Origin of the sequence: Duganella sp. Root198D2 (assembly GCF_001428585.1) — a bacterium.
In the GTDB taxonomy this organism is placed as follows: Bacteria; Pseudomonadota; Gammaproteobacteria; order Burkholderiales; family Burkholderiaceae_D; genus Rugamonas.
In genome coordinates this window covers 112,933-167,963 of sequence record NZ_LMIC01000050.1, presented here as the reverse complement: position 1 = coordinate 167,963, position 55,031 = coordinate 112,933, and the positions used below count along the sequence as shown (strand labels likewise).

Annotated in this window: 56 protein-coding genes (2 of these 56 only partly in view); 21 read left to right on the top strand and 35 right to left on the bottom strand. The window is 64.5% G+C overall.

The annotated features are described in order from the left end of the window. Positions 1–767, top strand: partial view of an MFS transporter gene (locus ASE26_RS27670; RefSeq protein ID WP_055934146.1) — the end only. Its footprint begins 1,102 nt before the window's first position; the window shows 767 of its 1,869 coding nt (coding positions 1,103–1,869); its start codon lies beyond the left edge, outside the window; its stop codon occupies positions 765–767. A 55-nt stretch (positions 768–822) separates the two neighbouring features. Here ASE26_RS27670 and ASE26_RS27665 read toward each other — a convergent pair whose 3' ends face one another. From ASE26_RS27665 to ASE26_RS27655, 3 genes are read right to left on the bottom strand one after another with little or no spacing between them, the layout of a single operon-like run. Beyond that, a complete protein-coding gene (locus ASE26_RS27665) occupies positions 823–1,485 on the bottom strand; it encodes a DUF799 domain-containing protein (protein WP_055934149.1) in 663 nt (220 codons plus the stop codon). Next, the gene (locus tag ASE26_RS27660) at positions 1,482–1,832 is read right to left on the bottom strand and encodes a DUF4810 domain-containing protein (protein ID WP_055934150.1); all 351 of its coding nucleotides are present in this window, start codon (positions 1,830–1,832) and stop codon (positions 1,482–1,484) included. The genes ASE26_RS27665 and ASE26_RS27660 overlap by 4 nt, the downstream gene beginning before the upstream one ends. Beyond that, positions 1,829–2,494 (bottom strand): CsgG/HfaB family protein, encoded by a 666-nt coding sequence (locus ASE26_RS27655; protein WP_055934152.1) that lies wholly within the window; start codon positions 2,492–2,494, stop codon positions 1,829–1,831. The genes ASE26_RS27660 and ASE26_RS27655 overlap by 4 nt, the downstream gene beginning before the upstream one ends. Before the next feature lie 169 nt (positions 2,495–2,663). On the opposite strand from ASE26_RS27655, the gene ASE26_RS27650 reads away from it, so the two are divergent. Beyond that, positions 2,664–3,509, top strand: a complete 846-nt coding sequence (locus ASE26_RS27650; protein ID WP_057247325.1) for a TolB family protein — start codon at positions 2,664–2,666, stop codon at positions 3,507–3,509. Here ASE26_RS27650 and ASE26_RS27645 read toward each other — a convergent pair. After that, a complete protein-coding gene (locus ASE26_RS27645; RefSeq protein WP_055934156.1) occupies positions 3,506–3,973 on the bottom strand; it encodes a DUF4440 domain-containing protein in 468 nt (155 codons plus the stop codon). The two genes, ASE26_RS27650 and ASE26_RS27645, sit on opposite strands and share 4 nt — an antisense overlap. 316 nt (positions 3,974–4,289) lie before the next feature. Between ASE26_RS27645 and infA the strand changes: the two genes are divergently transcribed. Further along, the gene (gene infA / locus ASE26_RS27640) at positions 4,290–4,553 is read left to right on the top strand and encodes a translation initiation factor IF-1 (protein ID WP_055934158.1); all 264 of its coding nucleotides are present in this window, start codon (positions 4,290–4,292) and stop codon (positions 4,551–4,553) included. Between the two features lie 78 nt (positions 4,554–4,631). Here the strand turns inward: infA and ASE26_RS27635 are convergent, their stop codons facing one another. The 10 genes from ASE26_RS27635 to leuS form a co-directional block, all read right to left on the bottom strand. Beyond that, a complete protein-coding gene (locus tag ASE26_RS27635; protein ID WP_055934160.1) occupies positions 4,632–6,170 on the bottom strand; it encodes an SEL1-like repeat protein in 1,539 nt (512 codons plus the stop codon). A gap of 6 nt (positions 6,171–6,176) precedes the next feature. Then, entirely contained in the window at positions 6,177–8,396 is a 2,220-nt protein-coding gene (locus ASE26_RS27630; protein ID WP_055934162.1) for a bifunctional diguanylate cyclase/phosphodiesterase, read from the bottom strand. A gap of 7 nt (positions 8,397–8,403) precedes the next feature. Further along, positions 8,404–10,533 (bottom strand): HDOD domain-containing protein, encoded by a 2,130-nt coding sequence (locus ASE26_RS27625; RefSeq protein WP_057247324.1) that lies wholly within the window; start codon positions 10,531–10,533, stop codon positions 8,404–8,406. 159 nt (positions 10,534–10,692) lie between these two features. After that, positions 10,693–11,964 carry a multidrug effflux MFS transporter gene (locus ASE26_RS27620; RefSeq protein ID WP_082507448.1) on the bottom strand — a complete coding sequence of 424 codons (1,272 nt, stop codon included), beginning with the start codon at positions 11,962–11,964 and terminating at the stop codon, positions 10,693–10,695. A 99-nt stretch (positions 11,965–12,063) separates the two neighbouring features. After that, positions 12,064–13,266, bottom strand: coding sequence for a class I SAM-dependent RNA methyltransferase (locus ASE26_RS27615; protein ID WP_373922092.1), 1,203 nt, complete (start codon positions 13,264–13,266; stop codon positions 12,064–12,066). Positions 13,267–13,285: 19 nt separating this feature from the next. Continuing rightward, positions 13,286–13,702, bottom strand: coding sequence for a CopD family protein (locus ASE26_RS27610; protein WP_055934166.1), 417 nt, complete (start codon positions 13,700–13,702; stop codon positions 13,286–13,288). A 5-nt stretch (positions 13,703–13,707) separates the two neighbouring features. Continuing rightward, positions 13,708–14,979 (bottom strand): glutamate-5-semialdehyde dehydrogenase, encoded by a 1,272-nt coding sequence (locus ASE26_RS27605; protein WP_057247323.1) that lies wholly within the window; start codon positions 14,977–14,979, stop codon positions 13,708–13,710. A gap of 4 nt (positions 14,980–14,983) precedes the next feature. Continuing rightward, entirely contained in the window at positions 14,984–16,000 is a 1,017-nt protein-coding gene (gene holA, locus ASE26_RS27600) for a DNA polymerase III subunit delta (RefSeq protein ID WP_055934170.1), read from the bottom strand. A gap of 9 nt (positions 16,001–16,009) precedes the next feature. After that, positions 16,010–16,651, bottom strand: coding sequence for an LPS assembly lipoprotein LptE (gene lptE, locus ASE26_RS27595; protein WP_057247322.1), 642 nt, complete (start codon positions 16,649–16,651; stop codon positions 16,010–16,012). Between the two features lie 7 nt (positions 16,652–16,658). Beyond that, a complete protein-coding gene (leuS, locus tag ASE26_RS27590; protein WP_055934500.1) occupies positions 16,659–19,277 on the bottom strand; it encodes a leucine--tRNA ligase in 2,619 nt (872 codons plus the stop codon). 69 nt (positions 19,278–19,346) lie between these two features. Here leuS and ASE26_RS27585 point away from each other — a divergent pair, with 69 nt between their 5' ends. From ASE26_RS27585 to map, 4 genes are all read left to right on the top strand, one after another. Next, positions 19,347–20,195: a helix-turn-helix domain-containing protein gene (locus ASE26_RS27585; protein ID WP_055934174.1), complete on the top strand. Its 849-nt coding sequence runs from the start codon at positions 19,347–19,349 to the stop codon at positions 20,193–20,195. Positions 20,196–20,401: 206 nt separating this feature from the next. Then, positions 20,402–21,004: a hypothetical protein gene (locus ASE26_RS27580; protein ID WP_055934176.1), complete on the top strand. Its 603-nt coding sequence runs from the start codon at positions 20,402–20,404 to the stop codon at positions 21,002–21,004. A gap of 76 nt (positions 21,005–21,080) precedes the next feature. Further along, complete coding sequence (locus ASE26_RS27575; protein ID WP_055934178.1) at positions 21,081–21,446, top strand: VOC family protein; 366 nt, start codon at positions 21,081–21,083, stop codon at positions 21,444–21,446. Positions 21,447–21,461: 15 nt separating this feature from the next. Next, entirely contained in the window at positions 21,462–22,253 is a 792-nt protein-coding gene (map, locus tag ASE26_RS27570; protein ID WP_055934180.1) for a type I methionyl aminopeptidase, read from the top strand. Between the two features lie 87 nt (positions 22,254–22,340). On the opposite strand, the gene ASE26_RS27565 is transcribed toward map, so the two are convergent. The 5 genes from ASE26_RS27565 to ASE26_RS27545 are packed head-to-tail and all read right to left on the bottom strand — an operon-like array spanning position 22,341 to position 25,114. Continuing rightward, complete coding sequence (locus ASE26_RS27565; protein ID WP_057247321.1) at positions 22,341–22,658, bottom strand: barstar family protein; 318 nt, start codon at positions 22,656–22,658, stop codon at positions 22,341–22,343. Further along, entirely contained in the window at positions 22,658–23,080 is a 423-nt protein-coding gene (locus ASE26_RS27560) for a biopolymer transporter ExbD (RefSeq protein ID WP_055934184.1), read from the bottom strand. Before ASE26_RS27560 ends, ASE26_RS27565 begins: the two co-directional genes overlap by 1 nt. A 4-nt stretch (positions 23,081–23,084) precedes the next feature. Further along, the gene (locus ASE26_RS27555) at positions 23,085–23,741 is read right to left on the bottom strand and encodes a MotA/TolQ/ExbB proton channel family protein (protein WP_055934186.1); all 657 of its coding nucleotides are present in this window, start codon (positions 23,739–23,741) and stop codon (positions 23,085–23,087) included. Continuing rightward, positions 23,741–24,550, bottom strand: a complete 810-nt coding sequence (gene dapB, locus ASE26_RS27550; protein WP_055934188.1) for a 4-hydroxy-tetrahydrodipicolinate reductase — start codon at positions 24,548–24,550, stop codon at positions 23,741–23,743. The genes ASE26_RS27555 and dapB overlap by 1 nt, the downstream gene beginning before the upstream one ends. Before the next feature lie 12 nt (positions 24,551–24,562). Continuing rightward, on the bottom strand, positions 24,563–25,114 hold the full coding sequence (locus tag ASE26_RS27545) for an outer membrane protein assembly factor BamE (protein WP_082507463.1): 552 nt from the start codon (positions 25,112–25,114) through the stop codon (positions 24,563–24,565). Between the two features lie 82 nt (positions 25,115–25,196). Between ASE26_RS27545 and fur the strand changes: the two genes are divergently transcribed. Next, positions 25,197–25,625 carry a ferric iron uptake transcriptional regulator gene (fur, locus tag ASE26_RS27540; protein WP_055934190.1) on the top strand — a complete coding sequence of 143 codons (429 nt, stop codon included), beginning with the start codon at positions 25,197–25,199 and terminating at the stop codon, positions 25,623–25,625. Between the two features lie 3 nt (positions 25,626–25,628). Here the strand turns inward: fur and hrcA are convergent, their stop codons facing one another. Then, the gene (gene hrcA, locus ASE26_RS27535) at positions 25,629–26,645 is read right to left on the bottom strand and encodes a heat-inducible transcriptional repressor HrcA (RefSeq protein ID WP_055934191.1); all 1,017 of its coding nucleotides are present in this window, start codon (positions 26,643–26,645) and stop codon (positions 25,629–25,631) included. A gap of 4 nt (positions 26,646–26,649) precedes the next feature. Beyond that, a complete protein-coding gene (locus ASE26_RS27530; RefSeq protein WP_055934193.1) occupies positions 26,650–27,345 on the bottom strand; it encodes an HAD family hydrolase in 696 nt (231 codons plus the stop codon). Between the two features lie 136 nt (positions 27,346–27,481). Here ASE26_RS27530 and ASE26_RS27525 point away from each other — a divergent pair, with 136 nt between their 5' ends. The 4 genes from ASE26_RS27525 (at position 27,482) to ASE26_RS27510 (ending at position 31,254) form a co-directional block, all read left to right on the top strand. Continuing rightward, positions 27,482–28,102: a hypothetical protein gene (locus ASE26_RS27525; RefSeq protein ID WP_055934195.1), complete on the top strand. Its 621-nt coding sequence runs from the start codon at positions 27,482–27,484 to the stop codon at positions 28,100–28,102. Between the two features lie 9 nt (positions 28,103–28,111). Continuing rightward, positions 28,112–28,711 carry a hypothetical protein gene (locus ASE26_RS27520; RefSeq protein ID WP_055934197.1) on the top strand — a complete coding sequence of 200 codons (600 nt, stop codon included), beginning with the start codon at positions 28,112–28,114 and terminating at the stop codon, positions 28,709–28,711. A gap of 235 nt (positions 28,712–28,946) precedes the next feature. Continuing rightward, positions 28,947–30,146, top strand: a complete 1,200-nt coding sequence (locus ASE26_RS27515) for an O-antigen ligase (RefSeq protein WP_057247320.1) — start codon at positions 28,947–28,949, stop codon at positions 30,144–30,146. 13 nt (positions 30,147–30,159) lie between these two features. Beyond that, the gene (locus ASE26_RS27510) at positions 30,160–31,254 is read left to right on the top strand and encodes a glycosyltransferase family 4 protein (protein ID WP_055934201.1); all 1,095 of its coding nucleotides are present in this window, start codon (positions 30,160–30,162) and stop codon (positions 31,252–31,254) included. Between the two features lie 5 nt (positions 31,255–31,259). Here ASE26_RS27510 and rsmA read toward each other — a convergent pair whose 3' ends face one another. The 4 genes from rsmA to ASE26_RS27490 are packed head-to-tail and all read right to left on the bottom strand — an operon-like array spanning position 31,260 to position 36,791. Continuing rightward, positions 31,260–32,030 carry a 16S rRNA (adenine(1518)-N(6)/adenine(1519)-N(6))-dimethyltransferase RsmA gene (gene rsmA, locus ASE26_RS27505; RefSeq protein WP_055934203.1) on the bottom strand — a complete coding sequence of 257 codons (771 nt, stop codon included), beginning with the start codon at positions 32,028–32,030 and terminating at the stop codon, positions 31,260–31,262. A gap of 15 nt (positions 32,031–32,045) precedes the next feature. After that, positions 32,046–33,104 (bottom strand): 4-hydroxythreonine-4-phosphate dehydrogenase PdxA, encoded by a 1,059-nt coding sequence (gene pdxA, locus ASE26_RS27500; protein WP_057247319.1) that lies wholly within the window; start codon positions 33,102–33,104, stop codon positions 32,046–32,048. A 16-nt stretch (positions 33,105–33,120) separates the two neighbouring features. Next, positions 33,121–34,527 carry a peptidylprolyl isomerase gene (locus ASE26_RS27495; RefSeq protein ID WP_055934207.1) on the bottom strand — a complete coding sequence of 469 codons (1,407 nt, stop codon included), beginning with the start codon at positions 34,525–34,527 and terminating at the stop codon, positions 33,121–33,123. Between the two features lie 26 nt (positions 34,528–34,553). Beyond that, positions 34,554–36,791, bottom strand: coding sequence for an LPS-assembly protein LptD (locus tag ASE26_RS27490; RefSeq protein WP_057247318.1), 2,238 nt, complete (start codon positions 36,789–36,791; stop codon positions 34,554–34,556). A gap of 98 nt (positions 36,792–36,889) precedes the next feature. Between ASE26_RS27490 and ASE26_RS27485 the strand changes: the two genes are divergently transcribed. The 6 genes from ASE26_RS27485 to ASE26_RS27460 are packed head-to-tail and all read left to right on the top strand — an operon-like array spanning position 36,890 to position 45,030. Next, entirely contained in the window at positions 36,890–37,942 is a 1,053-nt protein-coding gene (locus ASE26_RS27485; protein WP_055934210.1) for an aminoglycoside phosphotransferase family protein, read from the top strand. Positions 37,943–37,952: 10 nt separating this feature from the next. Continuing rightward, positions 37,953–38,648, top strand: a complete 696-nt coding sequence (gene murU / locus ASE26_RS27480; RefSeq protein ID WP_057247317.1) for an N-acetylmuramate alpha-1-phosphate uridylyltransferase MurU — start codon at positions 37,953–37,955, stop codon at positions 38,646–38,648. Continuing rightward, positions 38,645–39,961: a Xaa-Pro aminopeptidase gene (gene pepP / locus ASE26_RS27475; RefSeq protein WP_057247316.1), complete on the top strand. Its 1,317-nt coding sequence runs from the start codon at positions 38,645–38,647 to the stop codon at positions 39,959–39,961. Before murU ends, pepP begins: the two co-directional genes overlap by 4 nt. Next, positions 39,958–41,094 (top strand): UbiH/UbiF/VisC/COQ6 family ubiquinone biosynthesis hydroxylase, encoded by a 1,137-nt coding sequence (locus ASE26_RS27470; protein ID WP_057247315.1) that lies wholly within the window; start codon positions 39,958–39,960, stop codon positions 41,092–41,094. Before pepP ends, ASE26_RS27470 begins: the two co-directional genes overlap by 4 nt. Before the next feature lie 15 nt (positions 41,095–41,109). Further along, the gene (locus ASE26_RS27465; protein WP_057247314.1) at positions 41,110–44,148 is read left to right on the top strand and encodes a hypothetical protein; all 3,039 of its coding nucleotides are present in this window, start codon (positions 41,110–41,112) and stop codon (positions 44,146–44,148) included. Between the two features lie 6 nt (positions 44,149–44,154). After that, positions 44,155–45,030: a TIGR02285 family protein gene (locus tag ASE26_RS27460; RefSeq protein WP_057247313.1), complete on the top strand. Its 876-nt coding sequence runs from the start codon at positions 44,155–44,157 to the stop codon at positions 45,028–45,030. Positions 45,031–45,094: 64 nt separating this feature from the next. On the opposite strand, the gene ASE26_RS27455 is transcribed toward ASE26_RS27460, so the two are convergent. Genes ASE26_RS27455 through ASE26_RS27445 form a run of 3 tightly spaced genes read right to left on the bottom strand, consistent with a single transcriptional unit; the run spans position 45,095 to position 48,090 of the window. Beyond that, positions 45,095–46,627: an NAD(P)(+) transhydrogenase (Re/Si-specific) subunit beta gene (locus tag ASE26_RS27455; protein ID WP_055934220.1), complete on the bottom strand. Its 1,533-nt coding sequence runs from the start codon at positions 46,625–46,627 to the stop codon at positions 45,095–45,097. Continuing rightward, positions 46,624–46,968, bottom strand: a complete 345-nt coding sequence (locus ASE26_RS27450; protein WP_055934222.1) for a proton-translocating transhydrogenase family protein — start codon at positions 46,966–46,968, stop codon at positions 46,624–46,626. Before ASE26_RS27450 ends, ASE26_RS27455 begins: the two co-directional genes overlap by 4 nt. A 9-nt stretch (positions 46,969–46,977) precedes the next feature. Continuing rightward, complete coding sequence (locus ASE26_RS27445; protein ID WP_055934224.1) at positions 46,978–48,090, bottom strand: Re/Si-specific NAD(P)(+) transhydrogenase subunit alpha; 1,113 nt, start codon at positions 48,088–48,090, stop codon at positions 46,978–46,980. Between the two features lie 164 nt (positions 48,091–48,254). Here ASE26_RS27445 and ASE26_RS27440 point away from each other — a divergent pair, with 164 nt between their 5' ends. Both ASE26_RS27440 and mnmA read left to right on the top strand, forming a co-directional pair. Further along, entirely contained in the window at positions 48,255–48,737 is a 483-nt protein-coding gene (locus ASE26_RS27440; protein ID WP_055934226.1) for an NUDIX hydrolase, read from the top strand. A 31-nt stretch (positions 48,738–48,768) separates the two neighbouring features. Further along, positions 48,769–49,878: a tRNA 2-thiouridine(34) synthase MnmA gene (gene mnmA, locus ASE26_RS27435; protein ID WP_055934228.1), complete on the top strand. Its 1,110-nt coding sequence runs from the start codon at positions 48,769–48,771 to the stop codon at positions 49,876–49,878. Here the strand turns inward: mnmA and ASE26_RS27430 are convergent. From ASE26_RS27430 to ASE26_RS27410, 5 genes are all read right to left on the bottom strand, one after another. Further along, the gene (locus ASE26_RS27430; protein ID WP_055934230.1) at positions 49,864–50,295 is read right to left on the bottom strand and encodes a response regulator; all 432 of its coding nucleotides are present in this window, start codon (positions 50,293–50,295) and stop codon (positions 49,864–49,866) included. The genes mnmA and ASE26_RS27430 overlap by 15 nt on opposite strands. 7 nt (positions 50,296–50,302) lie before the next feature. Beyond that, a complete protein-coding gene (locus tag ASE26_RS27425) occupies positions 50,303–51,082 on the bottom strand; it encodes a 5'-3' exonuclease H3TH domain-containing protein (protein ID WP_055934232.1) in 780 nt (259 codons plus the stop codon). A 47-nt stretch (positions 51,083–51,129) separates the two neighbouring features. Then, the gene (locus ASE26_RS27420; RefSeq protein WP_057247312.1) at positions 51,130–51,672 is read right to left on the bottom strand and encodes an NADAR family protein; all 543 of its coding nucleotides are present in this window, start codon (positions 51,670–51,672) and stop codon (positions 51,130–51,132) included. Next, positions 51,669–51,995 carry a TIGR02452 family protein gene (locus ASE26_RS27415; RefSeq protein WP_255357022.1) on the bottom strand — a complete coding sequence of 109 codons (327 nt, stop codon included), beginning with the start codon at positions 51,993–51,995 and terminating at the stop codon, positions 51,669–51,671. The genes ASE26_RS27420 and ASE26_RS27415 overlap by 4 nt, the downstream gene beginning before the upstream one ends. Positions 51,996–52,142: 147 nt before the next feature. Further along, complete coding sequence (locus ASE26_RS27410) at positions 52,143–52,814, bottom strand: glutathione S-transferase family protein (protein WP_057247311.1); 672 nt, start codon at positions 52,812–52,814, stop codon at positions 52,143–52,145. Between the two features lie 28 nt (positions 52,815–52,842). Between ASE26_RS27410 and ASE26_RS27405 the strand changes: the two genes are divergently transcribed. Beyond that, a complete protein-coding gene (locus tag ASE26_RS27405; RefSeq protein WP_055934240.1) occupies positions 52,843–53,214 on the top strand; it encodes a group III truncated hemoglobin in 372 nt (123 codons plus the stop codon). On the opposite strand, the gene ASE26_RS27400 is transcribed toward ASE26_RS27405, so the two are convergent. Both ASE26_RS27400 and ASE26_RS27395 read right to left on the bottom strand, forming a co-directional pair. Further along, entirely contained in the window at positions 53,207–53,749 is a 543-nt protein-coding gene (locus ASE26_RS27400) for an EAL domain-containing protein (RefSeq protein WP_055934242.1), read from the bottom strand. The two genes, ASE26_RS27405 and ASE26_RS27400, sit on opposite strands and share 8 nt — an antisense overlap. After that, positions 53,739–55,031 carry the 3' portion of a TonB-dependent receptor gene (locus ASE26_RS27395; protein WP_057247310.1) on the bottom strand. The gene runs 996 nt beyond the window's last position, so the window shows 1,293 of its 2,289 coding nt (coding positions 997–2,289); the start codon falls outside the window, past its right edge — the gene reads right to left on this strand; it ends in the stop codon at positions 53,739–53,741. The genes ASE26_RS27400 and ASE26_RS27395 overlap by 11 nt, the downstream gene beginning before the upstream one ends.

Here is a 55,031-nt window from a genome sequence, read left to right as displayed (position 1 = left end):
GCCGTAAATTCCTGCTGATGCTGGGCAGCGGCGGCATCGTGATCGCCCTGCTGAGCGCCGGCCTGCTGTTCCGCAGCGTCGAGAGCGAGCGGCGCGACGTCGGCGCCATCGTGGCGGCGCAAGCCAAAGGCGATACCCTGTCGCTGCGCCTCGATGCAAAAACCCTCAAGGCGCTGGGCGCGCAAGCCGGCCAGGACGCAGCGCCGCAGCTGCTGACCGTGTCCTACTCCTACGGCCCGTTCACCAACGTGCAGACGCGCCGCAGCGACGATCCGGCGCTGGCGCCCATGGTGTTGTCGCGCGACGACACCGTGCAGCCGGACAGTGTGATCGGCGCCTTCTTCCGCCGCCTGCACCTGAATCCATTCGCCGATCCGGCCGCAGGGCGCAACGCGCCTTTGACAATCGAACAGGCGCAAATCGGCGCCCTGCCTTCGGCAGCCCATGGCTGGCAGGTGACGCTGGCAATCTGCCTGTTCGTGGCCAGCTTCGCGGTGGGCCCCGGAGTCTGCGTGTGGCTCGCGCTGTCGGAACTGATGCCAACCCGCATCCGCTCCAACGGCATGAGCATTGCGCTGCTGGTCAACCAGTTTGTCTCGACCACGATTGCAGCAGTGTTCCTGCCGACCGTGGGCCGGCATGGCTACGCTGCGATGTTCTTCTTCTGGGCCGGATGCACGGTGGTGTACTTCCTGGCTGCGGCTTTCCTGCTGCCGGAGACGAAAGGGAAAACGCTGGAGGAAATTGAAGCGCACTTCGCGCGCTAGCGCAGTGGCTGGACTGCTTCCGCCGGCAGTACGCGGCGGAAGCAGGAGGGGGAGCTTAAGGCTTGTTGTAGTTGGCCGAACGCGGGCCGTACAGCAGGCCGCGCTGGCCGCCGGTGGCCAGCATGCGGTTGCTTGCCACGCCAGCGATCGGGTACGAGGCATCGGTCGCGGTATTGATGATCTGCTTGACCGCAGCAGCCACCAGGGCGCCGATCAGGCCGCCGCCGCTGTTGTTGTTCTGCTCTGCGCTGGAAGCAGTCGCCTTGCCTTCCCACAGCAGCGCGCCGCTCTTCAGGTCCACCAGCTTGGCTTCCGCCGCCACCACGACTTCGCTGTTGATCACGGTATACACCGAACCGTACTTGGTCACCGTCACGTACAGGGCGGCGTCGGCGCCGAAGATTTCCTGCAGCTTCTTGGTGCTGACGTTATGCACGTCGACCGCGTTGGCCAGGCCGTTCTGCTTGAAGGTCTCGTCCACCGCCGTTACCGGCAGCACGTAGTAGCCGGCTTCCGCCAGCGGGTAAGTCATTTGCGACAGCATGCCGTAGGTCGCCTTGACTTCAGGCGAGTTGTTCAGCGGTGGCAGCACCACGATCGACTTCGGCTTGCTGGCCTTGAATGCGGAGTAATCGTATGGTTCCTGGTGCGTGGCGCAACCCACGGCAAACATCGCAGGCAGCAGGCAAGCCGCCAGTTTCATGCACTTCTTGATCATTGGGCGGCCTTCTTAGTATTCTTGAGCAAAAAGTCCATATACGCTGCGGACTCAGGGAACAGCTGCTTCTCAGCCTCGAATTGGGCGGCCATCAGGTCGCCACGGCCGATCACCGAATACAGCACGCCGAGGTGGGCATGGTAGCCCGGTGGCGGCGTCTTGCCTTGCGCATTGATCTTCAGCAGGTCCTTTTCCAGCACCTCGATCTGGGCGATCGGGCTCTCGCCCTTGAAGTACTGGTACACCTGCGGCTGGTAGCTCTCCCACTGGTAAATCGTTGCCGGCTGGTGCTGGCAGCCGGCCAGCGCCAGCGTTACGCCAAGGGCCAGGGTCAAACGGCGCATCATGGGCGCGCCTCGCGGAATGCGCCGGCTTCCATGCCCGCTACCAGGCGCTCAACTGCTTCGCGCATGGCCAGGTCCAGCACCTTGCCGTTCAGGGTAGCGTCATAGCTGGCGGTACCGCCAAAGCCCAGGATCTCGCGGTTGGACAGGCTGTATTCGCCTGCGCCGGCTGCCGAGTACACCACTTCCGAAGTAGCGATATTCACCACGTTCAGGGTGATCTTGGCGTAGGCGACCTGCGTCTTGCCGCGGCCGGCGAGGCCGAACAGCTGGTGGTCGCCCACTTCCTTGCGGCCGAATTCGGTCACGTCGCCGGTCACCACGAAGTCAGCGCCCTTGATGTTCTGGCCCTGCTTTTTGTAGGCGGCTTCCTGCTGCAGTTCCGCCATATTGTCGCGGTCCAGCACGTTGAAGCGGTTGGTCTGCTGCATGTGCGAAATCAGGATGGTCTTGGCTTGGGCGCCGAGGCGGTCGACGCCGTCGGTGAACACGCCGCGCATGAAGCTGGAACGGTTGTCGAATTTGCCGACCGCTACCAGGGTGCGCGGGCCGACGTATGGACGCGAGGCGCTGGCGACTTTTTCCACTTGCAGTGCCTGGTGGCTTTCGGTTGCGCAGCCCGCCAGTGCGGCGACAGCGAAGACAGAGGCGAGGATTTTCTTCATATCAATTTCTAAATTAAGTTTCGATTATTGAATTATATGGTGCCTTGCGGCAATGCGCAAATTGTGTTATGGGAAACATCACGTTGCGAAAAAATCATTTAGGCTCATCTGCCCGATAAGTGTTGGTGCTAGGATGCTGCTGTGTTGCCACATCCCACACTCACACGCGATGAATATTCTTGCCCTGCTGTTTGCTACTGCATTAGCCGCCGCGCCTGCCGATGGCATGTTTGAACCGGGCCTGGTGTCCGACAACGGCGTGTTCGGCTTCACCTTGTCGCCCGATGGCCAGCACGCGCTGTGGGTGCAGTCGGGCGGCGCCCGCACCCGGCTGCTGATCGTGGAATCGCACAAGGTGGACGGCAAGTGGCAAAAGCCGGCGCCGGTGCCATTCTCCGCCACCGACGGCTCGCGCGACATCGACCCGGCCTTCGCACCGGACGGCAAGTCGATCATCTTCCAATCCAATCGCCCGCTGCCGGACAGGCCGGGCCGCAAAGGCTTCGATATCTATTCGGTAGCGCTGCAGGACGGCCGCTGGGGGCCGCTGCAACACCTGGGCCACGACATCAACAGCGACGAATCCGAATCATCCGGCTCGATCGCTGCCGATGGCACCATCTACTTCATGAAGAACGGCGCCGAAGGCAAGTCGGACCTGTGGCGTTCACGCCACGTCGACGGCAAGTACATCGCGCCGGAGCGCATGCCGGAGCCGGTCAACACCGGTCCATGGCGCGAATCGAATCCCTACATCGCCGCCGACCAGAGCTACCTGCTGTACTTCTCCGACGCGCCCGGCGGCGCCGGCGACATGGACCTGTACATCAGCTTCAATGGCAAGAACGGCTGGAGCACGCCGAAAAATATCGGCGCCCCATTCAACACCGCGCAGGCCGAATTCACGCCCTTCGTGCACGGCAAGCGCCTTTACCTGGCACGCCAGGTAAAAGAAGGCGAACGCTTCATCGAGAATATTTACAGCTACCCGTTCGAGCCGGGCAGCTATCGTTAATTGGGGCGATGGCCGTAACTGAGGACGCGGGTAATCAGCCAGTTGCCCGACTTATTGCTCCAGACAATGGCGAAGTCCGCCAAGCCTTCGCATTGTCCGCTGGCAAATTGGCAAAAGCGGTGCGAACCCGTTTCAATCGCGCCGAAGTCCTTGACCGCGGAGACTTTGAGCGTGCCCGGCACAATCTCACGCCGGAAATTGCCGCAGACGTATTTTTGCGTATTGGCGATCATTTCCTGGCGCGACCAGGTGACTCCGCCCGTGTCGTGGTAAAACTCCACGTCCGGCGCAAAAAAACCCGCGTGCTTTTGCAGCTGCTCCGGCGCGCTGCAGTGGTTGAAGGCGTCGAAAGCGGCGGCGTCGAGATCCGCAATGGTCTTGGCCAGCGGTTCGGCCGTGGCCGCCGACGCTGTCATGGCCGTCAAAGCGAACAGGGTTGCAAGCGGCATGCTGAGCTTTTTCATGAAAATGTCCAGGATTGGGAGTTGTCAATGTAACATGCGTGAGCTCTGGCGGCAGGACGCAATAAATTATTTGTGCACCGCACAAACCTATGCTATACTGCGTTCCGTGGTGAAGTCCTCGAGAACCTCACCCTGTAGCACCAAACATTGGTCACAGGCCGGCACCTTGCAGATAGCATTGGCTGACCGCTTCGCACCGCGCAGATAGCACGGGCTGTAGCAGCGATTGAAACATTGGCATTACATTGAAACGAAGCCCGCAACAACGCGGGCTTTTTTTTCGCTCCTCGCCCACCCAATCGCAAAGGAAAACACCATGGCAAAAGAAGAACTCATCGAAATGAATGGCGTGGTCACCGAGATCCTGCCGGAGCAGCGCTTCCGCGTCGACCTGGACAACGGTCATAAGCTGATTGCCTACACCGGTGGCCGCATGAAGAAGAACTTCATCCGCATTATTGCCGGCGACAAGGTCACGCTGGAACTGTCGCCGTACGACCTGAACAAAGGCCGCATCGTATTCCGCCACATCGAACAGCGCGGCACATCCGGCCCACGTCCGGCACCGCGTCGCCGCTAATTTAAAAGTCGGGGTCAGGTCTGGCAATCGGACATTTCGCGCAGCGAAATGTCCGATTGCCAGACCTGACCCCGACTTTTATGCTGGAAGGCGTTCCGGGGTGAGGCGGGCGGCGGCGGTGGCGAGGTGGCGCGCTGCGCCGGGCTGGCCGTTGCGCTCGGCCAGCGAGAGCCAGCGCCAGGCCTGTTCGGCGTCGGCTTCGGTGCCCTGGCCGGTCAGGAACATCAGGCCGGCATTAAGCTGGGCCCGGCCGTGGCCCTGGCGCGCGGCGGCCAGGTACCAGGACAGCGCTTGCTGGAAGTCGCGCGGCATGCCCTGGCCGTTGTCGCAGCGCAGGCCAAGCGTGAAGCATGCCAGTATGTGGCCTTGCTCGGCGGCCTTGCGGTACCAGGCGTTTGCTTGCAGCAGGTCGGGCGCGGGACCGTCGTCGCGGTCGTGGATCTGGCCCAGCATGAATTGCGCGGCCACGTAATCCTGTTCGGCGGCGCGGCGATACCAGGCCAGCGCCTTGCGCGCATCCTGCGGCACGCCCTGCCCGCTTTCATAGCGCAGGCCGAGGTCGAATTGGGCCCGTAAATGGCCCTGGTCGGCCGCCTTGCGGTACCAGAAAATCGCTTCCTGCTGGTCGCGCGCCACGCCGAGGCCTTGCTCATATAACTGCGCCAGGTGGTATTGCGCGGCCGGGTGGCCCGCTTCGGCGGCCTTGCGGTACCAGTGCGCGGCTGCGCGATGGTCTTGCGCCACGCCCTGCCCCTGCTCGTAGCGCTGGCCCAGGTTGTTCTGCGCGCCGGCGTGCCCCAGTTCGGCGGCGCGCCGGTACCACTGCAGCGCCAGCGCTTCGTCGCGCGGCACGCCGTTGCCGTTGTCGTAGATCAGGCCCAGGTTGAACTGCGAGCTGACGTGGTCCTGCTGCGCCGCCAGCGTGTACCACTTGATGGCGCGCGCGGCGTCGGCCGCCACATCCTGCCCCTTGTCATAGCGCAGCGCGAGATTGAACTGGGCCGCGGCATAGCCTTGCTCGGCGGCCTTGCGGAACCAGCCCAGCGCCTGCTTGCCGTCCTGCGCCACGCCTTGCCCGTTGTCGTAGCGCAGGCCGAGGTTGAACTGGGCCCGGGCATAGCCCTGTTCGGCGGCCTTGCGGTACCACATGATCGCTTGCGCGAAGTCCTGCGGCACGCCCCGGCCAGTGTCGTACATCATCCCGAGATTGTTCTGCGCGCCGGCGTCGCCCTGGTCGGCGGCCCTGGCGAACCAGTGGCGCGCCTGCTCGGTGTCGTGCGGCACGCCCTGGCCCTTGGCATACAGCCAGCCCAGGTTGTACTGCGCGGCGGCATAGCCTTGCTCGGCCGCGAGCTGGTACCAGTGCGCCGCTTCGGCGAAGTCGGTATCGACGCCCTGCCCTTTCTGGAACATCACGCCCAGGTTGTATTGGGCGTGCTCCAGGCCGGCGTTGGCCGCCTGGCGGTACCAGGCCACGGCCAGCTCATAGCTCTGCGCTACACCCTGGCCGTTGAAGTACATGAAGCCCAGGCTGTGCTGGGCATTGGCCACGCCGCGCTCGGCCAGTTGGCGCAGGCGCAGGAATTCGGCCACTTCAGCCGGGGCTTGGCTCTGCATCGATGCTTACGCCTGGCTTGCCAGCCGCAGTCCGGCCGGGGCCACGGCGACAGGGGCGTCGGCCTGGTTCTGCGCCGCCAGCACCTGCATGAAACCGGTCAGCGCGATCGGGCGGTAATACAGGTAGCCTTGCATGGTGGCGCAGCCGTTGGCAGCCAGGTAGCGCGCCTGCACTTCGGTCTCCACCCCTTCCGCCACCAGGTGCAGGCCGAGGCCGCGCGCGATCGAGATGATGGCCAGGATCACAGGATAGTGGCCATGCTCGTCGTGGATCTCCTTGACGAAGCTCTGGTCGATCTTGATGGTGTGGATCGGGAAGCGGTGCAGGTAGGACAGCGAGGAATAGCCGGTGCCGAAATCGTCGATGGCAACCGACACGCCCAGCTGGCACAGCTTGTTCAGCTGCTCGATCGCGTATTGCGGGTTGCGGATGCAGATGTTCTCGGTGATCTCGACTTCGATCTGCGACGGCGAAATCTGGTAGCGCGCCAGCGCATTGCGCATCTTCTCGAAGAAGTCGCCGCGGTCCAGGTATTGCGGCGACAGGTTCAGCGACAGGCGGATATTGTCGGCGCCGGCAGCATTCCACAGCAGCAGGTCGCGGCACAGCGCGCCGATCATCCAGTCCGAGATCGGCAGCATCAGGCCGTTCTCTTCGGCGAACGGCAGGAACTCGCCGGCCGACAGCAGGCCGCGCGCCGGGTGGTTCCAGCGCATCAGGCCTTCGGCGCCGATGATGCGGCCGCTGGCCATGTCGACCTGCGGCTGGTAGTACATCTCCAGTTCGTTGTTTTCCAGCGCCTTGCGCAGCGACTGCTCCAGCGCGATCTTCTGGTGCGACATGTCCTGCATCGACGGGTGGTAGAAGCTGTGGCCGTTCTTGCCCTGCGCCTTGACCTGGTACATGGCGATGTCGGCGTGGCGCAGCAGCTCTTCGATCGAGTCGCCGTCGCTGGGGTAGACCGCGATGCCGATCGAGGCCGAAATGTGCGCCACGTGGCCGTCCAGGTCGAACGGCTGCTGCAGCACTTCCTGGAACTTGTCGGCAATGGCCTTGGCATCGCCGCGGTCGCGCAGTTCGGGCAGCACGATGGTGAATTCGTCGCCGCTGTGGCGCGCCAGCGTGTCGCCCTTGCGCAGGCACTCCTTCAGGCGCCGCGCGGCCTGCTGCAGCAGCTCGTCGCCCTTGACGTGGCCCAGCGTGTCGTTGACCAGCTTGAAGCGGTCCAAGTCGATGAACATCACGGCCAGCTCGGCCAGCTTGCGCTTGGCCTGGATCACGGCCAGCCCCAGGCGGTCCTTGAACAGGATGCGGTTCGGCAGGTCGGTCAGGATGTCGTGGTAGGCCTGGTAGGAAATCATCTCCTCGGCCCTCTTGCGGTCGGTGATGTCGCGCGCCACGCCGTAGGTGCCGAAGAATTCGTGCCGCGCCACCTCCTCGCCCGGCACGTGCATGCCGATCGCGTTCAGCGAGATCGTCATCAGGGTGTTGCTGAAGGTGCGGTCGCCGGCGGCGCTGTTGTTGCACTTCAGGCGCAGCTCCACATTGCGCGAGGCGCGTTCGTCGACGCGGCGCTCGTTGAACACGTAGCGCGCGCGCTCCTGGTCTTCTTCGTGCACCAGCAGCGAGTAGTGGCGGCCGATCAGCTCTTCGCGCGAATAGCCCAGCAGCTGGTAGGCGCGGTCGTTGACGAAAGTGAAGCAGCCTTCGTGGTTCAGGGTGTAGATGATGTCGGGCGAGCTGTCCACCAGGTAGCGGTACATCTTCTCCGAATTTTCCAGGCGCTGCGCGATGCGCGTGTTCTCCACCGCCAGGCGGCGCTTTTGCAGCGCGTTTTCCACCGTCTTGAGCAGCTCGGGCGGATTGTACGGCTTGCGCAGGTAATCGTAGGCGCCGCGCTTCAGGGCGCCGATGGCGGCCTCGATGCCGGCCTCGCCGCTCATCACGATCACGTCGCAGTCGATCTCGCGCGCGTTCACGAAGTCCATGATGTCGTGGCCGCTCATATCGGGCAGGCGCAGGTCCAGCAGCAGCAGGTCGAACTGCTGGCGGCTCAGGTGCGCCAGCGCTTCGGCGCCGCTGGCGGCGGTGACCAGCTGGTAGCTGCCCTGCACGCGCAGCAGCTCATACAGGGAAGACAGCAGGCGCGCTTCGTCGTCAACCAGCAGCAGGCGTGGCTGGAATTCCGGTGCCGCGGCCGCGGGCGTCGGGATCATCTGGTTCATGCGGGCCTTATACGGAATCCACCGCGCCGCGCGCCTGCACCGGGGCGAGCTGGCTGGTGCTGCCGCGGGCCGGCAGCAGGAGTTCAAACGAGGTGCCGTTGGCGCCGCTGCGGCAGCTGATCATGCCGTTCATCTTCTTCACCAGGCTGTGCACGATGGACAGGCCCAGGCCGTGGTGCTTGCCTTGCTTGCTGCTCTGCACGGCGGTAAACAAGTTGGCCAGCACTTCCTGCGACAGGCCGGGGCCGGCGTCGCCCACCGCCAGCTCCACGTACAGCCGGCGTTCGCGGTTGACCAGGCCGCGGTTGGCGATCTCGATGCGGCCGCCATCGGGCTGCGCTTCGATCGCATTCTTGACCAGGTTGACCAGGATTTGCTTGAGCAGGTCGGCGTCGCCGTCGATCTCCTGCGGGCCGTCCTGCATGCGCGTGATCACCTGCACCGAGGCGGGCAGGAAGTCGGTGGCGCGGAACAGGCGCAGCACGTCTTCTACCACGCGCGCCACATTGGCCAGGCAGGCGCCGTCGCTGGGCTGCAGGTCGGCCAGGCCGTTGATCAGGTGGCCGACGCGGTCGATCTCCTCGTTCAGGATCGACATTTCAGACACCACCGGCTCGCGCCGCGCCAGCTTGGCGTCCAGCACCGACAGGTAGTTCTTGATGATCGACAGCGGGTTGTTCACCTCGTGCACCACGCGCCGCGAGGCCTCCCTGTATTCCTCGGCCACGTGCGCCAGCTGGCGCCGGGCGTGGCCGCGCTCCGACAGCGCAGTCTCCAGCGCATTGGCGGCCTGGCTGCCGTAGGCCTGCAGGAAGCGCTGCTTCTTTTGCAGCAGCGGCAGCTGCCAGGCCGGCACGCCGCCCACGATCATGCCCAGGCAGCGCTGGCCGGCCACCAGCGGCAGGCATACCAGCGCTTCGCTGCCGACGATGCGCAGCAGCTGTTCTTCGGCGATGCCCAGGCCGGCGCCGGCGCGCGCGGCAAAGGCCGGCTGGCGCTGGTTGGCGGCATCGGCCAGCAAGCCGGGCTTGTTCAGCGGCACGGTGAACTCGGCCAGGCGCTGCTGCGCTTCGCCGCTGCCGGCGCCTTGCAGCGCGTGACCGGTCGGGCTCTCCAGCAGGATCACCGTGGTCCCGAGGTCGAACAGCATGCGCGCCGAACGCGTCATGGCGTCCAGCATGCCGGCTTCGCCCTGCTGGCGCGCGAAGCACTGGCCCATCTCCTGCACCAGCACCATATTGCGCACTTCTTCCGACAAGCGCGCCTGCACCGGGTCCACCGGCGCCGGCAGCTCGCCGGCGCCGGCCAGGTCGATGCCCAGCGCTTCGGCGGCGCGCGCCACTTGCCGCGCAGCCGACTTGACGAAGGCGTCCAGCTTGTCTTCTTCGACGCCGCACAGCGCGGCCGCGGCGGCAGCCGCCTGCGGCGCATCGGCGTGATAGCACAGCTGGTGCGCCAGGCGCACGATGCGGATCAATGGGTGCGCCGCTTCCAGGCGCGGCAGCGGCTCGTGGTGGTACAGCACCGAGTCGGCCAGGAAGGAATCGAGGTTCCAGCGCTCGATCAGCCAGGCGCCCGCCTCGGCGTGGGTGATTTCCAGCGTGCGCAGCTCCACTGCGCACAGCTCTTCGTCGTCGCGCGCGCTGAAGTTGTAGGCGTATTCCTTGGGCGCGGTGGCCAGCAGCGCCAGGCGGCCGACATTGTGCAGCAGGCCGGCCAGGTAGGCTTCTTCCACGTGCGGGTAAGCGAGCGCGCGCGCGATGTCGCGCGCGATGACGGCGGTGCTCAGCGAGCCTTTCCAGAAGGCGCGCAGGTCGGTGCTGCCGCTGTGCGGGAAACTGCTGAAGGTCTGGAATACCGATTCGGAGATCACCAGCGTCTTGATGGTGTCGGTGCCGAGCGCAACCAGGGCCTGCTCCAGGCCCACCGTGCGCTGGTGGCGCTGGTAGGCCGAACTGTTGGCCACGGCCAGGATCTTGCTGGCCATCCCGGCATCCTTGGCGATCAGCGCGGCCAGCTCCGGCATGCCGGCGTCGTCGGCTTGCAGGAGCTCGATCAGCTTGATCAGGATCTGCGGCATGGCGGGGAGCCGCGCGATCAGCAAGCGATTGCGGATGTCTTGTTCGGGATGTTGCATGGGGTCTTAGCGGCTGTCTTCCGGCTTGCAATCCACTACGCAAATTGGCATAAATATACTATAACTTGATAGCAATACAAATTTCTGGCGGCAATAAGCTGCATTTGTGTAGAAAGAACGACACTATTGGTATTAATTTACCAAATGCCAACAATATTTTCAAACAGGCACTATCTTGCGCCGGAGTGAGCGCGCCGTCAACCATAAGCCCAGCGCCGTCAGCGCCAGCGCCAGCTGGCCGGCCGCCAGCCACAGGAAGGAGTGCGATGCCAGCGGCGCCAGCACGCCGGCCACCAGGGCGCCCAGCAGCGTGGTGGCGAACGATTGCACCGAGGCTACCGTGCCGCGGATGTGCGGGAACAGGTCGAGCGCCAGCAGGGTGGCGGCCGGCGCCGCCATCGACATGCCGAAGGTGTAGAAGAACAGCGGCAGCACGCTCCACGGCAGCGCCGGCCCGGCCAGGAGGTGGTAGCCGAGGTTGACCGTGGCGGCCGTGATCAGGAAGCAGAAGCCGATGCCGATCTGGCGCATGAAGCTGGTCTTGCCGGCGATGCGGTTGGCGGCCAGGGCGCCGAGGAAGATGCCGGACACTGCCGGCACGAACAGCCAGGCGAATTGGTCGGGCCCCAGGTGCAGCTGCGCCGGCAGCGCCACCGGCGCCGCTGTGATGTACAGGAACAGGCCGGCGAAGTTGAAGGCCACCACCCCGGTCTTCAGGTGGAACAGCGGCGAGGACAGGATGGCCTTGTAGTTGCGCCACAGGTAGCGCGGGTTGAACGGCTGCCGCTGGTCGCGCGGCAGCGTGTCGGGCAGGCGCCGGTAGCAGACGATGAACAGCAGCACCGTGTAGCCGGCCAGCGCCAGGAAGATGGTGCGCCAGTCGGAATACTTGACGATGAAGCCGCCCAGCACCGGCGCCACGGCCGGCGCGATGGCAAAGATCATGGTCACCAGCGACAGCAGGCGCGCGGCGGCGGCATCGGCATACAGGTCGCGGATGATGGCGCGCCCCACCACCACGCCGGCGCCGGCCGACACCCCCTGCAGCACGCGGAAGAACCACAGGTATTGTACCGAGTGCGCAGCGGCGCAGCCCACGGTGCCCAGCAGGAAGGCCACCAGCGATACCAGGATCACGTTGCGGCGGCCGAAGGCGTCCGACAGCGCGCCATGCCACAGCACCATGCCGGCAAAGGCCAGCATATAGGCCGTCAGCGATTGCTGGACTTCGATCGGCGTCGCATGCAGCGTGGCCTGGATATTGGGAAATGCGGGGAGGTAGGCGTCGATCGAGAAAGGGCCCAGCATCGACAGGCTGGCCAGCACCGCCGCCAGCGCGCCCGGTCCCAGCGGCTTGCGCTGCGCTGCCTCCGGCTCAGGGATGCGGGCGGGGGCGTCGTTTGGAGGCGGAGGAGTAGGCGTCGAAAGCATCAAATGTCCACTTCGGGGTCAGGAACGGAAGTGGACATTTTCGCAGGAAATGTCCACTTTGGTTCCTGACCCCGAAGTGGACATTTTGCGGGCCTGCGATTACTCGGCTGGCGCGTCGCCGGCTGCCTTGCGGTTGAAGCCGGCCACCATGTCGAAACGGAACAGGCGGCATTCGAGCGCGCCGTTGAAGAATGGCGTCTTGCGCGATTCTTTCAGGCGCAGCATCTTCGGCAGGCCCAGGTCGGCGGTGAACAGGTAGGCGGTCCAGCCCGGGAAGCGCTGCTTGAGCGTGGTGGAGAAGGCGCTGTAGAAGCTCTTCGCCAGTTCGTCTTCTTCCAGGCTGGCGTCGCCGCGCACGCCGATCCGCTCGCCGTACGGCGGGTTGGTCAGCAGGATGCCCGCTTCCTTGCTCGGCGCCTGCACCTGCTGCGCTTCGATCTGCTTGAGGGGCACCTCGAACTGGATGCCGGCGCTCTTCAGGTTGTGGCGCGCCATGGCCACCATGTCGCCGGAAATGTCGGAGCCGAAAATGGTCGGCTCGGCCGGCAGCGGGTTGGGCTTGAAGTCGGTCTTCATCTTCTGCCACGGCTCCGGGTCGAAGTCGTGGAATTTCTCGAACGCGAAGCGGCGCCGCGCGCCCGGCGGGATGCCCTGCACCATCTGCGCCGCTTCGCACAGGATGGTGCCGGAACCGCACATCGGGTCGAACAGCGGCACGCCCGGCTTCCAGCCCGATACGCGCAGCAGGCCGGCGGCCAGGTTTTCGCGCAGCGGGGCGTCGCCGGTTTCTTCACGCCAGCCGCGCTTGAACAGCGCTTCGCCCGAGGTGTCGAGGTAGACCATGAACTGGCGCTGGTCGAGGAAACCGAAGATGCGCATGTCCGGCTCGCGCGTGTTGACCGACGGCCGCTTGTTGTACATGTCGCGGAAGCGGTCGCACACGGCGTCCTTGATCTTCAACGTGGTGAATTCCAGCGACTTCAAAGGCGACTTGATGGCGGTGACGTCGACCCGGATGGTGTGCTGCACGCCGAACCATTCTTCCCACGGCTGTCCCAGCACCAGGTCGTAGATGTCGTTTTCGTTCTGGTAGTGGCACACGCCCATGCGCATCAAGACGCGCGAGGCGATGCGCGAGTGCAGGTTGATGCGGTAGGCGTCGTACAGGTCGCCAGAGGCGTGCACGCCGCCGGGAACCTGGTTGTGGACCTTCATGGTCGGGCTCATGGCCGCGATTTCGGTCAGTTCTTCCGCCAGGGCGGCTTCCAGGCCGCGCGGGCATGGGCAGAAATATGATGGCATTTGGGGGACCCTTTATCCGTTAAAAAGGCTTGACGACCACCAGGATCACGATCGCCAGCAACATCAGCACCGGTACTTCATTGAACCACCGGTAAAACACATGACCGCGGGTATTGACGCCGCGTTCAAATTTCTTCAAGAGCGCGCCGCAGGCGTGGTGGTAGCCAATCAGCAGGAACACCAGCAGCAGCTTGCCATGCAGCCAGCCCGGCATCCTGGCGCCGTACTGCAGCACCGCCAGCCAGATCCCGAACACCAGCGCCGGCAGCGCCAGCATGGTGGTGAAGCGGTACAGCTTGCGCGCCATCGTCAGCAGCCGCTCGGTCGTCGGGCCCGGCGCTTCCATGGCCAGGTTGACGAAGATGCGCGGCAGGTAAAACAGGCCGGACATCCACGATACGATGAAGACGATATGCAGCGCTTTGATCCACAGCATTGGGCTTACTTTCTGATCTCGCCGTGGCCGAACACCACGTATTTAAGGGAAGTCAGCCCTTCCAGGCCGACCGGGCCGCGCGCGTGCAGCTTGTCGTTGGAGATGCCGATCTCGGCGCCCAAGCCGTACTCGAAGCCGTCGGCGAAACGGGTCGAGGCGTTGATCATCACCGACGAGGAATCGACTTCGCGCAGGAAGCGCATGGCGGCCGAGTAGTCTTCGGTGACGATCGCCTCGGTGTGCTTGGACGACCAGGTGTTGCAATGCTCGATGGCGGCGTCCAGCCCGTCCACCACGCGCACCGCCAGGATCGGCGCCAGGTATTCCGTGGCCCAGTCTTCTTCCGTGGCGTGCGCCAGGTGCGGGTAGGCGCAGGCGGCCAGGATGGCGTACGCTTCGGCGTCGGCGCGCAGCTCGACCGATTCGGCCAGGTAGCGCGCGGCCAGCTGCGGCAGCACTGCGGCGGCGACGGGGCGCGCCACCAGCAGCGTTTCCATGGTGTTGCAGGTGCCGTAGCGGTGGCACTTGGCGTTGAAGCCGATGTCCAGCGCCTTGGCCAGGTCGGCCTTGGCGTCGATATACACATGGCAGATGCCGTCCAGGTGCTTGATCATCGGTACCGTGGCTTCTTCCATCAGGCGCGCGATCAGGCCCTTGCCGCCGCGCGGCACGATCACGTCCACGAACTGCGGCATGGTGATCAGGGCGCCGACGGCGGCGCGGTCGGTGGTGTCGACCACCTGCACGCCGTCGGCCGGCAAGCCGGCGCCGCGCAAGCCTTCGGCCACCAGGCGCGCCAGCGCGCGGTTGCAGTGGATCGCTTCCGAACCGCCGCGCAGGATGGTGGCGTTGCCGCTCTTGATGCACAGGCCGGCCGCATCCACGGTGACATTCGGGCGCGCTTCGTAGATGATGCCGATCACGCCCAGCGGCACGCGCATCTGGCCCACCTGGATGCCGGACGGGCGGATTTTCACGTTCGAGATTTCGCCCACCGGGTCCGGCAGGGCGACGATCTGGCGCAAGCCTTCCACCATGGTGGCGATGGCCTTGTCGGTCAATGCCAGGCGCTCCAGCATGGCCGGCGCCAGGCCGGCGGCGCGCGCGGCGGCCAGGTCCTGCTCGTTGGCCGCGCGCAGGGCCGGCGCTTCGCGCTCGATCGCCTCGGCGATCAGCTGCAACGCGCGGTTGCGGGTGGCGCTGTCGGCGCGCGCCATGGCGCGCGATGCGGCGCGGGCGCGCCGGCCGATGTCTTGCATGTACTGCTTGATGTCCATTTATTTACCCTCTTGCGACGCGTAAAGCCAATTGCAGCATGGCGTCCCACTGGTCGCCGGCGAACGCCTTGGCGCGCAGCCCTTTGACCATGCGGTCGACCTGGGCAGCCTGCTGCAGCGCCGCTTCCAGCGTGGGCAGCGAGATGCGGCGCAGCGCCGGCTCCATCAGCCGTTCGCGCGGGCCCCAGATGCGGTATTCCTTCAGGAGCGCCGGCAGCGGACGGCCCTGGGCCATGCCTGCCTTTAATTTTAGCAGCGTGCGGATTTCTTCGGAGACGGCCCACAAAACCAGCGGCAGCGCTTCGCCTTCGCCCTTCAAGCCTTCCAGCATGCGCATCAGGCGCGCGGTGTCGCCGGAGAGCATGGCTTCGGACAGCTTGAACACGTCGTAGCGCGCTACATTGAGCACGGCGTCCTGCACCTGCTCGTGGGCCAGCTTGCCCGGCTCGTGCAGCAAGCCGAGTTTCTGGATTTCCTGGTGTGCCGCCAGCAGGTTGCCTTCGACGCGGTCGGCGATGAAGTCCAGGCTGGCGCGCTCCGCGCTCTGCCCTTGTGCGGCGAGCCGGTTGGCAATCCATCCCGGCAGCGCATTGCGCTCGATGTTCGGGATGTCGATGTATACGGCGGCCTGCTGCAAGGCCGCCACCCATGCCGCTTTCTGCGTCTGCCAGTCCAGCTTGGGCAGGGTGATCAGCGTCAGGTTGTCGGGCGACAGGTCTTTGGCATAGGCCTGCAGGGCGGCGCCGCCATCCTTGCCCGGCTTGCCGGACGGGATGCGCAATTCGATCAGCTTCTTGTCGCCGAACAGGCTCATGGCCTGGTTCGCCGCCAGCAGCTCGCCCCATTTGAAGTTGCGTTCGACCGACAGCACCTCGCGCTCGGAATAGCCTTGCGCGCGCGCGGCGCGGCGGATCTTGTCGGCCGCCTCCAGCGCCAGCAAATGTTCGTCGCTGGTGATTACGTATAGCGGGGCCAGCGTCTTGGCGACGTGGCCGTCCAGGGCGTCGGCGCGCAACTGCATACGGCGCCTTTAGCGCACCGGCGGCGCGGCCGGCGCGGTAGGGGCGGTCACGTCGGGCGCCGACAGCACGCCTGGCAGCACGCCGGAAGGGGTGGGTGCCGGTGCCGGCTTGCCCGGCTTGATGGCGGCCATGCGGCGCATCATCTGCTGCACCAGGTCGGCCTGCATGTCCTTGTACAGCAAGGCTTCCTCCTGCTCTTTGGCCAGGAGCTGGGTTTCGCTGAAGGTGATCGGGCGGCCCAGCACGATATTGGTCGGCGCCAGCAGTTCGTTGCCGGCCTTGTCGGTCACGCGGAACAGGATGTTGTAGCTCAGCAGGTATTCACGCACGCGGCCATTGCTGTTCAAGGACAGGATCGACTTGGTGCGGGTCTTTTCCGGGTTGGTCAGCACTTCGATCACGCCGTCCGCCTCGGCCTTGCTCGCGGCCACGCTGGTGTGGCCGTTGACGCGGATATTGCGTTTGAGTTCAATCGCCAGCGGCGACGACTCCGGCAAGCCCACGTACATGGCGTTGAACGGCAGCGTATACGTGCCGCCGGAGCCGCGCAGGTGGAAGCCGCAGCCGCTGGCCACGGCAGCTACGCCCAGCGCAGCCAGCGCCAGCATGCTGCGGCGCAGGGCGCCGCGGGATTTCAGAGTCGTCGTCATCTTTGCCTTACACCACGATATTGACCAATTTGCCCGGTACCACGATGACCTTCTTCGGCGCGCCTTCCAGGAACTTCTGCACGCTTTCCTCGGCCAGTGCGGCCGCTTCGATGGCGGCCTTGTCGGCGCCCTTCGGCACCTTGACCGCACCGCGCAGCTTGCCGTTCACCTGGATCATCAGCTCGATCTCGGACTGCTCCAGCGCGGCCGGGTCGACCTGCGGCCAGGCGGCGTCCAGGATGTCCCCCGCGTAGCCCATTTCCTGCCACAGCACGTGGGTAATATGCGGCGCCACGGGATTGAGCAGGCGCAGGAAGATGGCGTAGCCTTCAGCCAGCACCGCCGGCTCCACCGCCTTGGCCGACTCCAGCGTGTTGAGCATCTTCATGCAGGCGGAAACCACGGTGTTGTACTGGATGCGCTTGATGTCGTAGTCGGCCTGCTGCAGCACCTTGTGCATTTCGCGGCGCAGGGTCTTGCCTTCTTCGGTAGCGGCGCTGACGGCCAGCGGCGAACCGGCGGCGCGGATCGCGTCGCGCTGGGCGTAGCCGAAGTTCCACACCCGCTTCAGGAAGCGGTTGGAGCCTTCCACGCCGGAGCCGGACCATTCCAGGGTCTGCTCAGGCGGCGAGGCGAACATGGTGAACAGGCGCGCGGTGTCGGCGCCGTACTGTTCGATCTGGCCCTGCGGGTCGATGCCATTGAGCTTGGACTTGGACATCTTTTCGGTGCCACCCAGGATCACGGGTTGACCGTCCGTCTTCAGGACTGCAGACACAGGCCGGCCGCGATCATCATGGCTGACCTCTACGTCATCCGGGTTGATCCAGGTCTTCTTGCCGCCTTCTTCACGGTAGTAGGTCTCGTTCAGCACCATGCCCTGGGTCAGCAGGTTGGTGAACGGCTCGTCGAACTTCACCAGGCCGAAGTCGCGCATCACCTTGGTCCAGAAGCGCGCGTACAGCAGGTGCAGCACGGCGTGCTCGATGCCGCCGATGTACTGGTCCATCGGCATCCAGTAGTCGTTGCGGGCGTCGACCATGGCGGCGTCGCTGCCCGGCGAGGTGTACCGCATGTAGTACCAGCACGAGTCGACGAAGGTATCCATGGTGTCGGTCTCGCGGCGCGCCGGCTTGCCGCATTGCGGGCAGTCGCACTTGAGGAAGGCTTCATGCTTGTTCAGCGGATTGCCGGTGCCGTCCGGCACGCAGTCTTCCGGCAGCACCACCGGCAGGTCCTTTTCGGGCACCGGCACCGCGCCGCAGGACGCGCAGTGGATCATCGGGATCGGGGTGCCCCAGTAGCGCTGGCGCGAAATGCCCCAGTCGCGCAGGCGGAAGGTGGTCTTCTTCTCGCCCAGGCCTTTTTCGGCCAGGTCGGCGGCGATGGCTTCCAGCGCTTCGCTGTAGCGCAGGCCGTCGTACTTGCCGGAGTTGGTGACCACGGCGACGTTCTTGTCGCCGTACCATTCCTGCCAGGCTTCGTCGCTGAAGCCCTGGCCTTCGGCGGCGATCACCTGCCTGATCGGCAGATGGTATTTTTTCGCGAAGGCGAAGTCGCGCTCATCGTGCGCCGGCACGCCCATCACGGCGCCGTCGCCGTAGGTCATCAGGACGTAGTTGCCGATCCAGACTTCGACTTGTGCGCCGGTCAGCGGGTGGGTCACGAACAGGCCGGTCGGCATGCCCTTCTTCTCCATCGTCGCCATGTCGGCTTCGATCACGGAGCCCATCTTGCATTCGGCGATGAAGGCTTGCAGTTCCGGCTTGCCTTGCGCGGCGTGGGCGGCCAGCGGGTGCTCGGCGGCCACGGCGCAGAAGGTCACGCCCATCACGGTGTCGGGGCGGGTGGTGAACACGTACAGCTTGCCGTCGTTGATCAACTGGCCGTCGGCGCCGGCGATGGTGTGCGGGAAGGCGAAGCGCACGCCGGTCGACTTGCCGATCCAGTTCGACTGCATGATGCGCACGCGCTCAGGCCAGCCTGGCAGCTTGTGGTCGACGTAGTCCAGCAGCTCGTCGGCGTAGTCGGTGATGCGCACGTAGTACATCGGGATTTCGCGCTTCTCGATCAGCGCGCCCGAACGCCAGCCGCGGCCATCGACCACCTGCTCGTTGGCCAGCACGGTCTGGTCGATCGGGTCCCAGTTCACGGTACCGGTTTTCTGGTAGATGATGCCTTTTTCCAGCATCTTCAGGAACATCCACTGGTTCCACTTGTAGTATTCGGGCTTGCAGGCGGCCATCTCGCGCGACCAGTCGATCGCCAGGCCCATCGACTCCATCTGCTCTTTCATGTGGTCGATGTTGGAATAGGTCCATTTGGCTGGCGGCACATTGTTGGCCATTGCCGCGTTTTCCGCCGGCATGCCGAAGGCGTCCCAGCCCATCGGCATCAGCACGTTGTAGCCGTTCATCCGCAGGTAGCGGTACATCACGTCATTGATCGTATAGTTGCGCACGTGGCCCATGTGCAGCTTGCCCGATGGGTAAGGCAGCATCGAGCAAGCGTAGTACTTGCCTTTAGGGAAGCGCGGGTCGTTTTCGACCGCTTTGTAGGCGTCGATCGCCTTCCAGTGCGATTGGGCGGCTTTTTCAACGTCTGCTGGACTATATTTTTCTTGCATGATGGAGCGCACTAAAATGAGAGGATATGAACCGGACATTATAACAATGCATTGGTGCGGCGCGTCAGAATGAGATATCAGGAATTTCCTCCCCCGCCGGGGCTGGCCGGGCTGGTGGACTGCTTATGGCTGTCCGAGGCCCCTGCCGCCCCCCCTGCGGCCGCCGCGCCGCGCCCTGTCTTGCATCGCGTATTGCCGGATAATTGCACCGATATCCTGTGGCAGGACAGCGGCGACGCGTTCTTTGTCGGCATGATGAGCACCTGGTTCGATGTGCCGGCTGCGCGCCCCTTGCGCACGGTGGCGGTGCGCTTCCGGCCGGGCGCGGCCAGCCTGTTCTTGCGGCCAGGTCCGGGCCAAACTCCCATTGCGCTGGCGGGGCTGATGGACCAGCGGGCGGGCCTGGACCTGCTGTGGGGCCGCTCGGCGGCCGACCGGCTCGGCGACGCGCTGTGGTCGGCGGCCCGCAGCGATGCCGAACGCCTGGCACTGCTGACGGAGGCACTTTACACCCGCCTTTCTGTCGCTCCCGGCGGTGCCCGTGCCGCTACCGCCCTCGCCTCGCGCGTGACAGCGGCGGCTCCCGCCGGCCAGGCGTTGGCCCTGCGCGCGGTGGCCGAACTGGAGGCCCACGGCGGCGCCCTGCGCGTCGAAACGCTGGCTGCTGCGTTGGGTGTCTCGCGCCAGTATCTCGCCAACCAGTTCCGCGACCATATCGGCCTGTCGCCCAAGCTGTTCGCGCGCATCTGCCGATTCCGGGCCGCCCGCGCTTCCGCCCTTGCCCTTGAAGCCGGCCAGCACGGCCACGATTGGGCCACGCTCGCCCTCGACAGCGGCTACTTCGACCAGTCCCACCTGATCCGTGACTTCCAGGACTTCAGCGGCGCATCGCCCGATGTCCATTTAGGCAATCGGTAAGCCGCTTCCCTCTGTCGCGAGAAAGTGCGATTTTGGGCCGAAATTGGCCTGACCAAACCGCTATTTTCTGCGATTTTCGGGAACTTTCCGTGATTTCGCATGTCCAAAGGAAAAAATCACGGAAAAGACCTGAAAATCGCACGAAATAGCGGTTTGGTCAGGCCAATTTAGGGCAAAAATCGCACTTTCTCGCGACGGAGAAGAACATGAAACAGAACCTTTGTATCGCCATTTCCGCGCCCACGCTGCGCGCCCTGCTCGAATTTCAAAGCGAGCACGACGATGAAATCGATCCGGCGGACCTGGCCGACCTCGCAATCCGCGACTGGCTGCAGCGCCAAAGAGAACTCGCCAAACCGGCTGGCCAGCGCGGCTACTTCTGGAAGAAGCTATTCCTGCCGGAAGGCACCCGCCTGAGGGTTTCCAATCATATGACAACGCGCTATGCCGCTGTCGCTGGCGACGACCTTGTCTACGAGACGATGACGATATCCCCGAACCAGTTGGCGCAGATGACGCTTGGTTCAGCACGGAACGCCTGGGAGGTTGTCTACATCCAGATGCCGGGCCAGCGCGAATGGAAGTTGGCGCTCCGCCTGCGCCATGCCCTTGAAGCCGATGCTCGCCGGGCAGCCAACCGCTCCGCCAAGCCGGTGCCAGTCCCAGCAGCCGTGCCGCAGCAGGCTTCACCGTTACCGGCCTTACCTCGCAACTTACCGGTCGGAAACTTGCTTGCGCCCCAATTGCGGTCCGACTGCGAGGAGCGGCGCAAGGTGTATCGCCGCGCAGAAGACCTCTTGCTGGACTAGTTTCCATTTTTCCAATCGGCGCCGGCGACGGCATGGCAAGATGCAGCCATCACCACACCAATAGAGGAGAAACACCATGATCAAAGGCCTGCGCACCGCGATTTACCCCACCCCCGACCTGGAAGCCGGCAAAGCCTGGTACAGCAAAGTTTTCCAGAAAGAGCCCTATTTCGACCAGCCCTTCTACGTCGGCTTTGAAATCGGCGGCTTCGAGCTGGGCCTGGTGCCGGATGGCGAACCCGTCAAAGCCGGCGTGCAAGCCTACTGGGGCGTGGATGACATTGCCAAAGAAGTCAAACGCATCGTCAAACTGGGAGCAAGCACTCACTCGGAAATTCAGGAAGTAGGCGAAAACATCAAGGTGGCCGAACTGGCCGATCCCTTCGGCAACTTGCTGGGCTTGATTGAAAACCCGCATTTCGACAGGGCCAGGGTCGCGTGATACCATGCTCCCCCTATGCGCAAACGCAATAACAAATCCATCCTGATCAAGACGCCCGACCAGGTCGAGCTGGCCCGCGTGGCCGGCCAGCTGGCGGCCGACGTGCTGACCTTCATCGCGCCGCACGTCAAGCCGGGCGTCACGACCGCCCAGCTGGACCAGCTGTGCAACGACTACATCGTCAACACCCAGAAAGTCATCCCGGCCAACGTCGGCTATGGCGGCTTCACCGGCACCGTCTGCACCTCGGTCAACGAAGTGGTGTGCCACGGCATCCCGTCCGACAAGAAGATGCTGAAGGATGGCGACATCATCAACATCGACGTCGCCGTCATCAAGGACGAATGGTTTGGCGACACCAGCCGCATGTACTACGTCGGCACGCCGTCGAAAGCGGCGCAGAAGCTGTGCGAAGTAACGTATGACGCGATGTGGGCCGGCATCCGCGCCGTCAAGCCGGGCAAGCGCCTGGGCGACGTCGGGCACGCGATCCAGAAGCTGGCCGAAGCGGCCGGCTACAGCGTCGTGCGCGATTACTGCGGGCATGGCATCGGCATGGTGTACCACGAAGACCCGCAGGTGCTGCACTACGGGCGGCCGGACACTGGCCTGCTGCTGGAGCCGGGCATGGTATTTACGATTGAGCCTATGATCAACGCAGGCAAGCACGCCACGCGCGCGCTGCCGGACGGCTGGACCGTCGTCACGGCCGACCGGTCGCTGTCGGCGCAGTGGGAGCATATGGTGGCGGTGACCGAGACCGGGTTCGACGTGTTGACTCTCGCACCGGGCGAGCAAAACCGGTAAACCAGGGTCCGACCCAAGGGTCGGACCCGATTCGCGGCGGCCGCATGTCCGGGTCTGACCCTTGGGTCTGACCCAGGTTTACCGGTTTTAGCGCAAAGTCAGCTTCAACGCCGGCTTCTCGCCATAATCGTCATAGCGCTCATTGATGCCGCCGACGCAATAGCCAATCTCTTCCAGCAAATCCGCCGGCATTTTCGAAGCGTCGGTAATGACGATCTCCAGCACCTCGTTCGGTTTCAGCCGGAACTTCGTCATATTGTCCTCATCGCGCAGGTAGGACAGGCAATCCACCCAGGCATCGATAGTCGCGCCATAGCCCGAAGGGAACCCAAGTTCCGCCTGGCAGGCAGCGTGGAAAGCAGCTTCATCGCCGATCGCGGCGCCGTTTAACGTGGCAATAGCCATTATTTCTTTTCCTTCGGATCGGTGACAAACCCAATGCGGGTCAGGCCATGCGACTGCGCCGCCGCCATCACCTGCGCCACCACTTCATAGCGGGTATCCTTGTCCGCCCGCAGCTGCAACTCCGGCTGCTGCGGCAAGTCCGCCGCCCCGGCCAGACGCTGTTCCAGCTCCCCGGCCTGCAAGGCATCATTGTTCCAGTAGACCGTGCCGGCGGCATCGATGGCCAGCGTCACGGTGTCGGCTTCCTGCGGCAGCGCCCTGGCCTGCGCCTTGGGCAGCTCCAGCTGCACCGCATTGGTAAACATCGGCGCGCTGATGATGAAGATCACCAGCAGCACCAGCATCACGTCCACCATCGGCGTGACGTTGATGTCCGCCATGGATTCCTTCTGCCGGTGGTGGTTGAAGGAGCCAAATGCCATCAGTTCAGTCCCTGGCCAGGTAAGCGTGCAAGTCGTGCGCGAAAGCGTCCAGCTCGGACAGCGTGATGCGGTTGATGCGGTTAAAGCCGTTATATGCCAGCACCGCCGGAATCGCCACCGTCAGGCCGACGCCGGTCATGATCAAGGCCTCGCCCACCGGCCCGGCCACTTTGTCGATCTGCACCGTGCCTTGCGCCGACACTGCCGCCAGCGCATGGTAGATGCCCCACACTGTGCCCAGCAGCCCGACAAAGGGCGCCGTGGAAGCGATCGACGCCAGCAGCGTCAAGCCCGATTCCAGCCGCGTGGTCGAGACGTGGATCGCGTCGCGCAGCACGCGCGTCACCTGCTCGGCGCGCCCCATCTCGGCGGCGATGCTGCCATTCCTGGCATGCGCCAGCTGGTGCGCGCCGGCCTGCGCCACGGCCGCGAAAATACCTTCCCGGTCGCGCGCCGCCATCAGCGCCACGCCATCGGCCACCGACGGCGCGTCCCAGAACGCCTGCACCGCCGGCGCCGCGCGCCGCACGCGCCACGCGGCCCAGCCCTTCCACAGGATGAAGAACCAGGACGCCAGCGACATCGCCAGCAGCAGGTAAGCCACGGCGTGGCTGATCGCATCGCCGCGCTGCCAGTAGCTGGCGAAGGTAAAGTGCTCCATCAGCCGTTCAGGCCCAGCACGTCATACATATCGTACAAGCCGGTCTTCTTGTCGGCCAGGAACCGGGCCGCGCGCAGCGAGCCGTTGGCGTAGTGCTGGCGCGAAGAGGACTTGTGGCTGATTTCAATGCGCTCGCCCTCGGTGGCAAACATCACGGTATGGTCGCCGATGATGTCGCCGCCGCGCACGGTGGCAAAGCCGATCGAGGACGGGTCGCGCGGGCCGGTCACGCCTTCGCGCGCGAACACGCCGCACTCCTTCAGGTCGCGCCCCAGCGCGTCGGCAATCACCTCGCCCATTTTCAGCGCGGTGCCGGACGGCGCGTCGACCTTGTGGCGGTGGTGCGCCTCGATGATCTCGATGTCGTAGCCGAGGTCGAACTGCTTGGCCGCAAACTCCAGCAGCTTCAGGGTCACGTTCACGCCCACGCTCATATTCGGTGCGAACACGATGGCGGTTTTTTGCGCCGCGGCCGCGATGGCGGCCTTGCCCGCTTCATCGAAGCCGGTGGTGCCGATCACCATCTTCACGCCGTGCTCGGCGCAGTAAGCCAGGTGGGCCAGGGTGCCTTCCGGGCGGGTGAAGTCGATCAGCACGTCGGCGCCGGCCAGACCGCTCGCCAGCTCGGCAGTGATGGCCACGCCCGCCGGCTGGCCGGTAAAGGCGGCAGCGTCGCTGCCCAGGGCAGGCGCGCCCTCGCGGTCCAGCGCACCTGCCAGGCGGGCGTCGGGCGCTTTCTGCACCGCCTCGATCAACATATGGCCCATGCGGCCGCTGGCGCCGGCGATGGCGATCTTCAGTTGCGTCATCTTGCTGGTTCCTTATTGCTTGGTGCCCGATTCCTGGCCGCCCGGCAGCGGCGCCTTGCCCGGCGCCAGGTTGCCCTTGGCCGCCTCGGCCTTCTTGAAGTCCTTGATCGGGCCGGCGATGCGCGCGATGTATTCCTGTTCGGTCGGCAGGTTGCCGCCCTCGAAGCTGGCCACCTTGTCATCCTTGTCGAACACCACCACCACGGTGCTGGTAGTCAGCTCGCCATTGCCCTTGGCCAGGCGGAACGGGTAATCCCAGCGCTTGCCATGGAAGGCGTCGGCCATCAGCGGCGTGCCGAGCAGGAACTTGACCTGGTCCTTGCTCATGCCTTCCTTGAGCTGGGCCAGCATTTCCCTGGACACGAAATTGCCCTGCTGGATGTCGGGGCGGTAGGGCGAGAAGAACCACAGGAACTTCTGCGTCTTGGTGATCTGGGTGGTCTGGGCCCCCTGCGAGGCTTCCACCGGAGCCACGGTGGCCGGCTTGCTGGCGCAGGCAGCCAACAGGGCGGCGGCCAGCAGCGGAGTGCTACGTTGCAACAAAGACAGCGGGGTCAAACGCATGGTATGCATACCTCAATTCCGTGAGCAGAAGTGCCTAAAACGCTATATCATAAAGCACTTCCCGCAACTGACGTTAGCAAACATGAGTAACAGCCCTACCGACCTGAAGGCGTCCGGCCTGAAGGCTACCCTGCCGCGCCTGAAGATCCTCGATATTTTCCAGAGCAGCCCCGTGCGCCATCTGACGGCGGAAGACGTGTACAAGCTGCTGCTGGCCGAGAACATGGACGTCGGCCTGGCCACCGTGTACCGCGTGCTGACCCAGTTCGAGCAGGCCGGCCTGCTCAACCGCAACCATTTCGAGAGCGGCAAGGCGATTTTCGAGCTCAACGAAGGCTCGCACCACGACCACCTGGTCTGCCTCGATTGCGGCCGGGTGGAAGAATTCGTCGACGAAGAGATTGAAAAGCGCCAGCAAAGCATCGCCGCCGAGCGCGGCTTCAAGATCGCCGAGCATGCGCTGGCCATCTACGGCACCTGCACCAAGGACAAGTGCCCGCACAGGCATTAAGGCCTACTGGTTGCTGAGCGCGTTCGACAGCAGCCGCGACGTGATATCGACAATCGGGATGACCCGCTCGTAGGCCATGCGGGTCGGCCCGATCACCCCCAGCGTCCCCACGATCTTGCCGTTCGCCTCATAGGGCGCGGTCACCACGCTCATCGCATCCATCGGCACCAGCTGCGACTCGCCGCCGATGAAAATCTGCACGCCGGAAGCCTTGGACGAGACGTCCAGCAGCTGCATCAGGCCGGTCTTCTGTTCGAACAGGTCGAACATCGCACGCAGCGAACTCATATTCGAGGACAGCTCGGCCACCGACAGCAAATTGCGCTCGCCGGCGATCACCATGTCGTCGGCCGATTCGGCCATCGCCGCGCTGCCCGCCTCCACTGCGGCCTGCATCAGGCGCCCCATATCGTCGCGCAACTGGCGCAGCTCGTGCTGCAGGCGCCCGCGCACGTCTTCGAACGAGAGCCCGGAATAATGCTGGTTGATGAAATTGGCCGACTGCTGCAACTGCGCCGGCGTGTAGTCGACATCGGTCAGCAGGATGCGGTTTTGCACGTCGCCGCCGGGCAGCACGATCACCAGCAGCACGCGCTTGTCGCCCAGGCGCAGGAACTCGATCTGCTGGAACACCGACTCGTGGCGCGGCGCCACCACCACGCCGGCAAACTGGGTCAGCGAGGACAGCATCTGGGCCGCGTTGGCAATCAGCTTTTGCGGCTGCGGCGAGGTCACCTGCAAGCCGGCCTGCACCGCGCGCTCGTCGATGTGCTGCACCGTCAGCAGGGTGTCGACAAAGATGCGGTAGCCGCGCGGGGTCGGCACCCGTCCCGCCGAAGTATGCGGGCTGGCCACATAGCCCTGCTCTTCCAGGTCGGCCATGATGTTGCGGATGGTGGCCGGCGACAGCTCCAGCCCGGAAATTTTGGACAGCGAACGCGAGCCCACCGGCTGGCCGTCGGCGATGTAGCGCTCGACCAGGGCTTTGAGCAGGGTTTGGGCACGGATATCGAGATGCATAGCGCTATTCTGCCAACTGTTGTTCCAGCCACGCAAGCAATTCATCGAGCGTGGCGCAAATCGCATCGGGCTGCGGCGCGCCAGCGGGCAGGACGGCGCCGCGCCGGTTCATCCACACCGCGCGCAGGCCGGCTGCCTGCGCCCCGGCCACATCCAGCGCCAGGTCGTCGCCCACGTACACCGCATCGTGCGGCGCCACGCCCAGCGCTGCGCAGGCGGCGCGGAAAATGTCCGGCGCCGGCTTGGCCGCGCCGAAATGGGCCGCTGCCAGCGAGACCCCGAAATGGTGGGCCAGGCCGATCACTTCGAGGTCGGCATTGCCGTTGGAAATCGTACCCAGCTGCACGTGCCGGCGCAGCTTGAGCAAGCCCGGCAGCACGTCGTCATACGGCGTCACCGCATTGCGCGCGGCAAAGAAGTGGCGCATGGCGCCATCGACGTGGGCCGCATCCTCGCCGGCGGCGGCAAAGGCGGCCTGCAGGCTGGCGCGGCGCAGCCGGCCCAGGTCGATCAGCAGCTCCGGCCGGGCCGCCGCCAGTTCGGCGCGGTGCGCGCGCAAGGCCTCGATCGACCACTGCGCCGCCACTTTCGGCGCATGGGCCGCCAGCCAGGCGTGCAGCGTGAGTTCCGCCTCGGCAATCACGGGCGCGATCGGCCACAGGGTGTCGTCCAGGTCGAACAGGATGGCTTGGGGCTTCATGGGCGCATTGTACCGCGCCGCGGTTGCAAGCTGTTACAAGGGAAAAGCTGGTCAAATCGGCTAAAGAAGTGGCAAATGCACTAAAATAGGCGCCGATTTGTCCGCGCAATGCGCGCAACCGAATGGAGAACGTGGAATGAAGAGTAAGTATCTGTCTGCCGCCGCCGCGCTGCTGTGCGTCGCCGGACTGGCCGCCTGTGGCGGCAAGGGCAATGGCAGCATCGCCCTGGTAGTCCAGGTCGTGGGCCTGGACCGCGGCGGCCTGGTGCTGCAAAACAATGGCGGCGACGACCTGACCATCAGCGCCGCCGGCAGCGCCAGTTATTCCTTCGCCACCCTGATGGCCCCGGACTCCCAGTTCAACGTCACGCTCAAGACCGTCCCGGCGAATGTGACCTGCAAGCTGGCCAATAACACCGGCAAGATCAATTACTACACCTACAACCAGACCGTCGTGAACTGCGCCGCCGACCCGTACACCCTGGGCGGCACCATCCGCAGCGTGGCCGCAGACGGCACCGGGGCGGAACCGCTGAGCGCCGACGGCCTGGTGCTGGCCAACGGCGCCCAAACCCTGGCCGTGGCCAGGGGCGCCAGCACCTGGCAGTTCGCAACCCCGATTGGCAACCAGAATGTCTACGGCGTGACGGTGCTGACGCAGCCGGCCGGCCAGCAGTGCGAAGTGAGCATGGGCACCGGCACCATGCCAGCGCGGAACGTGGTCGATGTGGCCGTCACCTGCAAGAAACCCCAATAAGGACAACAGATGAAAATACAAGTCATTGGCGCGGCCCTGCTGGCCGCAGCGCTGGCCGCTTGCGGCGGCAAGGCCGACTTCGTGGTCGGCGGCCCGATCACCGGCCTCAGCAACCCGAACCTGGTGCTGGTGAATAACGGCGAAGAACTCAAGGTGGCCAGCGGCGCCACCAGTTTCAGCTTCCCCAACAGCATCAGCTACGGCACCGAATACAACGTCACCATCAAGACCCAGCCGGACCACATGAACTGCGAGGTGGTGGGCGGCAAAGGCTCGGCCGGCCACACCACCACGATTTCCATCGGCATCGCCTGCGCCCTGAAGCAGTACACGGTGGGCGGCAAGGTAGTCAGCATCGCCAAGGACAACACCTCGGGTCCGCTGAGCGCCGACAAGCTGGTCCTGGTCAACGGCAGCTCGAGCGGCCAGATTGCCATCGCCAAGGGCGCCACCAGCTTCGTCATCCCAGGCTTCCTGCCGTACGGCACCGCTTACGGCCTGTCCGTGTTTACCCAGGCCGAAGGCCAGGATTGCAAGATCACCAACGGCAGCGGCGTGGTGGGCGATGCCGACCGCACGGATGTGGTGGTCACCTGCACAGTGTTATAAGCAGGAGGAATGACTGGGATTCCAAAAATAAATTGGAACAATATGCCGCGACGCAGCATAATTACACCTGTCTCCTCCACTTCTTAACAGAAATGGATTCAGCCCGCTCCCTGAGCGGGTTTTTTTTTGCCCCCATGCCGGGCTCGCCGCAAACGCAGCGGTCTTGATGGGTGCGCCGTTTGTAGGCTATAGTCGGCTACTGTTTCAAGAGCCAAGCGGCAGCGCTGGAAAATTTATGACATTAGACGGCGCCCAGGGCCAACCGGTAAAACTGCTGAATGCAACGCAAAAAGCCTACGCGCTAGCGTTTTTCTTCCTCCCCCTTTCCAAGGCACTGCTGTTCATCTCGCTGGCGATCGCCTTCATGCTGTTTGTGGCAGGCGGCGGATTTGCCCGGGCGCTGCGCTCCTGGCGCACACTGCCATGGACAGTGCCGGCGGCGATTCTCGCCATCCTGCCCGGACTATCCCTGCTGATTCACCCAGCCAGCACCAGGCTGATTGTTCATTCCGAGGCCAGCTACTACTGGATCATTGCTGTCATGACCTTCCTGGCAGCGAGCCAGATGCGCATCCTGCCCTGGCTGCGCGCGCTGGTGGGCGGGATCTTCATCGGCTTCCTGTACGCACAATTGCCATACAAAGCTTGGTGGCCGCTCGATCCGCCTTCCCTGATCGCCAATTACATCCTGTACTCGCAATTCCTGGCCATTGGCGTGGTCATGCTCTCGATCCTGTTCAAATATGAAACCAACAAGGGGATCCGGACCGCCTATGCAGCAGCCATGGCCTTGTTCTTCATTGGACTGACGTCCGGCATGGGACGTACCGGGATGTGGGTGGTGCTGGTCTTGCTGCCTTTTATTATTACCAACCTGTTCGCCAAGCAGAACCGGGCCAAGGCCGCCCTGCTCTGCGTGGCAGCCTGCGCAGCGCTGCTGATGGCTCCGACGGTCCAGAAAAGGATCAAGGACGCGGCCAGCGATGTGCAGCTGTTGCAGCAGAACGTCACCCAAACCTCGCTCGGTTACCGCATGGAGATGTGGAAGACAGCCTGGGGCGTGTTCCGTGCGCATCCCATGCTGGGCGGCGGGGCGGCAGGTTTTGAAGACGCCTGGAGCCGCCAGCCGCGCGCCGAAGAAGCCAAGGCCTTCGTCGAGCCGCATAATGCCTTCCTGTTCTACGCCTCGTTTTACGGGATTTTCGGGCTGCTGGCGCTGGTCTGGCTATACGCCGCACTGCTGCTGACGGGTTGGCGGCGGCGCCAGTCGCTCGAGGGCCGCATCGTGCTGGCGTTCGCCCTGGTCCTGGTGCTGTGCAGCTTTACCAATACCGTTTTCATGGGCTCTGTCAGCCGCGCCTGGGTCATGCTGTTCCTCGGCCTGCAGGGCGCCCTGTTGTTCACCTCCGCGCAGCCGGCCACGGCCCGCAATTGAAGGCAGGTACCACGTGAACCAGGAAAAACCACGGCTGCTGTTCATCTGCCCCACCGTTGCCGCGTATATCGGCGGCACGGAAACCGTGGTCAGCCAGTTCAGCGAGCGCCTCAAGGACCAGGTGCAGCTGACGCTGTTAAGCGGCGATCCCGGCAGCGGTCACACGCGCCTGGTCGACATCGCTGGCGTCGAGTTGCTGACCTTGCCATTTATCGCCCGCGATTCGACGCTGAACCATGTGCTGAGCAAGATCCTGATGACCAGCCGCTTCAAGATCGAGAGCTACAGCTTCTTCCGCGCGCTCAAGAAATCCGGCATCGACTTGGCGCGCTACGATTACATCGTGACGTTTTATGAAGCCGACGCCTACCTGCTGTCCCGGCGCTACCCCGCGCTGCGCGGGCGCTTCCGCCACTTTCTGCCGGGGGTCTCGATCAGGGGCTTCTACAAGCATGTGCCGGCGCGCGACGTGTTTTACCTGGGATACCGGGCAGCCGAACGCACCAGGCGCAAATGGGGCCTGGATATCCAGTCGCTGCCGCTGGGCGTCGACGACGGCTTCTTCCCGCCCAGTCCGCCGCCCTACCCGCGCGACAAGCGCCTGCTGTATATCGGCCGCCTCGATGGCAGCAAGAATGTCGACTGGCTGGCTGATTTCTTCATGCAGAGCGACCTGCCGCAAAAAGGCTACCACCTCGACATCGTCGGCGACGGCCCCTTGCTGGACAGCCTGCTGGCCAAATATGGCCAGGCGCCAAGCATGAGCTTCCATGGCCGCAAGCGCCAGGACGAAGTGCTAGGCATCCTGCGCCAGGCCTTCCTGCTGCTGCACCCGACCGACCTCGAGAGTTTTGGCCTGACCATCCTGGAAGGGATGGCGGCCGGGATCCCCGTCCTGACGCACGAACTGGACAGCATCAAGATCTGGGCCAAGGACCACCCGCGCTACCCGGCGCACCTGGACGCCGCCGCCTGGCGCAGCGAGATCCTGAAATTCGAACAAGCCGCCTACTGGAGCGAGGCCAGCGCCGGCAGCCTGGAGCACGCCAAATCCTTCACCTGGGACCGCGTCGCCGGCCAAGTGCTGCAACTGATCACCAACCGCTAAATCATTCAGACAGGCAGGTTGGCCAGCGCGACGTAGGCTTCCACCGGCACGGCTTCCGGCCGGTCTTGCGGGTTGATGCCGGCTGCTACCAGCTGCTCTGCGGTGAACATGCCGGCCACGCAGTTGCGGATTACCTTGCGCCGCTGCGAGAAGGCTTTCTGCACCACCGCTTCCAGGCGCGCCTGGTCGCAGGCCAGCGGCTTTTCGATCGGGATCATGCGCACGATGGCCGAATCGACTTTCGGCGGCGGGTCGAAGGCGTCCGGCGGCACGATGAACAGCATGGCCATGCGGTAGCGCCACTGCAGCATCACCGACAGCCGGCTGTAGGCCTTGGTGCCGGGCTCGGCCACCATGCGCTCCACCACTTCCTTTTGCAGCATGAAATGCTGGTCCTGCACGATGGGCGCGAATTCGGCCAGGTGGAACAGCAGCGGCGAGGAGATGTTGTACGGCAGGTTGCCCACCACGCGCAGCTTTTTCCCTTGCTCTACCGGGATGTAGCTGAAGTCGAACTTCAGCGCATCGCCGGCGTGGATGGTGAGTTTTTCGCGCGGGTAGCGCTGTTCCAGGCGCGCCACCAGGTCGCGGTCCAGTTCCACCACGTGCATATGCGGCAGCGATTTGAGCAGCAGGTCGGTCATGGCGGCCAGGCCGGGGCCGATTTCCACCATGGTGTCGCCGGCGGCCGGCGCGATGGAATCGATGATGTCGCCGAGGACGCGGTCGTCCTGCAGGAAGTTCTGGCCAAAGCGTTTACGGGCAATGTGTTTCATGTTTTTTCTTTCTACTTATTGGCTGGCCGGGTTGGCCCGGACCATTTGCAGCGCCGCTTCCAGTGCGGCCTGCATGCTGGAGCAGTCGGCGCGGCCCAGGCCTTGCGCCGCCAGGTCGAGCGCGGTGCCGTGGTCGACCGAGGTGCGGATCAGCGGCAGGCCGAGCGTGATGTTGACGCCGTGGCCGAAGGTGGCGTATTTCAGCACCGGCAAGCCCTGGTCGTGGTACATGGCCAGCACGCAGTCCGCCTCCATCAGGTATTTCGGCTGGAACAGGGTGTCGGCCGGGTACGGGCCGCGCGCATCGATGCCGCGCGCGCGCGCCGCTTGCAGCGCCGGGCTAATGGTGTCGATTTCCTCGCGCCCCAGGTAGCCGTTTTCGCCGGCGTGGGGATTGAGGCCCGCCACCAGGATGCGCGGGGCGGCGATGCCGAATTTGCCGCGCAGGTCAGCCTGGATGATGTCCAGCGTTTGCGCCAGGCTCTCCTGCGTGAGCGCGCCACTGACGTCTTTCAGCGGCAGGTGGGTGGTCGCCAGCGCCACGCGCAAGGGCGTGCCGCTGGCATCGCCCGCCAGCATCATCACCACGCGCGCGGTGCCGGTCTGCTCGGCAAAATATTCGGTGTGGCCGGAGAACGGCACGCCGGCATCGTTGATGGTGGATTTCTGCACCGGCGCCGTGGCCACCGCTTCGAACCAGCCGGCGCGCACGCCTTCGATGGCGGCGTCCAGCGTGGCCAGCACGTAGCGCCCGTTCTCCTTGTCCAGCAGGCCCGGCTGCACGTGGGCGCCGAGCGGGATATCCAGCGCGCACAGGCGGTCGGCGCCGAAGTGCGGCAGGCCGGCATTGCGCGCCGCCATGGTGGTGACTGCGCTGATGCGGATCCCCGGATCGATGGCCGATGCGGTCATGGCCAGGAAGGCGGCATCGCCCACCAGCACCGCATTGACCTGGTGCCGCATGGCCCATGCCGCGCGGATGGCGATTTCCGGCCCGATGCCGGCCGGCTCGCCGGTGGTGATGGCAACGACGGGGCGCACACCCGGGCGCCTTGCTTGCAGGTTGGCGCTCATGGTGTCCCCCGCCTGCTTATTTCAGCGATTCGTCGCGGAATTCGACGTAGGCGCGGTCGCGCACCTGGCGCTGCCAGTCTTCCACCGCTTCTACCAGCTTGCGCTCGCGCAGGGCGTTGCGGGCGGCGGCGCGCTGCTTCTCTTTCGAGACGTCGTCGGATTTACGTTCCAGCACTTCGATCAGGTGGAAGCCGAAGGACGATGCCACCGGCTCGGACACCTGGCCCACTTTCAGCGCGTTCATGGCTTCTTCAAATTCCGGCACGGTGTCGCCCGGGTACAGCCAGCCCATGTCGCCGCCCTTGCTGGCCGAGCTGTCGTTGGAGAACAGGCGCGCCAGCTCCTCGAACTTGGCGGCCTTGTTATCCAGGCGTTCCTTCAGCTCCTGCAGCTTGCGCTTGGCGTCGGCCGCGCTCATGGTCGGCGTGACTTTCAGCAGGATGTGGCGGGCGTGGGTCTGCTGCACGGTTTCCTGCGCGGCCGCATCGGCCATGCTGCGCTTGTCGACCAGCTTCAGGATGTGGAAGCCGGCCGCGCTCTTGATGATCTGGGTGTTCTGGCCCGGTTTCAGCTTGTTCAGCGCTTCGGCGAAGATCGGCGGCAGCGCGCTGCCCGGGCGCCAGCCCACGGCGCCGCCTTGCAGCGCGTCGGACGCGTCGGAATAGGTCGCTGCCATCTTGGCGAAGTCGGCGCCGGTGCGCAGCTGGCGCAGCACTTCCTCGGCGCGCTTCTGGCGCTGGCCGATCACTTCCGGCGAAGCGTTTTCCGGGATGCGCACCATGATCTGCGAGATGTTCAGCTCGGACTGCTCGGACGCCGCCGCTTTCTCGGTGGCGATGAAGCTGTCCACTTCCGCTTCGGCGATATTGATCTTGTTGTCGACCTCATACTCGCGCAGGCGCTGCATGACGATCTCTTCGCGGATCTCCTCGCGGAAGGAGGCGAAGGTGGTGCCTTCCTTCTCCATCTGGTTGCGCAGCTGCTGCACCGTCATCTTCTGCTGCTCGGCGATGCGGGCAATGGCGCGGTCCAGCATATTGTCGTCGACCCGCACGCCCATCTCCTTGGCCAGCTGCAGCTGCGCGCGTTCCACGATCATGCGCTCGAGCACCTGCTTGCGCAGTTCGGCGCTGTCGGGCAGCGCCAGTTTCTGCTGCTGCATGCGGGCCACGATGGTGGCCACGCGTTCATTCAGTTCGCGCTGGGTGATCACTTCATCGTTGACGATGACGGCGATGGCGTCGATCGGCGCATTGGCCGACTGGCCAGGCGGCGTGAAGCCCTTCGATGGCGCCGCCTTGGCAGCGGCGGCCGGGACTGCCGGCTTGGCAGTCTTGGCGTCCTGCGCCAGGGCCGGGACGGCAAGGGAAGCACACAGCAGGGCAACAGCTAGTTTGATCGGGTGCATATCTGAAACGCTCATGTATCAGTGTTGAGGAAATCGAAAGCTTAACGCACGCCTTCGTTGACGCGGCGGTAGCCGGGGATGCTGTTTTTCAGCACCTCCAGCGGGTTGCCGAAACCAAGCTTGGACAGGCCGTTCAGCTCCAGCTGGAAGAAGAACTGGGTCGAGTTTTTCTTGGCGGTGGTGACGAAACGCTGCGCGCCCATGCGGAACACCCAGCAATCGCAGTTGTATTCCAGCCCCACCACGCTTTCCAGCATCTTGTGCTCGCGCAGCGAGTACGAGACGCGGCCCACGCCGAACCACCTGTCGGAGATCGGCCACTGGGCCGACAGGTCGGCATTCTTGAAATTGTCGCGCACATAGCGGTAGCCGGCGTTGATCACCTTGTAGGTGCCCGGCGTGTACTGCAGCGACATATTCGAGGTGGTGACCTTGCTGGTGCTCGGGTTGTACTGCACCAGGCTGTCGATGCCCCAGGAATTGGAAATGCGGCCGGTGGCTGCCAGCAGCATGTCGGAACGGGTGGTGTTGACCGGCGTCGTATTGTCGATCTGCACGCGCTGGTCGGCAAAGTAGAAGCGCTGGCCGAACGCCAGGCGCAGCCGCTCGGCGCCGGAAGATTCCAGGAAGCGCGACACCACGGCCGCCGTTACCTGGTTGGCGTCGCCGATGCGGTCGGAGCCGACGAAGCGGTTCTCGCTGAAAATCTGCGAGAAGCTGAAGTCGGCGCGCGCCGTGTCGAAGTTCGGGAACTGGTCCTGCTTGCGGTACGGCGTGTAGACGTAGAACAGGCGCGGCTCCAGGGTCTGGGTCAGCTTCTTGCCGCCAAGCTTGGTGTCGCGCTCGAACACCAGGCCCGAGTCGAGCGAGAAGGTCGGCACGGCGCGCTGCAGCGAGCGCGATGGATCCGTGCCAAATTCGTCAAGCTGGTAGGCGCTGGCGTTCAGCATCACTTTCGGCGTCACGAAGTAGGCGGGGCCGATGATCGGGTAGCTGACCTGCGGCACCACCACCATGCGGTTGCCCTTGATCAGGTCCGGGTGCCAGAAGCGGGTCAGCTCCGAATCGAGCTGCCAGTCGAAACCGCCGACGTCATAGCGCGCTGCGTGCAGGTTGATGGCCGGCAGGCGGTCGTATGGGCGCGACACGAACAGCGACGGGTCGGCTGGCCAGCCCGGGTCCTGCAGCACATGGTATTTCTGGGCACGCGCGGTCAGGCTCCAGAATTCGCCGCCGTAATCGGTGCGCAGCTCCTTGAGCAGCTGGCGCTCGGCCGACGAGGACACGGTCTTGGAGAAGTCGCTCGGGTAGTTGTTGTCCGAGGCGGCGCGCAGGTTCCAGCCGTAGGTCCAGTCCTTGGCCAGGTGCTGGGTATGCACGGTATGCAGCTGCCAGCGGTCGCGGTCGGCTTCCTTGTCGTTCGGCAGGTACTCGACGAGCGTCCTGCCCTCGTAGTCGTTGCCGGCGTCGGTCTCGCCGATATAGCGCGCCACCGCGCCCAGTTGCAGGCCGCGGCGCGAGATATAGCGCGGGTACAGCGTCAGGTCGCGGTTGGGCGCGATATTGAAGTAATACGGCACCAGCAGTTCGGCCCCGCCGCGCGAAGAATAGGACGGGGTCGGCGGCAGCCAGCCGGAACGGCGCGCGCCCGACAGCGAGAACGACATGGCCGGCGTGCCCAGGATCGGCACGTCCTTGAAGTAGACCAGTGTCGCGCCGGCGGTGCCGACGTCGCGCCCCTGGTCCAGGTTCAGCGAGCGCGCCTTCACGTACCAGTCCGGGTTCGGGCCCTGGCAGGTGCTGTAGGTGCCGTCCACCACCTGGGCTTCATCCTCGTTCAGGAAATTGATGCGCTGCGCCTTGCCCTGGGCATTATTGGTTTCCAGCTGATAGGTCGGCTGCAGCGCATAGCCGCGCGCCGTTTCCATGTTCAGCTTCAGTTCATCGGCGGTGTAATAGTCGCCGAAACGCCAGAGACGCACATTGCCCTTGGCCTCAAGTTCCTGTTCCACCTGCTGGAAGCTGGCCGCATCGGCGGTCACGCGCGTCTTGTCGTGCACCACTTCCACGTCGCGCAGCAGGCGCAGGTCGCGCTCCGGGCGGCCGGTCATGTCTTCCGCGCGCACGGTGGTCGGTGCATTCTTGTCTTCCACGTGCGGCGGGCGTTTGGCGGCAGGATGCGACTGCGCATGGGCAGACATCGCCGTGGTGGCGGCGGCAATGGCGGTCAAGGCGAACGCCCAGCGCTTGGAGTTGGGGAGTGCCAGGAACCGGGTCATGGGTGGGGCGCGTGAAACACCATAAAGGCGATTTTTTAATGTGAATCCCTTATTATATGGGAATCTTTACCACTCACTCGATTTCGCAGGCTGCTTTAATGTCTTTATTATCTAATTCACCATCCCCGGCCGCCGATCCGCGCCTTGCCGAGCTCACCGAATGGCTGCAAAGTACCGGCCTGGTGGACGTCGCTTCGGCGCGCCCGGCCTCCGAGGACGCCAGCTTCCGCCGCTATTTCCGCCTCGACGTGCTGCCAGCGCAGCGCGCCTTGCACGGCGCCACCCTGGTCGCCATGGACGCCCCGCCGCAGCGCGAAAACGTGCCGGCCTATGTCAAAGTCCAGGGTTTGCTGGAAGCTGCCGGCGTGTCGGTGCCGAAAATCGCCGCCGAAAACATCGCGCAGGGCTTCCTGCTGCTGTCCGACCTCGGCACCACCACCTACCTGCAGGCCCTTGACCATGATTCGGCCGCCACCCTGTACGCCGAAGCGCTGTCGGCCCTGGTCAGGATCCAGCAGGCGAGCCAGCCCGGCGTGCTGCCGGAATTCGACCGCGCCTTCATGCTGCGGGAACTGAATATTTTCCCCGAGTGGTACATCGGCAAGCACCTGGCCACCACCCTGGACGAAAAGCAGCAGCAGGAACTGGACAAGGTATTCGAGGCGATCCTGGCCAACTGCCTGGCCCAGCCCCAGGTCTTCATGCACCGCGACTACCACTCGCGCAACCTGATGTGGATGGACGAGGGCAACCCCGGCATCCTCGACTTCCAGGACGCGGTATGGGGCCCGGTCACCTACGACTGCGCCTCGCTGCTGCGCGACGCCTACGTGTCGTGGGACGAGGAACTGGTGCTGGACTGGCTGATCCGCTACTGGCAGCACGCGCGCAGCGCCGGCCTGCCGGTGAAAAAGGACTTCGACGATTTCTACAAGGACTTCGAATACATGGCCCTGCAGCGCCACCTGAAGATCCTCGGCATTTTCTGCCGCCTGAACTACCGCGACGGCAAACCGCACTACCTGGGCGACCTGCCGACCGTGATGGAGTACGTGCGCAAGACCGCCAACCGCTACCGCGACCTCAAGCCGCTGATCAAGCTGCTCGATACGCTGGAAGGCTCCGCGCCGCAAGTCGGCTACACCTTCTAAGGGGCGACGCATGAAAGCCATGATCCTCGCCGCCGGCCGCGGCGAACGCATGCGGCCCCTGACCGACACCTGCCCCAAGCCGCTGCTGAAGGTGCGCGGCCGCCCGCTGATCGTCTGGCACATCATGAACCTGGTGCGTGCCGGGATCACGGAGATTGTCATCAACCACGCCCACCTCGGCCACATGGTCGAGGAAGCGCTGGGCGACGGCGCGCAGTTCGGCGCCAGGATCCAGTATTCGCCGGAAGCGGAAGCGCTGGAAACGGCGGGCGGCGTTGCCAACGCGCTGCACCTGTTGGGGGATGAGCCCTTCCTGGTGCTGTCGGGCGACATCTACTGCCCGCACTTCGATTTTTCCGAAGCGCTGGACGTACTGAAGGACAATGACCACCGCGGCGACCCGTACCCCGCCCATGTGCGCGACATTGCCTGGATCTGGCTGACGCCCAATCCCTGGCACAATCCGGAAGGCGACTTCGCGCTGAAGCTGTACACCGTTTCCGGCCAGGGTACGCCGAAGTGGAACTTCGCCAATATCGGCGTGTACCGCCCCGAAATGTTCGCCGGCATTAAACCGGGCCAGAAGGCAGGCCTGGGCAAGCTGCTGTTCGAGTATGCCGACCAGGGCCGCATCGGCGGCGAGATCTACCAGGATGAATGGATCAACGTCGGCACCGTGCGCCAACTGGAAGAACTCAACGCATGAAACCCTACTCCGACCGCCGTGCGCGCCTGCTGGCCCAGATGGAACCGGGCAGCGTGGCGGTCGTCGGCACCGCGCCCGAAGCCACGCGCAATGCCGACACCGAATACCCCTACCGCCACGACAGCTCCTTTTATTACCTGACCGGCTTTAGCGAGCCGGAAGCGGTGCTGGTGCTGGCGGCGCCGCGCGGCAACGCTGCCGCGCAAGCGCTGCTGTTCTGCCGCGAGAAGCACCTGGAATCGGAAATCTGGGACGGCTACCGCTACGGCCCCGACGCTGCGCGCGATGCATTCGGCTTCGACTTGGCCTTCCCGGCCGGCGCACTGGACGAACATATGGTGCGCCTGCTGTCCAACGCCAGCGCGCTGTACGCCCCGCTGGCACGCGGCGGCGAAGAGCAGCAGCGGCGCTGGTTCGACGGCGTGCGCAGGCTTTCGCGCAGCGGCACCACTGCGCCGCCCGTGCTGCGCGACCTGCCGCCGCTGGTCGACGAAATGCGCCTGTTCAAGGACGAGCACGAAAGCGCCATCATGCTGCGCGCCGGCGAAATCTCCGCGGGCGCCCACGCCCGCGCCATGCGCTTCGCCGGCACCCGCGGCGCAGGCGTGTTCGAATACGAGCTGGAAGCCGAATTGCTGCACGAATTCCGCCGCCACGGCGCCCAGTTCCCGGCCTATACGCCGATCGTGGCCTCCGGACCCAACGCCTGCGTCCTGCATTACAACGCCAATAACCGCCGCACCCGGGATGGCGACCTGGTGCTGATCGATGCCGGTTGCGAGCTCGATGGCTATGCCTCCGACATCACCCGCACCTTCCCGGTCAACGGCCGCTTCAGTCCCGCCCAGCGCGAGCTGTATGAACTTGTGCTGGCTGCGCAGCAGGCTGCCTTCGACGCCATCGGGCCGGGCCGCAAATACCACGACGCCCACGACGCCGCAGTGCAGGTACTGGCGCAGGGCATGCTGGACTTCGGCCTGCTGCAAGGCACGCTGGATGAAGTGCTGGCCGAAAAGACATACACGCAGTTCTACATGCACGGCACCGGACACTGGATCGGCATGGACGTGCATGACGTCGGCCGGTACCGCGACGTGGCGCGCGAAGACAAGCCGTCGCGCCTGCTGCAAGCCGGCATGGCGATGACGGTGGAACCCGGCATCTACGTGCGGCCGGCCGAAGGCGTGCCGGAAAAATACTGGAATATCGGCATCCGCATCGAGGACGACGTGATCGTCCGTGACGGCGGCTTCCAACTGCTGACAGGCGGCGCACCCAGGACGGTGGCCGAGATTGAAGCCTTGATGAAATGATCGATTACGATATCGCCATTTGCGGCGCCGGCCCGGCCGGCATGGCGCTGGCGGCGCTGCTGGTGAACCGCGGCGCCGATGCCGCCCGCATCGTGCTGGTGGACGCCAAGCCGCTGGAACACGCCATGCAGGACCCGCGCACCCTGGCCTTGTCCTACGGCAGCCGCCAGATCCTCGAGCAGGTCGGCGCCTGGCCGATCCACGCCACCGCCATCCACGACATCCACGTCTCGCGGCGCGGGCAGTTCGGCCGCAGCATGATCACGCGCGACGAACACAGGCTGCCGGCGCTAGGCTACGTCACCCGCTACGGCGCCATCGTCGAAGCGCTGGGCGCCGTGTGCAACCGGCTCGGCATCGGCGCCCTGCGCCCGGTGCGCGTCAGCGGCAGCGACGAAGCGGCCGACAGCGTCGCCCTGCACCTCGAAAGCGAAGGCCAGGCTGCGCGCGTGCTGCGCGCAGCCGTAGTGGTGCAGGCCGAGGGCGGCCTGTTCGGCGAGCAGGCCGACAAGGCCGAAACGCGCGACTACCGGCAAACCGCCATCATCGCCCAGGTCAACACCAGCGCCCCGGTGGCGCACCGCGCCTATGAACGCTTCACCAATGAAGGCCCGCTGGCCCTGCTGCCACAGGACGACGGCTACTCCCTGGTCTGGTGCGCCCGCCCCGCCAGCGCGCAAGCGCTCCTCGCCTTGGACGATGCCGCCTTCCTCACCAAGCTGGGCGAAACCTTCGGCGAGCGCCTCGGCAAGTTCACACACGCCACGCGCCGCCTGGCCTTCCCGCTCGGCCTGAACGCCGGCGTCACGGGCAGCGCGCGCAGCGTGGCCATCGGCAACGCCGCCCAGACCCTGCACCCGGTGGCCGGCCAGGGCCTGAACCTGGGCCTGCGCGACGCCGCCGAACTGGCGCGCGTACTGGCACGCGGCGCCACGCCGCAAGCACTGGAGCAGTTCGCCGCCCAGCGCCGCCAGGACCGCAAGCTGACCGTGCGCCTGACCGACACCATGGCGCGCATCTTCGCCAATGAATCGGCGCTGCAGCCGCTGCTCGGCCTCGGCCTGGCAGCCATCGACGTCGCCGCCCCGGCGCGCGCCGTGCTGGCCGAGCTGATGATGTACGGCCGCCGTTAAGCAGGCACCCTGAACATGCCCGCGCTGCGCCCCCTGCTCGCCGCCTTGTTGCTGGCCCACCTGCAGCAGGCGGCTGCGACTCCGCCGCCACGGCCGCCGCCGTGCCCGGATATCGGCGCCGATAGCGCTTCCGTTACCAGCCTGCTGCACGCCATGACCGACGCCGGCGACCAGCATGTCCGCGAATGCGCGGTATCAGCCCTGGCCGCGCGCGGCAAGCCTGCCATGAATGCCTGGGTTGCGCTGCTGGGCAGCGGGGCGCCGGACTTGCGTGCAACTGGATGGTGGCAGGTGTACCGGGAACAGGGTTCGGACGCCTACGGCGGCGGCAGCCGCACGCTGGCCCACCTCGGCTTTCCTTCGTCAGCCCTCGCCAGCCTGCTGCCCGCGCCGGCTGCCGGCGCGTCGCCGCCGTGCGGCCCCGGCCGAACTGGCTATGCCGCCGACGCCGCCGCCAGCGCGCTGCCGGCCCTGCAGGCGGCCCTGGCAGGCGGCGCTGAACTCCAGGCCCGGACGGCAGCCATATGCGTAGGCGAGATGGGTGACTACGCACAGGCGCTGGCACCGCAGCTGATGGACGGCGGGCACTGGGAAATACTGCCACAGGTAGGCATTGGCATGGCCGAGCAGTTCGAGCGCTATATCTATCAGGGCGCAGGCAAGGGCAACTCCGGGGTGCCCCGGGTCGACGCCGAAAAGGTTGAAGCGCTCGGCGCCTTGCCGCCTTCGCTGGTGCCGCGGCTGGTCGTCCTGGCAGACGAAGCGGGTCCGTTGGCGCAGTATGCGGCGGGGCCTGTGCCATTTTTCGAGCACGGCAGCTACCGCTGGATTGCCGCCGCCCTGGCCGGTACCGGCAGCCCCGAAGCCGCGGCGTTCCTGGTGCGCAGCAAAGCGTTTGGCTACGCGGCCCGCATGGGCAATGTCGCCCTGCCGCTGTTGCTGGCGCTGCAGCCGTCCAACCTGGACGAACAGGTGCAGTGGATCAAGGCACTGGACGCCATCGGCACGCCCGCTGCCCGTCAGGCGGCGGCGCAGCAACTGGAGCGCAGCATGCCCGCACTGGTGGCAGCCCTGCATGACAGCAGCTGGGACTCCAGCGAGATCATCGGCAGGCGCAGTGCCTTCTCCCCGCCAGCCATCAAGCGCTTTATCGACCTCGGCGTGCTGGCCCGTGGCGGCAGCCCGCGCGTGCTGCCCCTGCTGCAGCACGAAAACGAGGCGGTGCGCGCCAAGGCTGCGGCGGTGCTGGCACATATGCAGGCGCTGGAAGCAGAGCCGCAGGTCGTGGCACTGTATCGGGCCAGCCGCACTGCAGGGCGCCCGGCAGGCGCGCCAGGCATCGAGCGCGGCGACCTTACGCGGGCCTACGGATCCGCGCTGGAAGCGCTACACCGGGCGCCCGGCTTCATCGCCACCCTGCCAACGGAAAGGCTTGCGGCACTGGCGATGCAGCCCCCCGGTTACGCCGATCCCGCGCTGAGCTACATCGGCGATACGGTGCCGGAACTGGCCCGGCGCCGCGCCCTGCCGGAATTGCTGCAGCTGCTGCCAACAGCCCCCGACAGGGCTTTGGCCGCCTTGCTGGGCTTGGGCGAAGCCGCGCGTCCCGCCCTGCCACAGCTACTGCAACTCCTGGACGACAAGCGCTTCGCCTATATGCTGGGCGACCCGGGCGGCCGCTACTTCCTGGGGCGCTGGGGGCTGCAATCGGAAGCGGACACGCGCCTGCTGGCGCGCCATGTGCTGGAAACCGCCAGCCCCGGCGGCCGCTATTACGGCGCCGAAGTGCTGGCCCATGCCGGCAATATTCCGGCCGATTCGCAAGCAGCGCTGCGCCAGGCATTACAGCAGCCCGCGCTGTGGGAATATGGCGGCGGACCGCCCGCCACGCTGCGCTTTGTGCTCACCGGCAAGCGCCACGGCGATGGCCCGCTGCTGGCGCCGACAGTACTGGCCCAGGAGCTGGCGAAGCAAAAGCACTGCCTCCAGAATTCCCCCGCAATGCAGCCCGAAGCATGCACCAGCCTGCGCCAGCTCGATGACGCCGGTGTAGCGGCGGTCGCGCCGCTGCTGGCCCACGCGGATCCGGCTGTGCGCCAGGGCGCCAGCGACTATCTGGGCGACGTCGGCGCCCGCGCCCGGCCCGCGCTGCCCCATATGGCGAAGCAGTTAGGCGATCCGATGCCCCTGGTACGCCGCGTTGCGGCCGACAATATCGCTCGTGTGCATGGCTATCAGGCGCCACCGCCGGCATTGGCCGAATACCTGGCGGGCGCGCTGCAAGGCAAGGACCCGGAGGAAAAGCAGGCCGCCGTCATGCTGCTGTCGCGCTTTCGGCAACTGCCGGCGAAAAGCGACAAGGCCCTGCTCGAGGCGCTAAGCGACCCCACGCTCCAGCGCTGGCGCAGCACCCTGCTCGCCGCACTGGGCAGGACCGGCAGCCAGCGTGCCGCGGCCTGGCTGTGCGCGCGCCTGGAAGAAGCTGCCACCCAGGCCGAACGTGACGATATCGCAGCAGCGCTGGCCGGCGCCGGCCCGGCAGCCGGCGCTGTACTGCAGCAGTACAGCGGTAAAGCCAGCGATCCCGATTTGCTGGCGGCGTATGCGCAGGCCATGGCAACGCATGATGCGGCGAGGTCCGCCGCCCTGGCGGAGGCTCTGCTGGCGCAACTGCAGGGCCAATTGGCCCTGCAGGACACGGAACAAGCGTCCCACGCAGCAGCCCGCCGCCGCGCCGCGCGCCGCCTCGGTGTCCTGATGCGTTTCAGCCGCAAGGCCGGTGACCTTGCCCAAAGCGCACTGGCGCAGCAAGACCGCCACGTCCGCGCACCGCTCATTTCCGCCCTGGCCCACAGCGGCGGGCCGGAAGCCGTGTCCATGCTGGAGCGCCTGGCGCAAGCCCACGAGGAAGACACGGGGGCAGTGAGGCAGGCCATCGACCAGATCAAATGGCGCCATCCCGATCCCGTGCAGCGCTGGCAGCGCTGCATTGAGGGGGACTGGGACCGATTGCGCGCCTTTGAGCGCTGCCGCGCCGGCCCGGCGGAAGGCTAGTCCAGTATGACGCATCCTGCCGCCATCGCCGCACGCCTTGCCCTGCTTGCCTCGCTGCTGCCGGCAACAGGCCAGGCGCGCGACAGGATGTCCTGGCTGATGCCCGACGTGCCGCCCGCCTCGATGCCGGTGGACGGCAAGCCCACCACCGGCATTGCCGACCAGATAGTGCTGTATATCGCGGCCCGCTGGCCCGACGCCGACCACCGCTTCATCTACGCCAATCCGAAGCGCACCTGGCTGATGATCGAGCGCGGCGAGCAAGCTTGCGTAGTGGCGGCCTTGCGCAATGCCGAAAGGGACAAGCTGGCCTACTTCGTCAACACCAACCTGGTGCCGCCGCTGCAGCTCGTGGTGCAGGAAAGGACCTTGCCGCGCCTGCCGTTGAACGCGCATGGCGAAACCGATTTGCAGAAATTGCTGACCGATCCCGTCTTGCGCGGCATCGTGGTGGAACGCCGCAGCTATGGTGCGGCAGTGGATGAATTGCTGGCGAAGCGCCCCGCCAATTCAAGGCTGGAGACCACCTCGGTGGGCGATTACGGGCGCAATGTGCTGAAGCTGGTGATGCATGGCCGCGCCGACTACACCCTCGACTACGACTACGCACTGCAATACGCCAGCAAATCGGAACCGGAGATCGGCCTGCTGAAAACCGTGCCGATCGCCCAAAACAACAAGCCCATGCTGGGCGGCATCGCCTGCCCGCGCAACGCCTGGGGCATGGCAACGGTGAAACGCATCGACCAGATCGTCGGCACACCCGAAGGCGCCGCCGCCATGATCAGAGCGCAGAACAGCTGGCACACCCAAGCCTCGCAGCAACGCTACGCCGCACAGATCAACGAATTCCAGCGCCAGCGCGCCAAACCCGCCCACTAAAGCAGAAGAGCCCGTGTCACACCTTGGGGTCACACCCCAAGGTGTGACACGGGCTGGGCTGTGGTTATTCGACGGCTTTCACCATGTCTTCCAGGACCTTCTTGGCGTCGCCGAACACCATCATGGTCTTGTCCATGTAGAACAGCTCGTTGTCCAGGCCTGCATAGCCGGATGCCATCGAGCGTTTGTTGACGATGATGGTCTTGGCCTTGTAGGCCTCGAGAATCGGCATGCCGGCGATCGGGGATTTCGGATCCTTCGCCGCCGGGTTCACCACGTCGTTCGCACCCAGCACCAGTACCACGTCGGCCTGCGCGAATTCGCTGTTGATGTCTTCCATCTCGAACACCTGGTCATATGGCACTTCGGCTTCCGCCAGCAGCACGTTCATATGGCCCGGCATGCGGCCTGCGACCGGGTGGATCGCGTATTTCACCGTCACGCCGTGGTGGCCCAGCTTTTCGACCAGTTCTTTCAGCGCGTGCTGGGCGCGCGCCACCGCCAGGCCGTAGCCGGGAACGATGATCACGGTTTCGGCATTCTGCATCAGGAACACGGCGTCGTCGGAGGAGCCGGATTTCACGTTGCGCTGCGCCTGCGCGCCGCCTGCCGTTGCCGCGGAAGTGTCGCCACCGAAGCCGCCCAGGATCACGTTGAAGAACGAGCGGTTCATCGCCTTGCACATGATGTAGGACAGGATCGCCCCCGAAGAACCGACCAGCGAACCGGCGATGATCAGCATCGAGTTATTGAGCGAGAAGCCAATGCCCGCCGCTGCCCAGCCGGAGTACGAGTTCAGCATCGACACCACCACCGGCATGTCGGCGCCGCCGATCGGGATGATGATCAGCACGCCCAGCACGAAGGCAATCGCCGTCATGATGAGGAATGGGGTCCAGGCCGGCTCGCTGCCGCCGCTGAACACGAACACCAGGCCCAGGCCGACCATGACCAGCGCCAGCACCAGGTTCAGCATGTGCTGGCCGCTGAACACTACCGGCGCGCCCTGGAACAGGCGGAACTTGTACTTGCCCGCCAGCTTGCCGAAGGCGATCACCGAACCGCTGAAAGTGATGGCGCCGACAAAGGTGCCGATGAACAGCTCGATGCGGTTGCCGACCGGCAGCGCCTGGCCGCGCGCTGCGATGCCGAAGGCGTGCGGCTCGGCCACCGCCGCAATGGCGATGCAGACCGCCGCCATGCCGATCAGCGAGTGCATGGCTGCTACCAGCTCCGGCATCTTGGTCATCTCGACGCGCTTGGCGAGGAAGGCGCCAATGCCGCCGCCAACCACCACGCCCAGTGCAACCAGGCCGAGGCCCAGGCCGCCGGAGCCGGAACGCGCCTGCACGTCCATGCCGAGGGCGCGTGCCGCCGCAGCCACCGCTTCCGCACCTTCCGATGCGGCGGCGATATCCGCTTTAAGGCGCAGGATCAGCGCGATGGTGGTCGCGGCCGCAATCGCCATGCCGGCCATGCCGAAGGCATTGCCCTTGCGTGCCGTTGCCGGCGACGATAACCCTTTCAGCGCCTGGATGAAGCAGACAGACGCGATCAGGTACATCATCGTGACAAGGTTCATGGTGATGAAGCTCATGCCTTGGCCTCCTTCTCGGCGGCCGAAGCCGCAGCACCTGCCGCAGGCGCCTTTTTCTCCTTCTTCTTGAACATCTCCAGCATGCGCTGGGTGACCAGGAAGCCACCGAAGACATTGACCGCGGCCAGCGCTACGGCGACCGTGCCCATGATTTGTCCAACCAGGCCTTCGGTCAGCGCGGCCGCCAGCATGGCGCCCACGATGATGATGGCCGATACGGCATTGGTTACCGCCATCAGCGGCGTATGCAGCGCCGGCGTGACGGTCCAGACCACGTGGTAGCCCACATACACGGCCAGCACAAAGATGATCAGGTTGATGATGGTGTGACTGACTTCCATTCCCGCCTCCTATTTCCGCAACTGCTCGCCGCCGTGGCAGACCAGCGTTGCTTTGATGATTTCATCCTCGCGGTCGATGACCAGCTTGTCTTCTTTATCGAACACCAGCTTGAGGAAGTCGAGCACGTTGCGCGCATACAGGGCGGAGGCATCCGCCGCCACGTGGCAGGCCAGGTTCGGCTCGCCGACGATATGCACGCCATGCTTGATGACCGTTTTGCCCAGTTCGGACAAGGGGCAATTGCCGCCCTGCTCCACCGCCAGGTCGACGATGACTGAGCCGGGCTTCATGGCCTTCACGGTTTCTTCGGAGATCAGCACCGGCGCCGGGCGGCCCGGTATCAGTGCCGTGGTGATGATGATGTCGGCCTGCCTGGCGCGTTCATGCACCAGCTCCGCCTGGCGTTTCATCCATTCAGGCGGCATCGGGCGCGCATAGCCGCCGGCGCCTTTGGCGATTTCGCGCTCTTCGTCGGTCAGGTAGGGCACGTCGATGAATTTTGCGCCGAGCGATTCCACCTGCTCTTTCACGGGTGGACGCACGTCGGACGCTTCGATCACCGCGCCCAGGCGCTTGGCGGTCGCAATGGCTTGCAGCCCGGCCACGCCGACGCCCATGATCAGCACACGGGCAGCTTTCACGGTACCCGCTGCGGTCATCAGCATGGGCATGAAACGCTGGTAGGTATTCGCGCCAACCATCACGGCCTTGTAGCCCGCGATATTGGCCTGGGAGGACAATACGTCCATCGACTGCGCGCGCGTGATACGCGGCACAGCTTCCAATGCAAACGCGGACAGGCCGGAAGCCGCCATGGCCGCAATGTTTTCCCCGTCAAAAGGATTCAGCATGCCGACCAGCACCGCGCCCGATTGCATCAGGCCGCGCTCCCCGGCGGTCGGGGCGCGTACCTTCAGTACCATTTCCGCGCCCAGCGCCTCTGCGGCGGTGCCGATGGTGGCGCCGGCAGCTGCATATGCTTCATCCGTCACCGAGGCAGAAATGCCGGCTCCCGCCTGCACGATCACCTGGTGTTTGACTGCTAGTTTCTTGACCGTCTCGGGCGTTGCCGCCACCCTGGTCTCCCCCGGCCTTGACTCGGCCGGTACGCCAATCTTCATAATGCCTCCAATAGTGGGAAAAACTGACTAAAATCTAACATGAAATGTTCTACGGCCAACATTACCTGTGCCGAATTGTTGCAATGCACAAGCATTTAACACCCGGGCAACAACGAAGAGGCAAGATCAGGCTACAATGTCGGGTCTTCTGAGGATGGACTAACATGCCGCGTACCTGGAAACCGAATGTCACAGTCGCCGCCGTCATAGAGCGCGACGGGAAGTTTCTTCTGATTGAGGAAGAAACCAGTGACGGCATTCGCCTGAACCAGCCGGCCGGCCACCTCGATCCGCTGGAATCGCTGGAACAGGCCGTAGTCCGCGAAACCCTGGAAGAAACCGCCTACGATTTCACCCCGACCGCCCTGGTGGGCATGTATATGTCGCGCTACCGCTCGGCACGTACCAGGCAGCTGGTGACATTCCTGCGCTTCGCTTTCTGCGGCGAAGTTGGCGCATACTATCCGGATCGGCCGCTGGATGATGGCATCCTGCGTACGCACTGGATGACGCGCGATGAAATCGCGGCCTGCCGCGAACGCCACCGCAGCCCGCTGCTGCTCACCTGCGTGGACGAATATTTGGCGGGCAAGCGTGCCCCGCTGGAAATCCTGCACACCCACGTATCGGTATTCGAGGAAGTCTGAGGACTTCCTCTAAGTTTGGACGATTTACAACATGAGCAAGAAAAAAGTGGTCATCGGCATGTCCGGTGGCGTTGATTCCTCCGTTTCCGCTTGGTTACTGAAAGAGCAAGGCTATGAAGTTGTCGGCCTGTTCATGAAGAACTGGGAAGACGACGACGATTCCGAATTCTGTTCTTCGCGCCAGGACTGGATCGACGCGGCCAGCGTGGCCGACGTGGTGGGCGTGGACATTGAAGCCGTCAACTTCGCCGCCGAATACAAGGACCGCGTGTTCGCCGAATTCCTGCGCGAATACCAGGCCGGCCGCACGCCGAACCCGGACGTTTTGTGCAATGCGGAGATCAAATTCAAGGCCTTCCTCGACCACGCCATGCTGCTGGGCGCGGACCTGATCGCCACCGGCCACTATGCGCGCGTGCGCCACAACACCGTGAGCGGCCGCCACGAGCTGCTGAAGGCAGTCGACCATACCAAGGACCAGAGCTACTTCCTGCACCGCCTGAACCAGGCGCAGCTGTCGAAGACCCTGTTCCCGCTGGGCGAAATCCCGAAAACCGAAGTGCGCAAGATCGCTGAGAAACTGCAGTTGCCGAACGCGGCCAAGAAAGACTCCACCGGTATCTGCTTCATCGGCGAGCGCCCGTTCCGCGAATTCCTGAACCGCTACCTGTCCTACAAGGCCGGCCCGATCAAGACCCCGGACGGCAAGGTGGTGGGCGAGCACGTCGGCCTGTCCTTCTATACCCTGGGCCAGCGCAAGGGCATCGGCATCGGCGGCGTGAAGACTTACCAGAATGCCGACGGTTCGTCGGACGCCTGGTACGTGGCGCGCAAGGACGTTGAAAACAATACGCTGTGGGTGGTGCAGGGCCACGACCATCCATGGCTGCTGTCGGAAGCGCTGCATGCAGCCCAGGCCAGCTGGGTTGCCGGCGTGGCGCCGGAAGCGGGACGTATCAGCGCCAAGACCCGCTACCGCCAGGCCGACGTGCCTTGCGACGTCGCCGCCGATGGCGACAGCGAATTCGCGCTGAAATTCATGGATGCCCAATGGGCGGTCACCCCGGGCCAGTCGGCCGTGCTGTACGACGGCGACGTTTGCCTGGGCGGCGGCATCATCAACGGTTCAAACTTCGTCTGATCCCTCGGCCGGGCTGGCGCCTTGCGCGTCGGCCTGCGCCTTCTGCTGCCGCTTCACCATCGCAAGAATGGTATTGCGAATGGTCTTCAATACTGTACCGCCATTGAACGGCTTCACGATATAGCCGTTGATGCCCATGGTATGGGCTTTCTGGATCGTGGCCTGGTCGAATTCCGACGAAATCATGAAAATCATGGCTTTCGGCCAATCCTTGCGCATGGCCAGCATGGACGGTTCGTCGGCCTCGATGCAGTCGCGCGAGACGCAGATGATCTGGGGCTGGTGTTTGATCAGCAGCACATTGCCCGCCACGCAGGTATGCGCCTGGCCGACCACGTCGTAGCCGCCGTCGATCAGCACCGTGTTGAGCAGGCCTCGTGCAATGGCGCTGCTGTCGATTAGGACCGCTTTTAACATCAGGAGTTTAACGGTGGTCCCAGGCCAGCATGTTCCAGCTCACGCCGATCCGGACGTCCGTTTTTAGTTGGACCAATTGACGAGAAAGATACAACATCTCGCGCTCTTTTCGTAGGCTTTCGCCGACTTTGTCCTTCAGGATGCCTGCGCCGGCCATGATTGCGTCCAGAGTGCCGTAAGTTCGCAACAGTTTGGCGGCGGTCTTCACGCCGACGTTGGAGACGCCGGGGATCGAGTCGGTTTCGTCGCCCATCAGCGCCAGCAGGTCGGGCAGCATGCCGGGTGTGACGCCCCACTTCTGCTCAACCCAGGCGCGGTCGTGCCATTCGGACTTGAAATGGTCCCAGATGCGCGCGCCTTCGGCGATCAGGCAGTGCAGGTCCTTGTCGGTGGTAGCCACCACCGCCTCGCCGCGGTTTTCGCTGAGCCAGCGCGTGACCACGGTGCCGATCACGTCGTCGGCCTCCACGTCAGGAATGGCAATCGGGCACATGCCGATCCTGGTCAGCTGCATGTAGAAATCGGGCAGCGCCTCGCGCAGCACTTCCGGCATCGGCTGGCGCCCTTCGCGGTAGCCCTTGAACAGGGTATGGCGCCAGGTAGGGCCGCCGTAATCGAAGGCAGGAAGGATATGGGTCGGCTCGTGGCCGTTGACCAGGCGCTGGAAAGCGTTGAACGCATGGCGCATGGCTATCTCGGCTTTGAGGTCGGAGTCCGGCTCCGGACTGGCCTCATACACACGCCGCACAATATTCAAACCATCAATGGCCAACAATCTTCCCGTCATGCCGCCATTTTACCGCACAGCTAGCGGGTCCCTATCCTTGTGTTGTCCTATCGCAGGCGCGCGCGCACTTCCATCAAGGCAAAGCCGAGCAGGTTCATGCCAGTCCATTCGAACGGGTTCTCTGCATGCGGTGAATCCGCGGCAAAGCCGGTTCCCCACACGAAATCAACCGGGCTCGCTTCCACCAGCACTTGTTCTCCAGTAGCGAGCAGGAATTTCCGCAGCGCAGGGTTCTGGGAAAACTTCGCTTGGTTGGCCTTGACCACGATATCCCAGCGGTTCTCCGCCCAAACCTCCTCATCGAAGCCTTCCACTTCGCGGCCGGCAGCTTTGGCCACGGCGGGGTTGGGCGATTGCAGGATGCGGCCAAGCGCAACGGCATCGTTGAACAGGCGCGCCTTCTGCGCCATCATGAAGTGCTCGGCCGTCGGATAGCGGGTGCCATCGACAGCAAACGCCGCCTCGAACCATTGGCTGAAACACGTCTTCGTGACGCCCCCGTCCTTCGATGGCCGATGTCCCCAGAACAGGAGCATCTTGGGCTGCCCGTGGTTTTGAATGTGCTCGCACAGCTCGACGACATTTCTCATTTGAATTCTTCTCCAGTGAACTGCGCTTCAAAGGCGGCAGCTGCTGCGCCCTTTCGGTCCAGAACGGAAAACGTGACGTGCTCGAATGCGTCAATGCGGGCCAGCATGGCCGCCTCTAGTTCGCCAAGGCGCTGCGGTTCATTGCGTGCGACTGCGCCGCGATTGACCGCCGGCGCGGTTAGCATCGACGCCACAAACGGTTCGTCCAGCAGGCCGTAATCGTCATCGCGGAACACCGGCACCTTGGGCGAATAAATCATGTCGTCCAGGTAGATGCACGACTTGTGCGCGCGGTTCGCTTCATACATTTCGGACTTCTGCACAATGCATGGAGCGCGAGTCGCGAGCGGATTTCTCGATTGGTCATTGTGATGTTCCTTTCTTGTTATTGTTGTTTGGTATCAAGCAGGAACATCATAAATCACTTAGTGTTATTTCGCAACTAAGTTAGGTTAAATTTCACACTAAGTTTATTTCAGCAGTTCGTACGGGCCGCCGCGCTCCAGGGCGCGCTGGTAGGCGGGCCGAGCGTGGATGCGCTGCAGGAAGGCTTGCAGGCGTGGATGGCTGGCCCCGAGTCCGCCGCGTGCGGCCGCCGCTTCCAGCGGGAAGCTCATCTGGATATCGGCGGCGCTGAACTCGTTGCCGGCGAACCAGTCGCGATTGGCGAGTTCGGACTCCAGGTAAGCCAGGTGACGGTCGATGTTCGGCTGCACGAAGCTCGACATCACTTTCTGCGCAATGGCGCGCTTGATCGGCTTGACGAAGAGCGGCGCCGGCGACGATTCAACCTTGTCGAATACCAGCTTCATCAGCAACGGCGGCATCAGCGAGCCTTCTGCGTAATGCATGAAGTAACGCCAGCGCAGCTTGTCAGGCGTGCCGGCCGGCGGCACCAGCCGGTCATTGCCGTGCTTTTCCACCAGGTACTCGAGGATGGCGCCCGATTCGGCCACGATAGTGCCCTCATGCTCGATTACAGGGGACTTGCCGAGCGGATGCACCTTGCTCAGCTCCGGCGGCGCCAGCATGGTCTTCGGATCGCGCTGGTAATGCTTGATTTCGTAGGCCAGCCCCAGCTCTTCCAGCAACCACAGCACGCGCTGCGAACGAGAGTTATTGAGGTGGTGGACGATGATCATGTGCGCTCCGCAGGATTAAAATGGAGCCATGACTTTACCACTGACCCAAGAATCCATCGCAACCCTGGTCCATGAGTTCTACGGCGGCGTGCGCGCTGATCCGGAACTGGGTCCGGTGTTCGATGCTGCCATCGATGATTGGGAGCCGCACCTGGCGCGCATGGTCGAATTCTGGAGCACCACCATGCTGGGCACCAAGAGCTTCCAGGGCAATGTCTACGGCAAGCATATGGCCCTGCCGGGCGTGCAGCCGCAGCATTTCCAGCGCTGGCTGGCGCTGTTCCAGTCGACGGTGGACCGCTTGTTCGAGCCGCCCGTAGCGGAAGAATTCCGCATCGTGGCCAGCCGCATCGCGCAAAGCCTGCAATACGGCTTTTTCGGCCAGGTGCATTTCAGCTGAAGGCATCGGCGGCGCTCATCACCGAATAGCTGGCTTGCCAGCGGCGCAGCGCGGCAGGCAGGGCCTGCATTGGTTGCGGCGCGACGATGAAGTCGCCGGCGGCGCGCGCGCAACCCGCTTCGCACACCTGCAGCCAGTCGAGCAGGTTGGAGACTTTGCAGCATCCGGCTACCTCGGAACCCCGCACTACCAGGCGCTCGGGCGCCACACCGGCTTGCGCCAGCAAGCCCCCGATCTGCGCCGCCAGCGCCGGCATCAATTGCAGCGGCAGGCACAAATCCAGCGCCAGCGAGAAGCTGTCGGCTTCCCACATGCGCAGCGCTGCCAATGCATCGCATACCATGTGCAGCACGAATACCTGCTGCAGGCCGGCCGCAGCCAGTTCGCCTGCGAAAGCGGAAAACGGCAGCACGCCGCGCTGCGGATGACGCCAGCGCACCGACGCCTGGATGCGTGACACGCTGCCGTCGCGCGCCGTCACATGCGGCTGGCACCAGAGTTCAAACTGGCCCAGTTCGAGCGCGTTACCAATCAAATTTCACCTCGGCGGAATACGAGCGCTGGGGATACGGATGGAAGTTCCAGTATTTGTAGTTGTTGGCATTGTCGATGCCGAGGGCGGCACTCCAGTGCTTGTCGATGCGGTAGCGCAGGCGTGCATCGACCGTGAAATACTTGCTGGCGCCCTGGTAGGCGAAACCGTTGATGTCGGTGTTGTCCAGCGTTGAGTACTGCTTGCCGCTGTAGCGCGCAGCCAGCGTGGCGGACAGCTTGTCGCTCACCCGGTAAGTCGCCACCGCGCTGGCGCGCCATTCAGGAATGCGCGGCTGCCACTTGCCTTCACTGGCCGGGAATTTCTCGTTGCGCTTGATCCTGGAGTCGGTCCAGGTCAGGCTGGCCTGCATGTCCAGGCCCTCGATCCATACGTTCTCGTTCGACCAGGCGGTTTCCAGGCCATGGGTGCGGATCAGGTCCACGTTCTGCACATTGGTCACGTTCGGCGTGACAAGCACATTGGTTTGCGAGTACAGCGCGTCGCGGTTGCGCTCGAAGAACGCGGTGATACGCAGGGCGGAATTGCCGACCAGGCGTTCGGCGCCCAGTTCCGTGGTCCAGGAGCGCTCGGCCTTCAGGTTCGGGTCGTTGTTGATCAGGGTACCGGTATTGTTGATGCCGCCCTGGTACAACTCGGACACGGTTGGCATGCGGATCGCACGACCGGCAGACGCCTTCAGCGTCCAGTCCTCGTTGGCCTGGAAAGCCAGCGCCGCCTTGGGCGAAACATAATTGCCGCTGCGTTTGGCGTGGCTCACGACCCTGGTCGCATTGGCGGTTTCGCCGTCGCGTCCTTCCCAGTGTTCAAAGCGTGCCCCGAGCACGGTTTTCCAGTCCCGCGCCAGTTTCCAGGTGTCCTGCAGGTACAGGCTGTCGATGCTGGTGCGGCCCGAGAACGACTGGTTGCGCGCACCCGGCTCGCCATTCAGCCAGTCGGTGGTGGCGCGTTCGATGGTGGACAGTTTATAGGCCGCACGCTGGTAGCCAAAGTCGAAGATGTGCGCGCCGCGCATGCCATCCGGACGGTACACGCCTTTCAGCGACAGGGTATTCCAGCCGGTGCCGCCCTGGTCCACGATACGGCCGGCGCCGCCGCCTGCCGCTGCCGGGCGCGCGGTAGTTGGCGCGCGCAGGATGTCGCGGCTGTAGTCATACAGGCTCGCCGCCGCTTCCCAGTCGAACACGCCCTTGGTATTGCTCTTCACCGTCAGGCCATGCATCAGGTGGCGCAATTCTTCTTTGCTGGAGTTGAAATCGGAAGC

Bases quoted from the DNA above. Each gene is read 5' to 3' on its own strand.
- ASE26_RS27665 (WP_055934149.1), bottom strand. From the start codon at position 1,485: ATGATCAAGAAGTGCATGAAACTGGCGGCTTGCCTGCTGCCTGCGATG.
- ASE26_RS27660 (WP_055934150.1), bottom strand. From the start codon at position 1,832: ATGATGCGCCGTTTGACCCTGGCCCTTGGCGTAACGCTGGCGCTGGCC.
- ASE26_RS27655 (WP_055934152.1), bottom strand. From the start codon at position 2,494: ATGAAGAAAATCCTCGCCTCTGTCTTCGCTGTCGCCGCACTGGCGGGC.
- ASE26_RS27650 (WP_057247325.1), top strand. From the start codon at position 2,664: ATGAATATTCTTGCCCTGCTGTTTGCTACTGCATTAGCCGCCGCGCCT.
- ASE26_RS27645 (WP_055934156.1), bottom strand. From the start codon at position 3,973: ATGAAAAAGCTCAGCATGCCGCTTGCAACCCTGTTCGCTTTGACGGCC.
- infA (WP_055934158.1), top strand. From the start codon at position 4,290: ATGGCAAAAGAAGAACTCATCGAAATGAATGGCGTGGTCACCGAGATC.
- ASE26_RS27635 (WP_055934160.1), bottom strand. From the start codon at position 6,170: ATGCAGAGCCAAGCCCCGGCTGAAGTGGCCGAATTCCTGCGCCTGCGC.
- ASE26_RS27630 (WP_055934162.1), bottom strand. From the start codon at position 8,396: ATGAACCAGATGATCCCGACGCCCGCGGCCGCGGCACCGGAATTCCAG.
- ASE26_RS27625 (WP_057247324.1), bottom strand. From the start codon at position 10,533: ATGCAACATCCCGAACAAGACATCCGCAATCGCTTGCTGATCGCGCGG.
- ASE26_RS27620 (WP_082507448.1), bottom strand. From the start codon at position 11,964: ATGCTTTCGACGCCTACTCCTCCGCCTCCAAACGACGCCCCCGCCCGC.
- ASE26_RS27615 (WP_373922092.1), bottom strand. From the start codon at position 13,266: ATGCCATCATATTTCTGCCCATGCCCGCGCGGCCTGGAAGCCGCCCTG.
- ASE26_RS27610 (WP_055934166.1), bottom strand. From the start codon at position 13,702: ATGCTGTGGATCAAAGCGCTGCATATCGTCTTCATCGTATCGTGGATG.
- ASE26_RS27605 (WP_057247323.1), bottom strand. From the start codon at position 14,979: ATGGACATCAAGCAGTACATGCAAGACATCGGCCGGCGCGCCCGCGCC.
- holA (WP_055934170.1), bottom strand. From the start codon at position 16,000: ATGCAGTTGCGCGCCGACGCCCTGGACGGCCACGTCGCCAAGACGCTG.
- lptE (WP_057247322.1), bottom strand. From the start codon at position 16,651: ATGACGACGACTCTGAAATCCCGCGGCGCCCTGCGCCGCAGCATGCTG.
- leuS (WP_055934500.1), bottom strand. From the start codon at position 19,277: ATGCAAGAAAAATATAGTCCAGCAGACGTTGAAAAAGCCGCCCAATCG.
- ASE26_RS27585 (WP_055934174.1), top strand. From the start codon at position 19,347: ATGAGATATCAGGAATTTCCTCCCCCGCCGGGGCTGGCCGGGCTGGTG.
- ASE26_RS27580 (WP_055934176.1), top strand. From the start codon at position 20,402: ATGAAACAGAACCTTTGTATCGCCATTTCCGCGCCCACGCTGCGCGCC.
- ASE26_RS27575 (WP_055934178.1), top strand. From the start codon at position 21,081: ATGATCAAAGGCCTGCGCACCGCGATTTACCCCACCCCCGACCTGGAA.
- map (WP_055934180.1), top strand. From the start codon at position 21,462: ATGCGCAAACGCAATAACAAATCCATCCTGATCAAGACGCCCGACCAG.
- ASE26_RS27565 (WP_057247321.1), bottom strand. From the start codon at position 22,658: ATGGCTATTGCCACGTTAAACGGCGCCGCGATCGGCGATGAAGCTGCT.
- ASE26_RS27560 (WP_055934184.1), bottom strand. From the start codon at position 23,080: ATGGCATTTGGCTCCTTCAACCACCACCGGCAGAAGGAATCCATGGCG.
- ASE26_RS27555 (WP_055934186.1), bottom strand. From the start codon at position 23,741: ATGGAGCACTTTACCTTCGCCAGCTACTGGCAGCGCGGCGATGCGATC.
- dapB (WP_055934188.1), bottom strand. From the start codon at position 24,550: ATGACGCAACTGAAGATCGCCATCGCCGGCGCCAGCGGCCGCATGGGC.
- ASE26_RS27545 (WP_082507463.1), bottom strand. From the start codon at position 25,114: ATGCGTTTGACCCCGCTGTCTTTGTTGCAACGTAGCACTCCGCTGCTG.
- fur (WP_055934190.1), top strand. From the start codon at position 25,197: ATGAGTAACAGCCCTACCGACCTGAAGGCGTCCGGCCTGAAGGCTACC.
- hrcA (WP_055934191.1), bottom strand. From the start codon at position 26,645: ATGCATCTCGATATCCGTGCCCAAACCCTGCTCAAAGCCCTGGTCGAG.
- ASE26_RS27530 (WP_055934193.1), bottom strand. From the start codon at position 27,345: ATGAAGCCCCAAGCCATCCTGTTCGACCTGGACGACACCCTGTGGCCG.
- ASE26_RS27525 (WP_055934195.1), top strand. From the start codon at position 27,482: ATGAAGAGTAAGTATCTGTCTGCCGCCGCCGCGCTGCTGTGCGTCGCC.
- ASE26_RS27520 (WP_055934197.1), top strand. From the start codon at position 28,112: ATGAAAATACAAGTCATTGGCGCGGCCCTGCTGGCCGCAGCGCTGGCC.
- ASE26_RS27515 (WP_057247320.1), top strand. From the start codon at position 28,947: ATGACATTAGACGGCGCCCAGGGCCAACCGGTAAAACTGCTGAATGCA.
- rsmA (WP_055934203.1), bottom strand. From the start codon at position 32,030: ATGAAACACATTGCCCGTAAACGCTTTGGCCAGAACTTCCTGCAGGAC.
- pdxA (WP_057247319.1), bottom strand. From the start codon at position 33,104: ATGAGCGCCAACCTGCAAGCAAGGCGCCCGGGTGTGCGCCCCGTCGTT.
- ASE26_RS27495 (WP_055934207.1), bottom strand. From the start codon at position 34,527: ATGAGCGTTTCAGATATGCACCCGATCAAACTAGCTGTTGCCCTGCTG.
- ASE26_RS27490 (WP_057247318.1), bottom strand. From the start codon at position 36,791: ATGACCCGGTTCCTGGCACTCCCCAACTCCAAGCGCTGGGCGTTCGCC.
- ASE26_RS27485 (WP_055934210.1), top strand. From the start codon at position 36,890: ATGTCTTTATTATCTAATTCACCATCCCCGGCCGCCGATCCGCGCCTT.
- murU (WP_057247317.1), top strand. From the start codon at position 37,953: ATGAAAGCCATGATCCTCGCCGCCGGCCGCGGCGAACGCATGCGGCCC.
- pepP (WP_057247316.1), top strand. From the start codon at position 38,645: ATGAAACCCTACTCCGACCGCCGTGCGCGCCTGCTGGCCCAGATGGAA.
- ASE26_RS27470 (WP_057247315.1), top strand. From the start codon at position 39,958: ATGATCGATTACGATATCGCCATTTGCGGCGCCGGCCCGGCCGGCATG.
- ASE26_RS27465 (WP_057247314.1), top strand. From the start codon at position 41,110: ATGCCCGCGCTGCGCCCCCTGCTCGCCGCCTTGTTGCTGGCCCACCTG.
- ASE26_RS27460 (WP_057247313.1), top strand. From the start codon at position 44,155: ATGACGCATCCTGCCGCCATCGCCGCACGCCTTGCCCTGCTTGCCTCG.
- ASE26_RS27455 (WP_055934220.1), bottom strand. From the start codon at position 46,627: ATGAGCTTCATCACCATGAACCTTGTCACGATGATGTACCTGATCGCG.
- ASE26_RS27450 (WP_055934222.1), bottom strand. From the start codon at position 46,968: ATGGAAGTCAGTCACACCATCATCAACCTGATCATCTTTGTGCTGGCC.
- ASE26_RS27445 (WP_055934224.1), bottom strand. From the start codon at position 48,090: ATGAAGATTGGCGTACCGGCCGAGTCAAGGCCGGGGGAGACCAGGGTG.
- ASE26_RS27440 (WP_055934226.1), top strand. From the start codon at position 48,255: ATGCCGCGTACCTGGAAACCGAATGTCACAGTCGCCGCCGTCATAGAG.
- mnmA (WP_055934228.1), top strand. From the start codon at position 48,769: ATGAGCAAGAAAAAAGTGGTCATCGGCATGTCCGGTGGCGTTGATTCC.
- ASE26_RS27430 (WP_055934230.1), bottom strand. From the start codon at position 50,295: ATGTTAAAAGCGGTCCTAATCGACAGCAGCGCCATTGCACGAGGCCTG.
- ASE26_RS27425 (WP_055934232.1), bottom strand. From the start codon at position 51,082: ATGACGGGAAGATTGTTGGCCATTGATGGTTTGAATATTGTGCGGCGT.
- ASE26_RS27420 (WP_057247312.1), bottom strand. From the start codon at position 51,672: ATGAGAAATGTCGTCGAGCTGTGCGAGCACATTCAAAACCACGGGCAG.
- ASE26_RS27410 (WP_057247311.1), bottom strand. From the start codon at position 52,814: ATGATCATCGTCCACCACCTCAATAACTCTCGTTCGCAGCGCGTGCTG.
- ASE26_RS27405 (WP_055934240.1), top strand. From the start codon at position 52,843: ATGACTTTACCACTGACCCAAGAATCCATCGCAACCCTGGTCCATGAG.